This window comes from Pseudomonas sp. RtIB026, assembly GCF_016861355.2.
Lineage (GTDB): Bacteria > Pseudomonadota > Gammaproteobacteria > Pseudomonadales > Pseudomonadaceae > Aquipseudomonas > Aquipseudomonas peradeniyensis.
In genome coordinates this window covers 1,633,294-1,688,634 of the sequence record NZ_AP023348.2, presented here as the reverse complement: position 1 = coordinate 1,688,634, position 55,341 = coordinate 1,633,294, and the positions used below count along the sequence as shown (strand labels likewise).

Below are 55,341 nucleotides of genomic sequence, written 5' to 3'. Positions count from 1 at the left end.
CCGGCACCGACCACCGCCGGGATGCCCAGGGCCCGGGCGACGATGGCGCTGTGGGCCGTGGCGCCGCCCTGGGCGGTGATGATGCCGGCGACCCGCGCCGGGTCCAGGCGCGCCACATCGGATGGGCCCACCTCGGCCATCACCAGCACGTAGGGCTGCTCGGGCTCGACCACCGCCTGCACGCCACACAACTGGGCCAGCACACGGCGACCGATATCGCGCAGGTCGGCGGCGCGCTCGGCCAGCAGCGCATCGTGCAGCGCCTCCTGCTGGCGGGCGGCGTTCTCGATCACTGCCATCCACGCGGCGGCGGCGCTCTCGCCCTGGGCCAGGCGCAGCTCGACGTCATCGGTCAGGGCCGGATCGGCCAGCATTTCCTGGTGGGTGATGAAAATTTCGCCGATGGCCTTGTCGCTGCGTTGCACCAGGGCCTGCAGGTCGGCGTGCACCTTGTCGATGGCCGCTCGCAACCTGGCCCGCTCCTGGCCGGGCGACTCACCGCGCAGCGGGTAGTCGATCTCGCGCTCGACGCACACATGGGCCGGGCCACTGGCGATGCCCGGCGCGGCTGCGACACCCTGCAGGGTGCTGCCGGGCGCCGGTGCCTGGAGGGTTTCGATGGGTGGCGGCTCCATTGCTGCCGTTTGCGGCAAGGGCTCGACCTCCTCGCCCAACCCCTGCTCGATGGCGGCCAGCAGCACCGGCAAGGCATCGGCGGCAACGCCCGGTTCGGCGATCAACTCCAGCACCTGGCCACGGCGAGCGCCAAGGCTCAGCAGCTTGCTCAGGCTCTTCACCGAGACGGCGGGCTGGGCGCCGTCTTGCAGGCGGATGCGGATCTCACCCTCGAAGCCCTTGGCCAGTTGCGCCAGCACCTTGGCCGGACGCGCATGCAGGCCATGGGCGTTGGCCAGCACCACCCGGGCGCTGGGCCAGTCGGCGGGCGCCTCGCCACCGAGCACTTCGAGCACGGCGCGGCTACTGGTGGCCTGGTAGAGCATCTGCCCGCGCCCCTCGATCAGCACCTCGCACAGACGCTCGAGCAACGCCTGGTGGGCGGCGCCGAGGCTGGCCAGGCAGAACAGGCCATTGAGCGGCTGGTCGCGGTAGCGCAGTGGCTGTTGTGGAGTGACGAAGGCCAGGCCCGGTTGACGCACCTCGCGTTCACTGTGCAGCCACCACAGGCCTTCGCCCAGCGGCAGCGGCTCGGTCTGCTGCAGCACGGCGGCAAAGCCGCTGTCGGCACAGCCGGCGCGGTGCAGCAGGCGGGCGCCGCGCCAGGCCAGTTCGTCGAAGTCGTCCGCCGCCAGGTTAAGGCCGACCAGCTGGGCATCCAGCGCCAGCTCACGTGGCGCGCCCTGCAGCAGCTTGAGCAGCGCCTCGGCGCTGCCGGCCCGGCGCAGAGCCTCGGCCAGGTCGGTTTCGCCCAGGGCGCGGGTCAGCAGTTGTAGAAGACGCAGGTGTTCATCGGAGCGGGCGGCGATGCCAATGGCCAGGTAGACGATCTGGCCGTCGCCCCAGTCCACGCCATCGGGGAACTGCAGCAGGCGCACACCGGTGGCGAACACCAGCTCGCGGGTCTGCGGCGTGCCGTGGGGAATGGCGATACCCTGGCCGAGGAAGGTCGAGCCCTGCGCCTCCCGGGCCTGCAGCCCCGCCAGGTAGCCCTCGGCGACCAGGCCATCGGCAACCAGTCGATCAGCCAGCAACGCCAGTGCCTCGCCCTTTTCGGCGGCACGCTGGCCCATGGCAATCTGCTCCACGGCAAGCTCGAGCATGACCCTCTCCTTTTGCGGCAGCCCCGTCGGCTACCGAGGTATTGTTGTGGAATTCGACGGCAAAAGCCGCCAAAACGATCAGCGCAACGGGCGAATACTCATTTCCAGGCAGGAAATTTCGTTTTGCTGAAACGTTTAATCTGACCAAGTGGCCACGTTACTCGATAATCTGCCAACGAAAAAGCCCCATCCTGTCGGACAATTGCGACAATGGTCGTCTGCGCGCGGGACCGTAGATGGGTGAAACTAGCCGGTCCAGCCCCGTGGCCAGTCCCGGAAACAACAAGGAAAATTCGGTGAAACTCAGCGATATCGCCCGTCTGGCCGGTGTGTCCGTGACCACCGCCAGCTACGTCATCAATGGCAAGGCCGAACAACAGCGCATCAGCAACAGCACCGTCGAGCGCGTGCGTGCGGTGGTCGAGGCCCATGGCTTCACGCCCAACCCCCAGGCCGCCGGCCTGCGCAGCCGCCACACGCGCACCCTGGGCTTCATTCTCCCGGATCTGGAGAACCCCAGCTACGCCCGCATCGCCAAGCAACTGGAACAAGGCGCCCGTGCCCGTGGCTACCAACTGCTGATCGCCAGCAGCGACGACCAGCCCGACAGCGAACGCCAGTTGCAGCAGCTGTTCCGCGCCCGCCGCTGCGACGCACTGTTCGTCGCCAGCTGCCTGCCGCCGGAAGACGACAGCTACCGTGAGCTGCAAGCCAAGGGCCTGCCGGTGATCGCCATCGACCGACGCCTGGACCCGGCGCATTTCTGCTCGGTGATCAGCGACGACCGCGACGCCAGCCGCCAGCTGGCCCAGAGCCTTTTGAAAACCCGCCCGCGCAGCATCGCCCTGATTGGCGCGCGCCCCGAGCTGTCGGTGAGCCAGGCCCGCGCCGGTGGCTTCGACGAGGCCCTGCAAGGCTTCGACGGCGACGTGCGCCGCTACCAGGGCGAGGCCTTCAGCCGTGAATGCGGCCAGCGCCTGATGCAGCAACTGATCGACGAGCTGGGCGGCCTGCCGGATGCCCTGGTGACCACCTCCTACGTGCTGCTGCAAGGCGTGTTCGACACGCTCCAGGCGCGCCCTGAGGGATCCCGCGAGCTGCAACTGGGCACCTTCGGCGACAACCAGCTGCTCGATTTCCTGCCGCTGCCGGTCAACGCCATGGCCCAGCAGCACGGCCTGATCGCCGCCACCGCGCTGGAACTGGCCCTGGCCGCCATCGAGGACAAGCGCTACGAGCCCGGCGTGCACGCCATCGGCCGCACCTTCAAGCAACGGATCGCCAAGGCCTGAACATGCGCCTGATCGACACCCACACCCACCTCGACTTCCCCGACTTCGACGCCGACCGCCCGCGCCTGCTGGCCAACGCGGCGGCGCGCGGGGTGGAGCGCGTGGTGGTGCTGGGGGTGTACCAGGACAATTTCCAGCGGGTCTGGGACCTGGCCTGCGCCAACCAAGGCGTGTATGCGGCACTGGGACTGCACCCGATCTACCTCGAGCAACACCGCCCCGAGCACCTGGCACAGCTGCGCGACTGGCTGGAACGCCTGCGCGGCGATCCGCGGCTGTGCGCGGTGGGTGAGTTCGGCCTGGACTTCTACCTGCCCGAACTGGACCCGACGCGCCAGCAGGCATTGTTCGAAGCCCAGCTGCAACTGGCCTGCGACTTCGAACTGCCGTCACTGCTGCACGTGCGCCGCAGCCACGCCCAGGTAATCGCCACGCTCAAGCGCTACAAGCCGGCGCGGGCGGGGATCATCCATGCCTTTGCCGGCAGCTACGAAGAGGCGCGGGAATACATCAAGCTCGGCTTCAAGCTGGGACTCGGCGGTGCCGGCACCTGGCCCCAGGCGTTGCGCCTGCGCAAGACCCTGCCAAGGCTACCGCTGGACAGCGTGGTACTGGAGACCGACGCGCCGGACATGGCGCCGGCGATGTTCCCGGGGCAGCGCAACAGCCCGGAGCATCTACCCGAGATTGCCGGGGCGCTGGCCGAAGTCATGGGGATCGAGCCGGGGCTGCTGGCCGAGGCCAGCAGTCGCAATGCCTGCGAGGTGTTTGGCTGGTAGACCGACGCGGTCCCTGTAGGAGCGGCCTTGCCGAGGCGTCGGACCGGCCGGAAAGGGCTGCGTAGCAGCCCCAGGATTTCAGTGTTGACGCAAAGATCGCTGGGGCCGCGTTGCGGCCCTTTCGCGGCGCAAGGCCGCTCCTACACAGGATTCACGCTGCCCTCGATCAGACCCTGAACGCCCCGATCAACCGCTTGAGCTCCACCACCTGCGCCGACAACGCCCGGCTGGCGTCCTCGGTCTGGCAGGCGCCCTCGGTGGTGTCCTGCGCCGCGCGGTTGATCGCCACGATGTTCTGGTCGATGTCGTGGGCCACGGCGGTCTGCTGCTCGACGGCGGCGGCGATCTGCTGGTTCTGCTCGACGATCCCGCCCACCGCGCCAAGGATATTGCCCAGGGCCTGTTGCACCTGGCGCGCCTCGTCCACGGTACCGGCGGCCATCTGGTGGCTGCTGCCCATCACCCGCACCGCCGCGCCCACGCCATCCTGCAGGCGCTGGATCATCTGCGCGATCTCTTCGGTGGAGTCCTGGGTGCGCCTGGCCAGGGTCCGCACTTCGTCGGCGACCACGGCGAAGCCCCTGCCCTGCTCGCCGGCCCGGGCTGCCTCGATGGCGGCGTTGAGGGCCAGCAGGTTGGTCTGCTCGGCGATGCTGCGGATCACTTCCAGCACCCGGCCGATGGCCTGGCTGTCGCCCGCCAGCTGGTTCACCGCCGCCACGCTCTGGTCGATCTCGCCGGCCAGGCGGGCGATGCTGCCCTGCTGGCTTGCCACCAGGTCGCGGCCCGAGGCGCTCTCGTGGTTGACCCGCTGCGCGCCTTCGGCGGCCAGGGCGGCGCTGCGGGCAACCTCCTGCGCGGTGGCGCTCATCTGGTTCATGGCCGTGGCCACCTGCTCGATCTGCTCGCGCTGGCCGCTGACCGCCAGGTTGCTGCGGCTCGACACCGACAGCACCTGCCCGGCCTGCTCCTCCACCGTGGTCACGGTCTTGCCGACCTGCTCGATCAGCCCGCGAATGCGCCGTACCGTCTCGTTGAAGCCACGCCCCAACTCGCCCAGTTCGTCCTGGCTGTTGGCCTTGAAGCTGATGGTCATGTCGCCGGCGGCCACCTTGTCCATGGCGTTGCCCAGGTTGCCGAGGGTTTCCCGGGTGGAGACGTAGAAGCCGCCGTACAGATAGATGATCAGCGCGAACACCGTGGCCAGGGCCGCGACCAGCGCGACCGTGCGCAGGCGATGCTCGCCCAGGCGCTCCTCCAGCTGGCCGTGCAGGTGGGCAAGGACGGCATCGTTGAAGCGGTAGGTCTGCGCCATCAGGTCGCTGGTCTGCTGGTAGAAGCCGGCCCAGGGCGCATCCAGGGTCTCGGCCACCACCACCTGGTCCTCGAACAGGGTCGCGGCCTGCTTGACCGTGGCCTGGCTGGCCTGGGCATCGCTGGCCAGCGCGGCCCTGAGCCCGGCATCGCTGGCCAGGACATCGTCGAGACGGATGGCATAGTCGGCGGACAGCCGCTCCAGGCGCTGCAGCAGGTCTTCGAAGCGCGCGCTGCCCGAGGAATCCATGAAACCGCGGCCGAGGGCCACCGCGCCCATCGCCCGGCCTTCGCCCAGGGCCTGGGTGACCTGCGCCGTGGCGTTGCCGACCAGTTCGCTCAGCTGGCGCACCGAAGCCTGGCTGTCCTGGTTCAAGCCCGACTGGCTGGCGACCAGCTTGCCCAGCACCTGGGCCTGGGCCAGCAACTTGTCGAACAGCGCCGCCTTGTTCTGCAGCGAGCTTTCCTCACGGGCGCGGGCAAAGGCCTCGGCCAGCTCGGCACGCTTGGCCTCGAGCGCCGGGTCGCTGCCCTTGAGGCCGTCGAGCCGGGCCTGGACCTTGTCCTGCAGGGCACCGATGCGGCTTTCCACATCGCCAGCCTGGCCCGACTGGCCCAGCACAGCGTTGATCTGCAGCAGGTTGCCCAGGGTCTCCAGATCGCCGCGCAAGGCCAGGCTTTCGGACAGCGGCGCTAGCCCCTGCAGTTCGCCGCGGGTGGCCTGCAGCTGGTTATAGGCGTCGCGGACCAGGTAAAAACTGGTGACCAGCATGGGCAGGAAGAACAGGACGCTGATCAGGCTGAACTTCATGCCGAAGCTCAGCCGGTTCATCAGTGCGATGGCCGGATAGAGCAGACGCTTCACAGGTCACCTCCTTGAATTCTTGTTGTTCTGCGGGGTAGCACAAGGCCATCTAGGGCCAGTGGCTTTGTATAGCGCAGATTGGAATCAAGGTTTGTAACTTATGGTTAAGCGCGGTTCGGTAGGAGCGGCTTTAGCCGCGATGCGGGCACCGCGGAGTCTGGCACCCGCTTCGCGGGTGATCGCGGCTGAAGCCGCTCCTACAAGAAGGTGATGAAAGTTTTCAGACCAGCACGGTCCACAGGGCGAAGCAGGCATACCACAACACGGCGCAGCGCAGCAGCAGCTCCCACAGGCTGTCCAGGCGCTCCAGGCCACGCTGGCGGTCTTCCTCCTCGGGAATATCGTCGGCCACCCGGCCGACTTTAGCCACCAGGTGCCCGGCGCTGACATGCCAGTCGAGCAGCTCGTGCAACATCACCCGGGTCACCGCGACGAAGTTGCCGACCAGGGCAAAGCTCACCGTCATCACCCGCACCGGCAGCCAGTCCATGGCATGACGCAATTGCCCGGCCAGGGTTTGCAGCGCCGGCTGGCGGCTGTGGTCCATGGTCAGCGCCAGCAGGCGGTAGGCCAGCGCCGCCCCCGGGCCGAGCAGGAAGTACCAGAAGATCACCGCGAAGAAGCTCTGGTAGGCCTGCCACAGCAGGTGGCCCTGGACCCGCTTGATCAGGCTCTGGGCATCGTCGGCAGCCAGCCCCAGGTCGCGTTCGGCCACATGCAGCGCAGCCTGGTCGTCACCGCGGCGCCAGGCGTCGCGAAACGGCCCGAGCGCCGCCTTCACATCGCCTCGGCCGAGGCTGTAGACCAGCACCAGCAGGTGCACCGGCAACGCCAGCAGACCGTAGGCCACCGGCTCCAGCACATGCAACAGCAGCACGAGCAACACCACCGGCGCCAGGACCAGGATGCCCAGCGTCCACCACGGGTGGACCTTGCCGCTGCGCTCCAGGCGCACCAGCTCGCCCAGGTAGAAGCCGTCGCGCTGCAACCGCTGGCGCAGTGCCGAGAACTTCTCGACCCACAGCGCCAGCACCAACACCAGAAAACTCATGCCTTGTCCTCGTTGCGTTGCAGCGCGGCCCGGTAGCGCGGCCAGTCGAAGGCCGGGCCCGGATCGGTCTTGCGCTGCGGGGCGATGTCGCTGTGGCCACAGATGCGCTGGGCGTCGATCACAGGCCAGGCTGCGCGGATCTCGCGGGTCAGGCGCTCCAGGGTGGCGTACTGGGCATCGGTGTAGGGCAGCTCGTCGGTGCCCTCCAGTTCGATGCCGATGGAAAAATCGTTGCAGCCCTCGCGCTCGCCGAAGCGCGACACGCCGGCATGCCAGGCGCGGTCGAGCAACGAAACGAACTGGGTCACCGCGCCATCGCGCTCGACGAACAGGTGCGCCGAGACGGTCAGGTGGTTGATGCTGGCGAAATAAGGATGCTCGTTCGGGTCCAGGCGGTTCTGGAAGAACTGCTGCACCTTGCCGGTGCCGAAGCAGGCCGGTGGCAGGCTGATGTTGTGGATGACCAGCAGCGCGATGGCCTCGCCCTCGGGGCGGGCGTTGAAGTTCGGCGAGGGGCAGTGGCTGACGCCGCTGAACCAGCCGGTCGCACGGTCCAATTGCATGGTGCAGATCCTGAAATGACGCCCGAGACAGGTGCCCAGTATGCCGTGGCCGGCCGGTGCTTGCATGTAAATGATTGTGTAGGGAAATTCAGCTCTGTTGGGCCTGCTGCCCGCGCAACTGCTCCAGCACTGCTTCCAGCGCCCGCTCGAACAGCAGGCCGTCGTCCAGCAGGCGCACCTCGCCACGGCGCAGCGCCAGGGCCAGGCCCATGCGGTTCCATTCGCGCACCTTCATGCCGGTGCGGTTGGTGAAGACCAGGCGATCATTGCTGTCGATGCGCGCCACCAGCTTGCAACGCAGCGGCTCGTCGTCGTCCATCACTTCGACCCAGGTGCCGACCTGCAGGCGCTGCACCTGGCGCAATGCCGGCTCCTGGTCATCGAGCGGCAGGCCAGGGGCAAGGGCGGACTCGTCGCTGACCGCCAGCACGATAGCCTCCTCCAGCCACACTTCATCCAATGCGGCGTCCGGCTCCGGCGTGCCACCGCAGGCACGCAGGTGCAGTTTTTCCAGTTGCAGGAAGAAATCACGAGTGGCAGCAGAGTCCAGCGCCACCCCCGCCAGGCCGTCGCGCAAGGCCTTGAGCAGGCCCGGCACCTGCTCCAGCAGGCGCTGCGGCTCACGGTACGGGGCAATGCTGACCAGCAGGTCGTCCACCGTCGCCAGGGCATCGGCCCAGGCCGCCGAGGCCTCGCCCTGCTTCAGCCAGGCCAGCAGCAGCACCTGGCTCCAGGACTGCACCAGCATCTGCACCACCACCTGCGGCAGTACCCGGCCATGCAGGCGGTCGTTCAACTCCTGCTGTACCCGCTGTCGGGCCTGCAAGGCACGGGCACGCCCCTCCTCGGCGTCGCGGGTGCGCTGTTCGAGGAGTTCGTTGCGCCGGCGCTCGTCCTGGCTGAAGGCGAGAAACTCATCGAGCAGTTCGTTGAACACTGCACAGTCGTCGGAAAAGTCATTGAGCAGGCGCTGGACGATGCGCTCGACCCGCAGGTGCAAGCTGTCGCGCAGCCCCTCGGCATCGCTCTCCCAGCCGATGGCCACGGCGGCGATCTCGTTGAGCAGACGGCGCGCCGGGTGGCTGGCGCGGCTGAACATGCCCTTGTCGATCAGTGCGACCTTGAGCACCGGGATATGCAGGCGGGCGATCAGCGCCCGCAGGCTGGCCGGCAGGTTGTCGTCGCCCTGGATGTAGGTGAACAGCAGGTCGACCAGGTTGATCGTGTCCTCGTCGTCGGTGGCAATCCGCCGCCGCGTACCGCTGCGCACGCTGACCCGCAGCAACAACTGCTCCAGCTGCTGGCCGAGGTTGAAGTCATCCGGCTCGCCGGGGGCCGGCACATAGTGCTGCAGGTGGGTGAGCAGACGCAGCAGGTCGCCGGTGCTGGTCGGCTGCGCGGATCCGGCCGCCTGCAACCGCGGCGCGACACGCCCGCGCACCGGCGCCAGCAGCGTCTGCACCGAGGCGAAGAACGCCTGGCCGGCGGAGTCGGACAAGCCGCCCAGCGCCGGGCTGGCCGGGACGCGCCGGGCGATGCTGCGCCGGTCCTCGGCGCGGCGCCGCGGGGCGGGCATCAGCTGCGGCAGTACACCGGCGCTGGCGAGCAACTGGCTGGCCTCGCCGTAGAGCAGGTCGAGGTCGCGCAGCACGTAGCGCTCGAACAGCTTGAGCAGCACCATCTTGACGCGGGCGCCGACTCCCAGGTTGCGCCCGGCGTCCAGGAAATAGCCACACAGGTTGCCGGGGCCCAGGGGATTGCCTGCGCTGGCCAGCGGCAACTCCAGCAGCGTGGAGAAGCGCAGGTTCAACTGCTCCAACAGGAAGCCGTCGCGGGACAGCACCCGATCGACCATGGCCTGCACGGCCACCGAGCGCTCCAGCGACGGCTTGTCCTGTGTCTGCGCCCTGACCAGGGACTCGAGCCCGTCGCCCTGGCCAATGCGGGCGAAGGCCTCGTAGAAGGTGTCGAGGAAACCTCGTTCAATACTCTTGCGCTTGAGGCGCAGGTCGCGCATGGCTTCGAAGTAGAGGTTCTGATCGAGGCGACCACTGGCCTTGTCGGCCATTTCGAACAGGGTGTCGTCGGCATTGTCGAACAGCGCCTGCAAGCCCTGGCGCAATTGCAGGGCAGCCTTGTCGCGCACCTGCAGGAGCAGCACGGGAAGGCATGGCGAGGGCGCGCGCGCACCCCGGTCGATGGCAGCCGCCAGGGGCACCACCTTGCCTTCATCATGCATCCCGGACTCCTTGCTGGATGTTACGTTGTTCGACTGGAAGGGAATCGTCAAAGCTATGACGCCAAATACTGGGCGCTATTATCAGTGAAAACACTGATAGCTGCCAGCACGCCTTTCGCACGCCTCAACTGACAGTGCGTTCGCAAGAATGCTCAAACCGCCTGACCAAAGGTCATCGGCCCGGCAGCTGTACACGCAGCCCCCCTGCCCTATAATCGCCGGCACCTAGCTTGTGGAGCCGACCATGCCGAACCTACGCCTCGCCGACCTGACTGCCGAAATCGAAGCCAACGTGCGCCGCGCGCTGCTCGAGGACATCGGCAGCGGCGACATCACCGCCCAGCTGATCCCGGCCGAGCGCCTGGCCAAGGCGACCATCATCACCCGCGAGGACTGCGTGATCGCCGGCACCGCCTGGGTCGATACGGTATTCCGCCAGCTCGACCCACGGGTGGCGGTGCACTGGCAGGTGGCCGACGGCGAGCGGGCCACGGCCAACCAGGTGCTGTTCCACCTCGAAGGCCCGGCGCGCTCGCTGCTCAGCGGCGAACGCTCGGCGCTGAACTTCCTGCAGATGCTCTCGGGCGTGGCCACCCGCGCGCGCTTCCTGGCCGACCTGGTGGAAGGCACCCAGGTGCGTCTGCTCGACACCCGCAAGACCCTGCCCGGCCTGCGCCTGGCGCAGAAGTACGCGGTCACCTGCGGCGGCTGCCACAACCATCGCATCGGCCTGTACGACGCCTTCCTGATCAAGGAAAACCATATCGCCGCCAGCGGTGGCGTGGCCGAGGCCGTGGCGGCGGCGCACCGCATCGCTCCGGGCAAGCCGGTGGAGATCGAGGTGGAAAGCCTGGACGAACTGCGCCAGGCGCTGGCGGCCGGGGCCGATATCGTCATGCTCGACGAGCTGACCCTGGACGAGATGCGCGAAGCGGTGCGCATCACCGCCGGCAAGGCCAAGCTGGAGGCCAGCGGCGGCGTCAACGAGACCACCCTGCGGGTGATCGCCGAGACGGGGGTGGACTACATCTCCATCGGCGCGATGACCAAGGATGTGAAGGCGGTGGACCTGTCGATGCGCCTGAGCCTTTAAGAGACTTGGCGCCTTGACTGGCCTCTTCGCGGGTAAACCCGCGCCCACAGAAATGCGGTGCCCCCTGTGGGAGCGGGTTTACCCGCGAAGAGGCCAGTCAAGGCACAACAGATTCAAGGCATGAAAAAACCGGCCAGAGGGCCGGTTTTTTCATGCTGTGGTACCGACTCAGGCGTTGGCCAGGCCGTCCAGGTAGCGCTCGACGTCCAGGGCCGCCATGCAGCCGGCGCCGGCCGAGGTGATGGCCTGGCGGTAGACGTGGTCGGCCACGTCGCCGGCGGCGAACACGCCCTCGACGTTGGTGGCGGTGGCATTGCCTTCACGGCCGCCGTGGACCACCAGGTAGCCGTCCTTCAAGGTCAGCTGGCCTTCGAACAGCGAGGTGTTCGGGGTGTGACCGATGGCGATGAACACGCCGTCGACCTTGATTTCGTCGAAGCTGCCGTCGTTGTTCTTCAGGCGCGCACCGGTCACGCCCATGTTGTCACCCAGCACTTCGTCCAGGGTGGCGTTGAGCTTGAGCTCGATCTTGCCTTCGGCGACACGGGCGTGCAGCTTGTCGATCAGGATCTTCTCGGCGCGGAAGGTGTCGCGGCGGTGGACCAGGGTCACCTTGCTGGCGATGTTGGCCAGGTACAGTGCTTCTTCCACTGCGGTGTTGCCGCCACCGACCACGGCGACCGGCTTGTTGCGGTAGAAGAAACCGTCGCAGGTGGCGCAGGCCGAAACGCCCTTGCCCATGAAGGTCTCTTCCGACGGCAGGCCCAGGTAGCGGGCGCTGGCACCGGTGGCGACGATCAGCGCGTCGCAGGTGTAGGTGCCGCTGTCACCCTGCAGGGTGAACGGCTTGTTGGCCAGGTCGACGGCGTTGATATGGTCGAAGACGATCTCGGTCTCGAAGCGCTCGGCGTGCTCCTGCATACGCTGCATCAGGGCCGGGCCGGTCAGGCCGTGGGGGTCGCCCGGCCAGTTGTCGACTTCGGTGGTGGTGGTCAACTGGCCGCCGGCCTGCATGCCGGTGATCAGCAGCGGCTTGAGGTTGGCGCGGGCGGCATATACCGCGGCGCTGTAACCGGCAGGGCCGGAACCGAGAATGATGACGCGCGAATGACGTACTTCAGACATGTCGAACTCCTGTCGAGCGGGCCGCACGGGTCCAGCATCTAGGTGCCGGTTGCGCCAGCTGGAATTAAAAGGGACCCACGCAGCACTTGGGGAAGGCTACAACGCGTTGGTCCAAAACCGAAAAAGTTGAGCGCACTGTAGCGAGGCCGCAGAGATTAAGGAAATATCCTTCGACAATCCACCTTATAGACAGTCTCTATCCGAAAACCATTGTCCCAGTGCTTTGTTACACGCCGTTTCCCAGAGGTGCGGCTCCTTCCGTCGGCGCGCCAAACTCGGTAAGGTCAGCGCGTTTTCCTCAAGCGGAGCATTCCGATGCAAGCCCCCGTCCTGTCCGGCCCCCAGTACCTGCGCGAGGGCCTGAAACTGGTCCTGAGCCCGAACCTGCGCCTGTTCGTGCTGCTGCCCCTGGCGGTCAACCTGCTGCTGTTCGGCGGCCTGATCTACTTCGCCGGCCATCAGTTCAGCCTGTGGGTCGATACGCTGATGCCCACCCTGCCCGACTGGCTGAGTTTCCTCACCTACATCCTGTGGCCGCTGTTCGTCGCCCTGGTGCTGTTGATGGTGTTCTTCACCTTCACCCTGCTGGCCAACATCATCGCCGCGCCGTTCAACGGTTTCCTGGCGGAAAAGGTCGAGGTGGTGGTGCGTGGCCAGGACAACTTCCCGCCCTTCAGCTGGGCCGAGCTGGTAGCCATGGTGCCACGCACCCTCAGCCGCGAGATGCGCAAGCTGGGCTATTTCCTGCCGCGGGCCATCGGCCTGTTCATCCTCTCGTTCATCCCGGTGGTGAACGTGATCGCCGCGCCGCTGTGGTTGGTGTTCGGCATCTGGATGATGGCCATCCAGTACATCGACTACCCGGCGGACAACAACAAGATGAGCTGGCAGGACATGCTCGCCTGGCTGCGGCAGAAGCGCTGGCAGTCGATGGGCTTTGGCGGGATCACTTATCTCGCGTTGATGATTCCGGGGGTCAACGTGCTGATGATGCCGGCGGCGGTGGCCGGGGCGACGCTGTTCTGGGTGCGTGAGCGCACCTGAGCGCCCACAATCCTGTAGGAGCGGCCTTGTGCCGCGAAAGGGTGCGAAGCGCCCCAGGGTTCATGCGTCAAGCTGAGATCGCCGGGGCCGCTTTGCGGCCCTTTCGCGGCACAAGGCCGCTCCTACACAGGCGGTGTGAAGCCAATCAGTGGCTCAACTGGCTGGAAAACTGCCCCACCGCATCCACCACCTTCTTCGCCCCTTCCTGGATCTCGACGATCACCCCGCCAGTATCGGCGGCCAGGGCCAGGCCCTGCTCGGCCTGACGCTTGCTGGTGTCGATGATGTCCACCGCGGCCTGGGCCAGCTGTTCGTTCTGCTGCACCACCTTGGCGATCTCCTCGGTGGCGCTGCTGGTGCGCGAGGCCAGCTGGCGCACTTCGTCGGCCACCACGGCAAAGCCACGCCCCTGCTCGCCGGCGCGGGCGGCCTCAATGGCGGCGTTGAGCGCCAGCAGGTTGGTCTGCCCGGCGATGTCGCTGATGGTCTTGATGATCGCGCCGATCACCTTCGACTGCTTGTCCAGCGCCTGGATGCCATCGGCGGCGTCCTGCATCGAACCTTCCAGGCCGCGCATCACCTCGACGGTCTGGGTCACCACGTCGGTGGCCTTGCGCGCGCTGTCGTCGGTCTCCAGCGAGGTGGTGTAGGCGATGTCGGCGGCCTGGGCCACGGCCAGCTCCTGGTTGACCTGATCGGTGATCACGGTGGCGAACTTGACCACCTTGTACAGCACGTCATGGGCGTCGATGATCGGGTTGTACGAAGCCTCCAGCCAGACCACGCGGCCATGGGCATCGATGCGCTTGAAACGCTCGGCGACGAACTCACCGCGACGCAGCCGGTTCCAGAACTCCTGGTAGGCCGCCGAGTTGGCCTCCTCCGGCTCGCAGAAAATCCGGTGATACTTGCCACGGATCTGCTCCAGGCTGTAGCCCATGGTCTGCAGGAAACGGTCGTTGGCGGTCAGCACCTGGCCTTCGAGGTTGAACTCGATCACCGCGGTGGAGCGCATCAGCGCCTTGATCAGGCTCTCGTGCTCGCGGGAAGTCTCGATGGTGCGGGTCAGGTCGCTGGAGTGCAGGGAGAAGTACTTGATACGCCCCTGGCTGTCCTTGACCGGTTGCAGGATCGAACGCAGCCAGGCCTCGTCACCGTTGCCGCGCAGCAGACGGAAGGCGCCGTTGAGGTGCTCGCTACGGGTGATGGCGTGCTTCATGCGCTGGTAGAAATCGAGCTTCTTCACATGCGCCGGCACGATCTCTTCGATGTTGCGCCCGATCAGTTGCTCGGCGCGATAGCCCATCTCGGCCTCGAAGTTGTTGTTTACCGACTCGATGCGCCCCTGGGGGTCGAGCTGGAGCACCAGCATCTCGCTGTCGAGGCTGTTCTTGACCTGCTCGATGGACATCAGCTCTTCGCGCAGTTGCTGGATTTCTTTCTTCAGTTTGCTGTTGAACATGGCCGCTCTCCCGGAGCGAATTCCTGTAGTCGAATGCCTCTGCATCGGCTGCGTGACAAGAGTTCTTGAGTGCGTTGCAAGGAAATATTCAAACGGGTGCAAGTGCCGGAAATCAGGCGTCATACGCACGTCACAAAGACGTCACATGGGCGCAACGGGGGCGGCCCAGACTTTTCCCCATGAGCACACCGTCCCTGCGTATCACCCTGGTCAGCGAAACCTTCCCACCCGAGATCAATGGCGTGGCCAACACCCTTGGCCGCCTCAGCGAAGGGCTGCGCCTGCGCGGCCACCAGGTGGAGCTGATCCGCCCGCGCCAGGCCACCGACAACGGGACCGGCAACGACGAGACCCTGCTGCTGTGCCGGGGTTGGCCATTGCCGGGCTACCCTGGCCTGCAGTGGGGCGAGGTGTCGATGCACAAGCTGTGGCGCCGCTGGCGCCGGCAACGCCCGGATGTGCTGTACATCGCCACCGAAGGCCCGTTGGGCCTGAGCGCCCTGCGCGCCGCCCGGCGCCTGGGCGTGGCGGTGGTCAGCGGCTTTCACACCAACTTCCCGCAGTATTCGGGACAATACGGCCTGGGCCTGCTGTCACGACTGCTCACCCACTACCTGCGCTGGTTCCACCGGCGCACCGCCATCACCCTGGTGCCCAGCGCCAGCCAGCGCCTGGAGCTGGAGCGCCGCGGCTTCGAACGGCTCGGCCTGATGGCCCGCGGGGTCGACGCCAGCCTGTTCAACCCGGCACGGCGCAGTCAGGCCCTGCGCGAGCAGTGGGGGCTGGGTGTGGATGACATTGCCGTGCTGCATGTCGGGCGCCTGGCCGCAGAGAAGAACCTGGCCCTGCTGCGCCCTTGCATGGAGGCCCTGGGCAAGGCCTATCCGCAGCGGCGGCTGCGCCTGGTGATCGTCGGCGATGGCCCGATGCGTGGCCAGCTCGAACAGCAACTGCCCAATGCCATGTTCTGTGGCGCACAGCGCGGCGAGGTGCTGGCCGAGCACTACGCCAGCAGCGACCTGTTCCTGTTCCCGAGCCTGACCGAAACCTTCGGCAACGTCGTGCTCGAGGCGCTCGCCTCGGGCCTGGCCGTGGTCGCCTACGACGAGGCCGCCGCCGCCCAGCATATCCGCCACGGCCACAGCGGCGCCCTGGCCATGCCGGGGGACCAGGCGGCGTTCATCGACGCCGCCTGCTGGTTGCTGGAGGAAGGCGAAACCCTGCGCCGGGTGCGCCTCAATGCCCGCCAACACGCCAGCCGCCAGGGCTGGCTGGCGATCGTCGAGCAGTTCGAGGGCTACTTGTACGGCGCCTGCCGCGAGCCGCATGCTGCCCGCGAACAGGCCCCGCCGCTGGTGATCAAGCCAGGGTCGTCAGCGCCTCACGGCTGAACGGCAGCACATCGTCCTCACGCCCGTCCCGCACTTTGCGCGCCCACTCGGCATCCACCAGCAGGGCGCGGCCCACGGCCACCAGGTCGAACTCCTGGTCCTGCAAGCGGCGCAACAGCCCTTCGAGGCTGGCGGGCTTGGCCACCTTGTCGGTGGCCACCATGAACTGCAGGAACTCGCCGTCCAGGCCGACACTGCCCACGGTGATGGTCGGCTTGCCGGTGAGCTGGCGGGTCCAGCCGGCGAGGTTCAGCTCGCTGCCCTCGAATTCCGGCTCCCAGAAGCGCCGGGTGGAGCAGTGGAAGATATCCACGCCGGCCTCGGACAAGGGCTTGAGGAACGCTGCCAGGGCCTCGGGGGTTTGCACCAGGCGCGCGCTGTAGTCCTGCTGCTTCCATTGCGAGAAACGCAGGATGATCGGAAAGTCCGGGCCGACGGCCGCGCGCACGGCCTGGATCAGTTCGATGGCGAAACGCGAGCGCCCGGCCAGGTCACCGCCGTACTCGTCATCGCGACGATTGCTGGCGTCCCAGAAGAACTGGTCGATCAGGTAGCCGTGAGCGCCATGGATCTCCACGCCGTCCATGCCGATGGCCTGGGCATCGCGCGCCGCCTGGGCGAAGGCGGCGATCACCTCGCGGATATCCTCCCGGCTCATGCCGTGGAGCAGCACCTGGCCGTCCTTTTCCTTGCCGCTCGGGCCATAGCCCGGAACCGCGGCGTCCGGCTCGGTACCCAGGCGGCGCACACTGCCCACGTGCCACAGCTGCGGCACGATGCGCCCGCCCTCGGCATGCACGGCCTCGACCACGCGCTTCCAGCCGGCCAGGGCATCCTCACCGTGGAAACGCGGCACGTTGGGGTAGCCGTTGGCGGCCTTGTGCCCGACCGTGGTGCCCTCGGTGATGATCAGGCCGACACCGGCGGCGGCACGGCGGCGGTAGTACTCGACCACGCCGTCGTGGGGCACGCCGCCGGGGCAGAAGGTACGGGTCATCGGCGCCATGACCACGCGGGTCGGCAAGTCGAGGGAGCCGAGGGTGAAAGGCTGGAACAGAGGGTTGCTGGACATGCGGCGCTCCCGAGGGATGAGATGGATGCGCCCGAGCTTAGGGGCCACCAGGTGCGTGTCACAGCATCATTGATTGCAGTGATCGGCAGGTATCGCTGCGAGCGGGCCGATTTGCAACAGGAAATTTATTTTGCAAAAGGGCTTGAATTCGTCCGGCGGTTGCCTGACTTTAGAGTCAAGAGGCGCAGAAAACCCAACGCCCTCAGTGGCCTAGGCACGCCTCTCGCGAGCAAGCTGAATAAGGATTGAATCATGCAAATCCAGGTCAACAGCAGCAACCAGATCCAAGGCAACGTCCGCTTGAACGAGTGGGTCCGCAGCACACTGCAGAGCAGCCTCGAACGTTACGAGGACGACCTCACCCGTATCGAAGTCCACTTGCGCGACGACAACGGCGCCAAGCCCGGACCGCACGACAAACGCTGCCAGATGGAGGCTCGCCCCAAAGGCCACCAGCCGATTTCCGTGACCCACACCGCCACTTCGCTGGAACATGCCGTCGATGGCGCCGCCAGCAAGCTGAACCACGCGCTGGAACACTTCTACGGTAAGCTGCGCAGCAAGCGCGCCATCCTGGAGCAGAGCGATCCAGACGCCTGACACTCGAATGTGTCCAATGAAAACGCCCGGCCTTGCGCCGGGCGTTTTCATTGCGTGCCGATCAGCGGGCCTGAACCAACCCACCCTTGCCCCGGTCAACCCCTGCAGTCATTCAGTGCAGGACCGACCATGAACAACCCTTTCGACCAGATCAGCGCCGCCTTCGCCCCCGAATACCGGGTCAACCTGAGCATCGAGCGCCTGGACGGCAGCATCATGCTGACCCTGTCCGACGACAGCGGCGTGGTCGCCAGGCGCCTGATCAGCCAGGCCCAGCGCAACGATCCGGTGCGCCTGCAGCGGGTCATCGACAGCATCCGCCTGGGCCTGGCCATCGAGCTGGGGCAGAACCCACTTGAGGTGCTGGCGGCCCTGACCCGCACCTGGCATGGCGAACAGCGCTTTCCCGCCGCCGGCATTGCCAACTGAGGGCTACTTGCTCTCGTCCACTTCCTTGCCGCTGGCATCCAGCGCCTTGGTCGACGGGTAGCGGTAGGAGGCGTAGCGCACCACCAGGATGGCGAAGGCCAGCAGCAGGATGCCGCCACACACGTACAGCAGCCCGACATCCGGTGCCTTGTGGTGCGAGACGTCGCCGATCAGCAGGCGGGTCAATGCAGTGATCGCCACGTAGAGCAGGAAGCGGATCGGCATGTGGTTGGTCTTGAAGTAGATCCCCACCATCGCCCCCAGTTCCAGGTAGATGAACAGCAGCAGGATGTCATCGACGCTGACCCCGCCCTTGCCCAGCATGTCCAGGAAGGTCACCACCGCCGCATAGGCGGTGATCGCGCCGATGCCGAACAGCGCCAGGTAGTGGAAGGCTTCCACGCACAGGTTGCCCAGCGAGTCGGCGGAGCCGTGCAGGCCCTTGCGCAGTCTTTCTGCCCATTTGATGTTCACGATGTTCGATTCCTAGATACGGCTGAAGGTCTTGTGCCATGCAGTTAAAGGGCCACGGCCCCTGTCTTGGAAGGCGGCCGATTGCCGCAGGGCACCTGTGGGCTACGCTGATTTTCAGTTTGCCGGGCCATCATTGCGGTTGCAGGGTGATGGCCTGGCGATGTACTGTATAAAAATACAGTTATCCGCAACCCCATCAGCAAAAAGGCACAGAGGTGATGAATGGCCGTCGAAGTGGTGTACCGCAGCAGCCGCGACCCGGAGCGCTTGTTCATGGATAAGGCCGAAGCAGACCGTCACGACAAGATGCTCGAACTGGCCGAACGCCTGGCCGAGGTACTGCACAAAGCCGTACCGTCGCTGAGCGAACAGCAAGTCGAGGAAGCCGGTATCTACATGGCCAAGAACCGCGACGTGTTCGCCCGGGCGTTCAAGAGCCAGCCGGATGCGCTGGCCGAACTGCTCGAAGGCGCAGCAGCCGAGTGATGGCTGCACCGGCCATTTCGCAGCCCCTTCGCGCCTGAGGCGGCACGGCGGCCAACGCCGTGCTGCGGTTCAAGGCAGGTACAAGCGGAACAAGCCGCCCCCCAGCGTACCGCCATTGGCGATCTCGATCCGCCCGCGCACGCCGTTGCGCTCATGCAGCGCGGCAATTCGCGCGGCGAAGTACAACCCCAGTCCGGTACTGCCGCTCTGCGAATCGATGCCCTGCACGTAGTCGTGCTGGCGCTCGAGCATGCGCTGTGGATAACCGGCGCCATCGTCGTTGACACTGATCACCAACTGCTCGCCCTCTTCCTCGATGCTGATCAGCAGGGCGTGCCCAGCATAGCGGATGGCGTTGGTAAGCACGTTGGCCACCACCGAGGCGACCAGCTCACGGTCGAAGAAACCCAACGGGCTTTCGGTCTCGATACGCCAGGTGGCGAGGATGTCGCGGTGCTTGATCACGTCTTCCTGGGCCGCCAGCTGGGCCTCGATGAAGTCGTCCAGTTCGTGGTAGTCGGGGCAGATGGGCAACTGGTTGACGCCCAGCTTGTACAGCCCCAGCAACTGCACGAGCATGCCGTTCAGGTGGCTGAGTTCATGCTCCACCACGCCCTGCTCGATACCGCCGCGCAACTCTTCGGGCAGGCGCGCCAGCCACTGGCTGTGGGCGTGGGTGAGCGCCGAAAGGGAGTTTTTCAGGTCGTGCACGGTGGAGGCGATCACCGTGGAGAAGTCCAGCCCCTGGTTGTCCTGGTTCATGCGCCGAAGACCCGGATGTGCAGTTTGCGGTAACGGTCATAGCGACTGTCGCTGGCGGGAATACCGGCCACGCTGGTGAGGCAGTCGCGACACTCTTGCATCAGCGCCGGCGGTGGCGTCTCGCCACCGATGCGCAGCAGCGCCTGGGCGGTGTTCAGGGCGATGCTGATGTTCTTCGGCTGCAGCGACAACGCCTTGCGGAACATGCCCAGCGCTTCGTTGAGCTGGCCGCCCTGGTAGCTGCGCACGCCCTGGCGGTTGAGGTCCACGGCTTCGGTCACCGCCCCCAGCACCAGCGGGTCGTCGGTGAGCTTGGCGACGCTCTGCATGACCTTGGGGTCGTCGCCGTAGGTTTCCACGCAACCCTTGAGAATCGAGGTACCCGCCGTATCCTGGCCAAGTTGCTGCAACTGCTTGGCCACCGTCAGCGCCGCCTCCACGGAGAAGAACTGGTCCATCTTCTCCAGGCGCTGCATGGCCTGCTCGGTGAGCTTGGCGGCGGTTTCCGGGTCGCCGGCCTGCTGCAGGCTGGCGGCCTTCATCAGGCGCGCGCGCACCTGCAGGCCCTGGTCCTCGACGTTTTCCTTGGCCACCTCGCTGAGCACGGTGTTGATCTCAACCCGGGTACGGGCATCGAGACCGTTGCCGCTGTTCTTGTTCATCAACGCCTGGACCAGCCCCAGATTACTCTCGGCGTCCTTGTAGCGCGAACTCTGCCCCTGGTTCACCGCATGGCGAAAGGCCTTGGAGGCACTCTCGAAGTCGGCGTTGTCCAGCGCCAGCTTGCCCAGCGCGGCCTGGCGGCGCACGGCGAGCGGCGACAGACGCACCGCCTCCTCGAGCATGTGCTGGGCACGCCGGGTCTCGCCCTGGGCCACCAGCACCTCGGCCATGCCATCGTAAAGGTTGGGCATGATCGGGAAGGCCTTGAGGGCCTGCTCGTAGACACCCTGGGCCTGGGCATTCTGCCCGCGCTTGTGCAATAGGCTGCCGAGCGCGGCGTAGACCCAGGGCTGTGGGCGGCTGGCGAGGATGTTCTTGAGGAACTTCTCCAGCTCCTCGAAGCGATTGAGGTCGCGCAGGGCGTCGGCGCGATAGCGCAGGCACAGCGGGGCGAAGCGCGGGTCCTTCTTGCACAGCTCGGCGCAAGCGGCGAGCACTTCGGCCGGGCGCCCGCGATCAAGGGCTTGGAGAATGGGCTTGAGCAGCGTCTTGCGCTGGGTCAGCTTCTCCAGGCGCTGGGCCAGGCCGACCCGGTTGAAGGGTTTGGTCAGGTAAGCGTCGGGTTCGTGCTCAATGGCACTGAGCACGATCGACTGGCTGCTTTCGGCGGTAACCATGATGAACACGCATTCATGGCTGATCAGCTTGTCGAGGATCAGGTCCTCGAGCACCTGCTGGCCGTTCTTCTTGCCGTCCCCCAGGTGAAAGTCCTGGAGAATGAAGTCATAGCGCTTCTGCCCGCACATGCGCAGCGCCTGTTCGCCACTGTCGGCGGTGTCGACGTCGCGCACGCCCAGCTCGCGAAGCATCGAGCGGGTCGAGGTGCGGAAGTCGGTGAAGTCGTCGACGATCAGAAAGCTTTTTTGCCCATACTGCAGCATCAACACGACCTGTATTGAAAAAAGTGGGGAAGTGGCGCGTGGCGATGCATACCGCCGAGGTCTGTATCGGCAGCGGTTCGGGAAAGATGAGCCCGGAAAGGTAACGCCGAATGATGGCCTAAAGCCATTATCTTAACGGCCGACCTCGCCCCAAGCCACTAGACCAGCAAGCCAAGGGACTTGGCCCTGGCCACCGCCTGGGTGCGGCGCTCGACACCGAGCTTGCTGTTGATATGGCTGGCGTGGGTCTTGACCGTGTGCAGGGAGATGAACAGGCGCTCGCTGATCTGCTGGTTGGAGCAGCCCTGGGCGATCAGTTCCAGGACCGCAAACTCGCGGCCGCTCAGGGCCTCGGTGGCACCGCCGCCGGTAGCCAGGGCCTGCGGCAGATGGGCCAGCAGATCGCTCTGCGCCGGGCAGGCCACACGCCCCGTCAACTGCTCGCGCAGCCAGTGTGGCTGCTCTTCGATCAAGCGTTGGAAGGCCTGCAGGGCACCGCCCTGGGCCGCTTCCAGGGCAGGTGCGAGCAACCTGGCCGCTTCGGCGTCACGCCCCTCGGCCAGCAGCAGAGCGATCAATTGGCACTGCGCGCTGACCACCAGCGTCATGCCACCGCTGGCCTGGCCCCGCTCGACCAGCGTGCGCAACCGCGCTTCGGCATCACCGGGGCGGGCCAGCACCCGTTCCAGCAAGGCCTGCTGCAATTCGATGTGCAGCGGCAACAGCGGGTGGAACTCCGGCGCGGCCGCAGGCTGCTCGCCACCGTAGGTCTGCCCCAGGCGCAGCAGCCAGGACTCGGCCAGGTCCGTTCGGCCCTGGGCCAACCAGAGCTCGCACTTCACCAGGGTAATCATGGCCAGGTAGAAGATCGGCGGCACATCCCAGATATGCATCAGCCGCTCCGCCTCGGCCAGTTCCGAGAACGCCTCGGCAAAACGCCCTTCGCGACCGTCCAGCGAGGCGATCACGCAATGCCCGATCAGGACGCTGATGTCGCGGCAGCTGCGCGCCTCGCTGAGCCCGGCGCGCAAGCGCGCACGGCCCTGGGCACAGTGCAGGCGGGCCGCCAGCAAGTAGCCCTCGTACAGGGTCAGGCGCGCGCGCACGGCATACAGGCGTTGCCCCGAAAGGCCCTGCAACCGCTGCAATCCCTGGCGCACTTCGTCCAGGGCGCGCAGCACCTCGCCGCGGGCGTGCAGTACCCGCGCCCGATCGTAATGGGCCAGGGCTTCGAACAGCGGGTTGCCGACCCGTTGCGCCAATTCGAGTGCTTCGCGGTTCCAGCCCCGCGCCCGCCAGAAATCGCCATCGGCGATGGCCAGGTTCGACAAGGTCGACAGGCACACCAGGCGCTGGCCGTAGCGTTTGTTCGGCAGGCTCTGCAGCGCTTCGCCACAGTAAGCGAGTGTCCGCTCCCGATCGCCGCGGCCACGGGCAATGACCCCGCTCAGGGCCAACCATTGGGCCAGCATCGACTTCTGCGCGGTGGCCGACGGCGCGGGCAGGAAGCGGCTCAGGTAGGCCGCCAGCTCCTCGGCGGCGTCCAGTTGGCAGGCCAACCCCAGGGCCCAGCTGTACAGGACGATCAGCCTGGGCGTGCTGATCAACAGGCTGTCGGGCAGGTCCATCTTCCAGCGCAGCAGCATGCCGACATTCTGCTCCGCCAGCAGTTGCTCCTCGGACAGGCTCTGTACCAGGTCCGCCGCCACGTCCAGATGGCCCGCGCGCAGGGCCTGCTCCACCGCCTCGTCCAGCAGACCCTGCCCTTCGAACCAGCGGCAGGCGCGCAGGTGCAGCCCCGCCAGCGGCTCGCTGGCCTGCCGGCTGCGCAGCAGGTCGGAGAACAGGTGGTGATAGCGGAACCACAGCCCATGCTCGTCGAGCGGCACCAGGAACACCTGGTGGGCCTGCAGGTAGCTCAGGATCTCGCCGCTGTCATGGCGCTCGCGCAGGGCGTCGCACAATTCGGCGCAGAAACGCTCCTGGCAGGCAGTCTCGTAGAGAAACGCCTGCACGGGGGCCGGCAGGATGTCGATGACTTCCTCCAGCAGGTAGTCGCGGATCAGTCCTTCGCCGCCATGCAGCGCCTGGGGCAAGGCGTGGTCCTCGCCGGACTCGCTGGCCGCCAGTTGCCAGAAACGCAGCCCCGCCACCCAACCGTCGCTGCGCTGGATCAGGTTATCCAGGGCCTGGCCGCGCAAACCGGTGGGCTGGCGGCCGATCACGGCCAACGCTTCATCGGGGGTCAGGCGCAGGTCCTGCTCGTTGAGTTCGACCAGTTGCCGTGACAGGCGCAGGCGCGCCAAGTGCCAATCGGGCCGCTGGCGGCTGGTGACCAGCAGGACCAACCCGGCCGGCAGATGGTTGAGGAAGAACTGCAGGCAACGATCGAGCACCGGCCCCTGGGCCAGGTGGTAGTCGTCCAGCACCAGCAGCAAGGGCGTGTCCGGCTGCAGGTAGAGCGCGAGTTCATCAAGCAGGCCGTCGAGCCACTCTTCGAAGGCGAAGGGTTGATGCCGCTGGCGCATCTTCAAAAGCCCCAGAGCCTGGCCGCCGAGTGCCGGGCAGAATTGCTGCAAGCCTTCGAGCAAGCGTTCGAGGAAGCGCCCCGGATCGGCATCGCGCTGGCTCAACCCGAGCCAGAGGCTGCGCCAGTGGCTGGGCAACGCCTGGCAGAACTCGACGGCCAGCGAACTCTTGCCGAAACCCGCCGGCGCGTTCACCAGCAACAGGCGCCCCGCCAGGCCACTTTGCAGGCGCTGGCACAGGCGTGCTCTGGGGACGTGTGTTTCCGGCAGCGGCGGCCGGAAGAAACGCCCATCCAGCAGGCCCAGGGCCTGGCTGGCGACTCCGTGGGTACGGGACAGGTCTGTCATGGCCGGCTCGTTCTGATTGGAATTAGGGCGGCGTTAGATTCAGCCCTTTCAAGGTGTTGGTAATAGGCGCGCGGCTTGGAGTTGCCGGGGCTGCTTTGCAGTCCTTCGCGGCACAAGGCCGCTCCTACAGGGGAGCGCGGTCGTCTGTAGGAGCGGCCTTGTGCCGCGAAAGGGTCGCAAAGCGGCCCCGGCACTCTTGAACCTGAGCGGCCATATCCCAAAAATCGCAAAAACCTTGAAAGGGATGGGCGTTACGGCTTGTTGCGAGACTAGCGGCAAACGCGGCGCATTTGAAGATGATGCAGCCGCTTTGCCGCAAAAAGACTACGACAAAAAGAAACAGGTAGCCCGATCTCACACCCACATGAACAGAAACGCCCCGGCAAGCCGGGGCGTTCTGGGAGATCAAACGGAGTTGCGATGCCTGTCAGCTCAACGCACACCGTCCTGACGCAGGGCTGCCGGCTGGAACTCGGCCTTGCTGGCGCTGAAGCCGAAGTTGTAGGCGCTCTTCTCTTCGTTCTTCATGCCCAGGGCCAGGTAGCGACCCGACTGCAGGTCGTAGATGGCCTCCAGGGTGTACCACGGCACCTGCACGTTGTAGTACGGCTGGGCGTGGGCCTCGGAAATGCGCCACAGCTGGTTGCGACCGTCGTACTGGTCGATCACCGCGGCCTGCCAGGTGTCCTCGTCGATGTAGAAGTCACGCTTGGCATAGATGTGACGCTGGCCTGGCTTGAGGGTCGCAACCACGTGCCAGACGCGGCGCAGCTCGTAGCGCGACAGGTCCTGGTTGATGTGCCCGGCCTTGATGATGTCGCTGTACTTGAGCTTCGGATCATCCAGCTTGTAGGCGTTGGAGGCGATGTACATCTCCTTCTTGCCTTCGAGTTTCCAGTCGTAACGGTCCGGCGCGCCGTTGTACATGTCCAGGTTGTCGGAGGTGCGCAGGCCGTCGGCGGCGGTACCCGGGCCGTCGTACGACACTTGCGGCGCCTGGCGCACGCGGCGCTGGCCGGCGTTGTAGATCCACGCCTTGCGCGGTTCCTTGACCTGGTCGAGGGTCTCGTGGACCAGCAGCACGGTCCCGGCCAGACGCGACGGCGCGGTTACTTTCTGCTTGAAGTAGAACAGGATGTTGCCCGGGTTGGCCGGATCGTAGTCATTCATCTTGTCGCGGAACACGAACTGGTCCTGGAAGTACACCAGGCTGTACGAGCCGTTCTGCTGCGGGGTGGCCTGGGTGACCAGGCGGGTCACGCTGCCGCCACGGTAGCGGGTGATGTGGTTCCAGATCACCTCCAGGCCGTCCTTGGGAATAGGGAACGGCACGGCGGTGCGGAAGTTCTCCAGGCCGTTGCCGCCCGTGACCAAGGTGGTCTTGGTGGCGTTTTCCTTGATCGCGGCGAACACATCGTCCGGTACCGTGGAACCACGGTGGGTCTTGTACACTGGGATCTTGTAAGTGTCCGGATAGCGCTTGAACATGGCAACCTGACCAGGCGAGAGCTTGTCCTTGTACTGGTCGACGTTCTGCGCGGTGATGGTAAACAGCGGTTTTTCGCTGGCGTAAGGGTCGGACAGGAAGCCCTTGGCGTCGGCGCTGCCAGCGCTCTTGGACAGCGGTTCCCACGGGCCGATCGAGCCATCGGCGTTACCGGCCTTCTCCGCGCCCATCGGGGTCAGCGTGGAACCCAGCTTGGCCGCTTCGGTGGCGGAAACCGCAGCCATGACGCTGGTTGCCAGCAGGGACATGCCCAGTACACCGGCTTGCAGCAGACGTGTGGTCATTTTCATTGTGTGTCGTCCTGGATCAGGTTTCTTAGAAGTTCACGCCGAAGCTGAGGGCGACGAAGTCGCGATCATCCACGGTGGTGTACTTGCCATCGAAGAAGTTGGTGTACGACAGGCTCGCCGTGTAGGTGTTCTGGTACTCGGCGTCCAGGCCAAGGCTGACCGCCTTGCGGCCTTCCTCGAAGTTGCCGCCTGGGCCCGGGGAGTAACCGTCGACGTCATGCGACCAGGCCACGCTCGGGCGCAGGTTCACACCGGCGAAGACGTTGTTGTAGTCCCAGATGGCGCGCACGCGATAACCCCAGGAGTCGGAGGTGGTGAAGCCGTCGTTTTCGCAGTAGCGCGACAGGTTGTTCTGCTCGACGCCTGCCAGCGTGGTGGCGTTGAGGCTCTGGCAGCGGCCACTGGGTAGCGGGCCTGGCCCGTAGACCGGGTCGCGGCCGTAGCGCATCTTCGAGGTGCTTTCCAGGCCACCGACGTGCGTCCAGCCTACCTCGCCGACCATGGTCAGACGCTCGGCGCCCATGACCTGGTCGAAGAAGTGGGTGAACGTGGTCTGCAGCTGGGTGATTTCCTTGCGACGATAGCCAGGCTGGTCGGTGTTCGGCGTGCCTTTCAGGACCGATGCGTTCGGATCGAGTGGCGTCAGGCCCGAATACAGGATGTCGGTGGTGTTCAGTTGCACCGGCGCATTCGGGCGATAGCTGATCTCGCCGCTCCAGGCCGTGCCGGTAGGCAAGGTGGTGGAGAAGCTCAGGCCGTACAGGCGAATATCCTCGGGGTATTCGACGTAGTAGCTGGAGTTACCGGCGACATACAACGGCATCAGTTGTTGGAGCAACGCCGGGTTGGTCGCCGCGCCCGCTGGAACCCCAGCGCCGATCAGTGCGCCAGCCAGGTTGGCCGGGTTGTAGAAGCGCGCAGCGGCGCCTCGACCACTGAAGATCGGCGCACGGCTGTGATAGTTCATGAAGTAGCCACCGAACTCGGTATTCAGCGGCTCGTACATGTAGCGCAGCGCAACACCGAACTGGCCACTGTCCCGCGCATCACGGTCAGGACCACGACGCACGATCACACCTTCGTCAGGCGAGCCCCAGGAAACGCCCTGTGCCGCCAGCGCACGCATGGTCGGCCCCGAGAGCGCCCCCAGGCGTCCCGCCACGGCCGATTGCTTGGCCAGCACCGCCAGGTTGTTGTTGCAACCATCGGCGATTACGTCGGGCTGGGAGAAGAAGGTGCCGCAGTTGTCGACGACGGTCTGGTCCCACTCGATCTGGTAGAAGCCTTCGGCGGTCAGGTTGTCGGTCACGCTCTGCGACAGGTAGAACATGTTGACCGGGATCAGGCCTTCCTTGATCTCCGCACCCGGGCGGCGGAACGCCGAGACGTCGATGGGGTTGATGGCGTTGATGCCCCCCCCGATGAAGGTACTTTCACCCCAGCTCACCACCTGCTTGCCCAGGCGCACGGTGCCCGGCAGGTCGGCGATGCTGTAGTTGTGGTAGACGAAAGCGTCGAGCAGCTCCGCGCCCGAGGACTTGGCGCCCTCCTTGCGGTTGGAGTCGCTGATGTCCTTGAACTCGCGGTTTTCATCCTTGAGCTCGAAGTCATACCAGTACTTGCCGCGGACGAACACGCCGGTGTCGCCGTACTTGAGCTCCAGGTCGTGGATACCCTTGAAGATCTTCGAGAAGGTCTCGCCCTTCTTGAAGTTCAGGTGGCCATCGTCGGAGGTCTGCGACAGCCCCCTGCCGCCGTTGTTGGCCCCGATGAGGTTCTTGTTGGGGTTGGCAGTCGACCAGCTGGCGCCAACGGAGAGCGAGGAGTCGAACTGGCCTTCGATTTCACCGATGTTGAAGCTGACAGCGAAAGCAGGACTTGCGAGCGTGGAAGCGAGGCTGACGGCCAGGGGCAGTTTCGCCCGGCGCCAGAACAGGTTTGCAGATGTCATCGACGCTACTCCATGTACTTTTTTGTTATGGCAGTGAGTCCTTTCAGAAACGGCTCGAGCGCCCGGTGAAGCAGGCTCCTGCCCGTGGCGCCGCGCGTTGCCGCGTGGCGCCCTCCCCCATTCCTGAAAATCCCCTGACCCGACTATAGCCAGCGGTCACAGGTGCTTGATCCCTCTAAAGTGTGATTTGCGCGTCCCGCTTGCGGCCCACCCCGATCGGCCGGCCTGCGCGCTGGCAGTGCTCAAGCATGGCTCAATTCTACCGTTTGACAAGGCGCCATCCTGTCTAGCCTGCGGGGTCGCGCTGGAAAAAGCGCGACCCGCGCCCGGGTTACAGGGTGGAGAGGAAAGCGCTGTTACTAGCCTGCCACTGGCTGATATCCACGCGGATACGCTTCTTGTCGAGCTTGCCGACGCTGGTCTTGGGAATTTCAGTAACAAGGGCGATCTGGCTGGGAATCGCCCACTTGTTGATGTGCCCCTGCTCGACGAAAGGCTTGAGGTGTTCCTTGAGCGCGCGCGCATCGATGCTCTGCCCCTCGCGCACCACCAGCAATGCGAACGGGCGCTCGCCCCACTGCGGATCGGGCACCCCGACCACCGCGACCTCGCGCACCGCCGGGTGACGGCTGACCAGGTCTTCGAGGTCGAGCGACGAGATCCATTCACCACCGGTCTTGATCACATCCTTGATGCGGTCGCGGATGTCGATGAAGCCCATGCCGTCCAGCGTCGCGACATCGCCGGTGTGCAGCCAGCCGCCCTGCCAGAGCTCCTCGCCCTTTTCCGGTTCGCGGAAGTAGCCCATGGTCAGCCAGGGCGCGCGCAGCACCAGTTCGCCCTGGGTCTCGCCATCGGCGGGCAGGAAGTTGCCATTGCCATCGACGATGGCGGCCTCGACCAGGGGCACCGGCACGCCGGCCTTGATCCGGTAGCTGGTGCGCTCATCCTCGCTGCCGGCCTGCAACTCGTCGTTCAGGTGCGCGGCACTGATCAGCGGGCAGGTCTCGGACATGCCGTAGGCGGCGGTGAGCTGGATGCCCCGGGCCAGCGCCGCCTGGTACAAGGCGCGGTTGAGCGCGCTGCCGCCGATGATGATCTTCCAGCCGCCGAAATCCTGGCCGGCCGCCGACGGGCAGTTGAGCAGCATCTGCAGGATGGTCGGCACGCAGTGGGAAAAGGTGACCTTCTCCTCGCGCCACAGCCTGATCAGCATGTCCGGCTCGTAGCGCCCCGGGTAGACCTGCTTGACACCCATCATGGTCGCCGCGTAGGGGATGCCCCAGGCGTGCACATGGAACATCGGCGTGATCGGCATGTAGACGTCGTTGCTGCTCAGCAGCCTCACGCTGTCCAGGCTGCCCAGCACCGAAGTTTCGGCCAGGGTGTGCAGCACCAGCTGGCGATGGGTGAAATACACCCCCTTGGGATTGCCGGTGGTGCCGGTGGTGTAGAAGGTGGTGGCCACCGAGTTCTCGTCGAAGTCGGGGAAGTCGTACTGCGGGCTGGCGGCAGCCAGCAGTTGCTCGTACTCGCCCACCAGGTTCGGCAGGTCGGCGGTCTTGTCCGGGCCGTCGGTCAGCAGCAGGGTCTTGTCGACCGTGGTCAGCTGCCCGGCGATGCCCTGGTAGAGGCCGATGAAATCACTGTTAACCAGCACGAAGCGGTCTTCGGCGTGATTCATGGTGTAGAGGATCTGCTCGGGCGACAGGCGCACGTTGATGGTGTGTACCACGGCGCCGATCATCGGGATGGCGAACATGCACTCCAGGTAACGGTGGCTGTCCCAGTCCATCACCGCCACGGTGTCACCGGCCTTCACACCGGCCGCGGTCAACACATTGGCCAGGCGGGCGATGCGCTCGTTCAACTGCGGGTAAGTGAGGCGGATCTGGTCGCGGTAGACGATCTCGCGGGTCTTCTCGTAGCGGCTGCCGGACATCAGCAGGCGCTTGATCAGCAACGGGTATTGGTAGGCGCCCTCGGCGGGCTTGATGATGCGTGTCTGCAACATGGGTATCCCTTTTCTTCAATACGGGCAGAACGGTTCAGGAATCCACTGTAGTTCGGTGACGCACCGGTCAAATCAGCCGAAGGAATGATTTGCCGCGCCAAGGTATGAGTGGCGATGTCGGCGTTGACGAACAGCAACGCCGGGCCAGACACTGCCCCGAACGGATCGCGTGCCCTGTGGGAGCGGCTTTACCCGCGAATGCGCTAGTGGACTCGCCTGCGCATTCGCGGGTAAACCCGCTCCCACAGCTTCGAACCGCCACCAAGAATGTATCCAGCCCTGCACCGGAGCCTCCATGCCCAGCCCACGTCGCGCCGTGTTTCTCGATCACCAGTCACTGGACCTGGGTGACCTCGACCTTTCGCCACTGCAGTCGCAGTTCGATGAACTGCAACTGCACGCCGCCACCGCGCCAGGGCAGGTCGCCGAACGCCTGCAAGGCGCCACGGCGGTGATCAGCAACAAGGTGATGCTCGATGCCGCCACACTGGCCGCCGCCCCTGACCTCAAGCTGATCCTGGTAGCCGCCACCGGCACCAACAATGTCGACCTGGCCGCCGCCCGTGCCCAGGGCATCACCGTGTGCAACTGCCAGGGCTACGGCACGCCGTCGGTGGCCCAGCACACCCTGGCCCTGCTACTGGCCCTAGCCACGCGCCTGTGCGACTACAACCAGGCGGTGAAGGCCGGACAATGGGCCAAGGCCAGCCAGTTCTGCCTGCTGGACTTCCCCATCGTCGAGCTGGAAGGCAAGACCCTCGGCCTGCTCGGCCATGGCGAGTTGGGTGGCGCGGTGGCGCACCTGGCCGAGGCGTTCGGCATGCGCGTGCTGAGCGGGCAGATTCCCGGCCGCCCACCCCGGGCCGATCGCCTGCCGCTGGACGAACTGCTGCCGCAGGTCGATGCCCTGACCCTGCACTGCCCGCTCAACGAGCAGACCCGGCACATGATTGGTGCCAACGAACTGGCCCTGCTCAAGCCGGGCGCGCTGGTGGTCAACACCGCCCGCGGTGGGCTGATCGACGAACAGGCCCTGGCCGACGCCCTGCGCCGCGGTCACCTGGGCGGCGCCGCCACCGATGTGCTGAGCGTTGAACCGCCGGTCGAGGGCAATCCGCTGCTGGCGGCGGACATCCCGCGCCTGATCATCACCCCGCACAGCGCCTGGGGCGCAGTGGAGTCACGCCAGCGCATCGTCGGGCAGCTGGCCGAGAACGCCCAGGCCTACTTCGCCGGCCAGCCGCGGCGAGTGGTCGGCTGATCCGCCGACGCCTCTGCTACACTGCGCCACTTTTTCAGGAGGCGTCGTCCATGGACCCGCGCAGTGAAGTGTTGCTCCGCCAGGCAGAGCTGTTCCAAGGCCCGCTGCTGATCGCCGGCGCCCAGGCCGATGGCCTGCTCGGCCAGCTGCCCGGCGCCCATGGCTGGACCTGGCATGCCGGCGACCAGGCGCTGCTCGAGAGCCGTTTCGCCGGGCGCAGCCACTACGGCGTCGAGGTGCCCGAGGTGGCCTTCGACGCCGCCGTGCTGTTCCTGCCCAAGTCCCGCGAGCTGGCCGCCTACCTGCTCAACGCCCTGGCCTCGCGCCTGGGCGGTCGCGAGCTGTACCTGGTGGGGGAAAAGCGCGGCGGCATCGAAGGCGCGGCCAAGCTTCTGCAGGCATTCGGCAAACCGCGCAAGCTCGACAGCGCCAGGCACTGCCAGTTGTGGCAAGTAACCGTGGACAGCGCCCCTGAGGCCAAGCCGCTGGAAAGCCTGGCCGAACGCTTCGAACTGCCGCTGGAAGATGGTCCGCTGCAAGTCATCAGCCTGCCCGGGGTGTTCAGCCATGGGCGCCTGGACAAGGGCACCGCGCTACTGCTGGAGCACCTTGACGGCCTGCCCGGCGGCCATGTCCTGGACTTCGGCTGCGGCGCCGGCGTGCTCGGCGCCACGATCAAGCGCCGTTATCCGCAGAGCCGGGTCACCTTGCTCGATGTCGATGCCTTCGCGGTCGCGGCCAGCCGCCTGACCCTGGCGGCCAACGGTCTGGAAGGCCAGGTGATCAGCGGCGACGGCATCGATGCCGCGCCGGCCGATCTTGACCTGATCCTGAGCAATCCGCCATTCCACACCGGCGTGCACACCGACTACCAGGCATCGGAAAACCTGCTGAAAAAATCAGGCGAACATCTGCGAAAAGGCGGCGAAATGCGGCTGGTCGCCAACAGCTTCCTGCGCTACCAGCCGTTGATCGAAGGCGCCCTGGGCAACTGTGAAATCCGTGCCGAGGCACAAGGCTTTCGCATCTACCGAGCGACCCGCGGCTAAAAACAGGGCTTGCCGAAAGCGTTTCGCCTAGGCAGAATCCGCTCCGTCCTAGGGGAGTAGTCTCCCGCGAGCGCCCTGCTCGCCCGGCACGCGTCAACACACTTGGCCCACAGGCCATGGCGCGTGCGACCCACGATCTGCGCAGACAGGTCCAGGGTTTGACAAGACCTATGACACGCACACCTTACCCGGGGCGGGAAGGCTGTACGTGTCATAGCCGTGTCGACCCGCCCCCGTAGGAATCCTGATGCTGGAATCGTTGCTCGTCCCCACCGCCATCGTTGCCCTCGCCGAAATCGGCGACAAGACGCAATTGCTTGCGCTCATCCTCGCCGCACGCTTTCGCAAGCCTTGGCCGATCATTGCCGGGATCATCGCCGCGACCCTGGCCAACCATGCCGCCGCAGGTGCCGTGGGCGCCTGGGTCAGCGGTTTCTTCAGCGAGTCGGTGCTGCACTGGATTCTTGCCGCGAGCTTCACCGCCACCGCGCTGTGGACCCTGGTACCGGACAAGATGGACGATGACGAAACCAGCAACGCGCGTCGCTTCGGGCCGTTCGTCACCACGCTGATCGCGTTCTTCCTCGCCGAGATCGGCGACAAGACCCAGGTGGCCACGGTGATGCTGGCCGCCCAGTATCCGCACCTGATCATGGTCATCATCGGCACCACCTTGGGCATGCTGATCGCCAACGTGCCGGTGGTCCTGGCGGGCAACTTCGCGGCGGAGAAACTGCCGCTGACGCTGATCCGTCGCCTGGCGGCGACCGCGTTCATCGTGCTGGCCATCGTCGCGGTGTATTCGGCGATGAAGACCAGCGGCTGGATAGGGTGAAGCAGCGACAAGTGGCAAGCTACAAGCGGCAAGAAAGAGCAGATGCGTCCTTACTTGCCGCTTGAAGCTGCTTTTACTTCTTGGCCGCTTGATACAACGGCATCACCTTCGGAATCGCTGCCTGCAGCGAGGCGATCCGGCTGCTCGACGCCGGGTGGGTGCTCATGAACTCAGGCGGCGCGCCTTCGGACGCCTTGCTCATCTTGTTCCACAAGGTGATCGCGGCGTTCGGGTCGTAGCCGGCGCGGGCCGACAGCTCGAGGCCGATCAGGTCGGCTTCGTTCTCGTTGGCCCGGCTGTTGGGCAGGGTCATGGCGTAGTTCACCACGGTGTCGGCCATGGCCATGCTGTCCTGGCCCAGGCCGAAGATCGCGCCGGCACCCTGGCGGGCCATTTCCACGCCATAGGCCTTGGACATCGCTTCACGGCTGTGCTCGCGCAGGGCGTGGGCGATCTCGTGGCCCACCACCGCGGCGATCTCGGCGTCGGTCAGCTTGAGCTGATCGATCAGGCCGGTGTAGACGATGATCTTGCCGCCCGGACCGCAGTTGGCGTTGAGCTCGTCGCTCTTGATCACGTTGACTTCCCAATTCCACTGCGCGGCATCCGGCCGGAACTGTGGTGCCTGGGCAATCAGGCGCTTGGCGATGGCCTGTACGCGCTTGGCATCATTGCTGCTCTTGTCCAGCACGCCCTTGCTCGACGCCTCGCCGAGGGTCTGCTGGTAGGACTGGGCGTACATCTGGTTGACCTCATCGGTCGAGAGCATGCTGAACATGTACTGCTGGCGCTGGACGCCCACGGCACCGCCACTGGTGGTATTGACCGCCTGGCAGCCGCCGAGCAGGACGCTGGCCGTCAGCATGCTGACAACGAATGACTTACGCATGAAAACACTCCCTATTTACGTGCCGCGTATCCTAGGCCCTGACGCCCGTGCCTGCCAGAGCCACAGGTAAGATTTCTGACAAGCCCCTCATGCTTTGGTATTAGCCCGCCGATAACCCTCGGTAACGACCTCCTTGCGCGCGGAGCTTTGCCATGAAGTTCAAGTCGATCCAGTTTTCCGTGGCCGCCCTGGCCGGTGCCATCGTGCTGAGCATTGTCGCGGCCCTGGTGCTGTACGCCGTGTATTCCGGGCAGCGGACCCAAACACTGGTGCAACAGCGCACGCAACAGCAGTTCGAGACCGTCATCGAACAGCGTCTCTCGGCCCTGGCCCGCACCCAGGTCAGCGAGATCCAGCGCGGCCTGGAAGCGCCCCTGGCGATCGCCCGCGGCCTGGCCACCGGCAACGCCATGCTCGGCATGCAGGGCGCCGATGGCCAGCCGCTGATGCGCATTGATCGTGAACACCTGATCAACCAGCTCAAGCGCACCGTGGAGGTCAACCCGAGCGTGCTGGGCGCTTACCTGGGCTGGGAGCCGAACGCCCTCGACCATGCCGATGGCCGTTACGTCGGCAGCCACCTGGTGGGCATCGACAGCGCCAGCGGGCGCTTCCTGCCCTGGTGGTTCCGCAATGGCGACGGCAGCCTCGGCCAGGACAAGCTGGCCGATGTCGACGACCGCACGGTGCTCGCCACCGGCGTGCGCGCCAGCGAGTACTACCTGTGCCCCAAGGAGTCGAAGAAGGCCTGCGTGATCGATCCCGCGCCTTATAAGGTGGGCGACAAGATGGTCATGCTCGCCTCGTTCGTCGAACCGATCATGATCGACGGCCAGTTCCAGGGCATGGCCGGCGCCGACCTGTCGGTGAACTTCATCCAGGACTTGCTCAATGCCGCCGACCGCCAGCTCTACGACGGCGCCGGCGAACTGGCGCTGGTCTCCAGCAACGGCCGCCTGGTGGCCTACACCCGCGATCCGGCCAAGTTCGGCGAAAAGGCCGGCGACGTGCTGGACAGCGACGAAGCCAACACCCTCAAGAACCTGAGCGGCGAGGCGCTGCACTATGAAGTGGACGCCGCCAAGGACCGCATCGAGTTGTACCTGCCGTTCAAGATCGCCGGCACCGACGCACGCTGGACCCTGCTGCTGGAGCTGCCGCTGAGCACGGTCATGGCCGACGTCAACCGCCTGCAGCAGGACCTGGCCGAACAGCGCCGCACCGATATCGCCGGCATGACCGTGGTCGGCCTGGGCATCGCCGCTCTCGGCCTGCTGGTGATCTGGTTGCTGGCCCTGGGCATCGCCCGCCCGCTCAAGCAGATGGTGAGCATGCTCGACGACATCGCCCAGGGCGAAGGCGACCTGACCCGGCGCCTGCAGAGCGACCGGGCCGACGAACTGGGCGCCATCGCCAAGGGCTTCAACACCTTCCTGGCCAAGTTGCAGGCGATGATCAGCCAGGTGGTCAGCTCGGTGCAGAAAGTCAGCGACTCCTCGGAACACACCGCCGACATCGCCATCCGCACCAACCAGGGCGTGCACAAGCAGATGGCCGAGATCGACCAGGTGGCCACCGCCGTGCACGAAATGACCGCCACCGCCCAGGATGTGGCGCGCAACGCCACGCAAGCGGCCCAGGCCGCCAGTGAAGCCGACCGCGCCGCCAACCAGGGCCTGGACATCGTCCGCGATACGTCGCACTCGATCAGCGAGCTGGCCGCCGAGATCGGTCGCGCCGTGACCGTGGTCCAGGACCTGGCCCGCGACAGCGAGAACATCAACGCCATCCTGGTGACCATCCGCGCCATTGCCGAACAGACCAACCTGCTGGCGCTCAACGCCGCCATCGAGGCGGCCCGGGCCGGCGAACAGGGCCGCGGTTTCGCGGTGGTCGCCGACGAGGTGCGCAACCTGGCGCAGAAGACCCAGCAGGCCACCCAGGAAATCCAGCAGATGATCCAGCAACTGCAGCTGGGCACCCGCGAGGTGGTCAAGGTGATGGAAGACAGCCAGGGCAAGACCGACATCAGCGTGCAGCAGGCCAGCCGCGCGGCCGAGTCGCTGGCGAGCATCACCCAGGCGGTGTCGGTGATCAACGACATGAACACGCAGATCGCCAGCGCCGCCGAGGAGCAGAGCGCCGTGGCCGAGGACATCAACCGCAACGTGATCAACATCGGCCAGGTAGCCGGCGAGGTGGCCGGCGGCGCCGACGAGTCGAGCCAGGCCAGCGCCGAGCTGACCAAGCTGGCCGAGCAGCAGCGGCGGTTGATCAATCAGTTCAGGGTGTAGGCCTGCACGCGCGCCCTTGTAGGAGCGGCCTTGTGCCGCGAAAGGGCCGCGAAGCGGCCCCAGGGCTTCAGCGTTGACGCAAAGATCGCCGGGGCTGCTTTGCAGCCCTTTCGCGGCACAAGGCCGCTCCTACAGGGAGTTAGCGCACGCCACCTAGGCGGGAGTCAGGCACTCCGGCCCATTGAGCTTCGGATCGTTGACGAAATTCGCCAACGCCCGCTCACGCAGTGCCGTCGGCGGTTTGGCCAACAACTCGTGCAATCTGGCCATCGGTGTTTCAGGATCCAGCCACAGCGCCTGCTCGGCCTCGTCGAGGATCAGCGGCCGACGCTGGTTCATCGCCGCTTGCGTCACTACCGCGCAACTCAGCCATGCCTGCTCCTGCACCGGGTAGACCTCCCACAGCGCGGCGAAGAACAGCGACGCGCCCTCCCCCGGCGTCACCCAGTACGGGCGCTTGCGCGCCGTGCCTCGCCATTCGTAGAAACCGTTGGCCGGCATCAGGCAGCGCCGCTGGCGCAAGGGTTCGCGAAACATCGGCTGCTCGGCGAGGGTCTCGGCACGGGCCTGGGCCGGGGTGCGGGACAGGTCGGTGAGCCAGGCCGGGGTCAGCCCCCAGCGCGCACCGGCCAGCTGCAGCTGGCCGTCGAGCTGGCGCTGGATCAGCACCGTGGCACCGGGCGAGATGTTCCATAGGGCCTGCTGGCCCGCGGGGAAGCCCGGCAGGCCGGCGAAGCTCTGGGACCAGCGAAACAGGGCGTAGCGTCCACACATGGGCGAAATCAAAACCTAGCAGATCAGGGTTCCGGGATAACTCTCCGGTTCGTCGCCGGCAAGCGGCTGGGCGGCATTGTACGCATCGATCAACTGCCGTGCGTAGCCTGCCTGCTCATCCGGCACCGCCAGCCCCAGCAGTCCGTGCATCGGTAACTCGCCTGCGGCGCCCATCAGGTCGCGCCCGACCAGGTGCACCTCGATGCCCTCGCTGGCCAGCATGCCCACCAGCACCTGCGCCTCCAGCAGGCTTTCCGGCTCATAGATCCGTTGCATCAGTCGTTCTCGCCGTAGACATCGAGCATCCACTCCTCGCCATGCACCTGCAGCACGAAGCGGATCGGCTTGCAGCACACCTGGCAATCCTCGATGTACTCCTGGTCGCCGCCGGACAGGTCCACCGTGGTTTCGACTTCTTCGCCACAATAAGGGCAATCATAGATCGCAGTTTCCAGCATCGCGGCCTCCGAAGTGACTTGTGCGTATAATTGCCGGTCTGTTTACAGGGCCTGTGTGCGTCCGAGCCGTTTTTCGGAGCCCGCCCCTACCTAATTACCCTAGCCGTTTCCAACAAGAGAGCATGATGGGCGAATTCGATGCCATCCGACCGTACGACGACGCTGAGGTCCCTGCCGTTCTGGCACGCCTGCTCAGCGACCCGGCATTCCTCGATATCCTCACCCACTTCCGCTTCCCGCGCGCGGCCGGCGCCTTCGGCTGGCTGCTCAAACCGCTGATCGCCCGGCGCCTGCGCAAGGAATTCGCCGGCGTGAGCTGCGTCTCCACGCTGCAGGACAAGGTCGAGTACTACGTCGACCGCACCATCGACCGCGCCACCGACGGCGTCACCTATACCGGCGTCGAACAGCTCAAGTCGGGGACCGCCTACCTGTTCCTGGCCAACCACCGCGATATCGTGATGGACCCGGCCTTCGTCAACTACGCGGTGTACCACGCCGGCCTGCCGACGCCGCGCATCGCCATCGGCGACAACCTGCTGCAAAAACCGTTCGTCAGCGACATGATGCGCCTGAACAAGAGCTTCATCGTGCACCGCTCGATCAGCGGCCGCCGCGAGAAGCTGGCCGCCTACCAGTTGCTCTCGGCCTACATCAACCACTCGATCCGCAACGATTGCGTGTCGATCTGGATCGCCCAGGCCGAAGGCCGCGCCAAGGACGGTGACGACCGCACCGATTCGGCGATCCTCAAGATGTTCCACATGAGCCGCAAGGACGAGCCGTTCGGCGCGGTGGTCCAGAGCCTGAACCTGACCCCGGTGTCGATCAGCTACGAGTACGACCCCTGCGACCAGGCCAAGGCCCGCGAGCTGTATATCCGCGCCACCACCGGCAGCTACACCAAGGCGCCGGGTGAGGACGACAACAGCATCGCCCAGGGCATCACCGGCTACAAAGGGCGGGTACACATCAACTTCGCCCCACCGGTGACCGAGTACCACGAGGACACCAAGCAACTGGCGCTGGCCATCGACCGGCAGATCCTCGGCGGCTACCGGCTGTTCCCGGTGCACTACCTGGCCTATGCGATGTGGGCGGAGAAGGACGCGACGCTCGAGGTGCCGAGCGCGGAGAAACTGTTCCCGGCCGACGAGTTGGCCAAGGCGAAGGAAGAATGGCAGCGCCGGCTGGACGCCTGCCCGGTCGAGCATCAGCCGTACCTGGTGCAGCAGTATGCGACGCCGGTGCGTAATCAGTATCAGGTGAAGCGTCAGCCCGCGTCGGCCTGACAACGCAACTGTAGGAGCGGGCTTGTCCCGCGAAGGCGTCAGATCAAGCAATGATGTGATCTGATATGACGCCTTCGCGGGGCAAGCCCGCTCCTACACAGAGCAGGTATCGCCTTCAGATCCAGGTACTGAACCAGGACAAAAGCAAGGCCATCGCCAGGCAGCAGAAGCCCAGGATGTAGTAATAGCGCGGTATCCGCTGCTCCAGCGCATCCACCACGCCTTCATCCACCGCCAGGCTTTCCCGGCTCAGCGCCTCGCGACGCCGGGCGCTGTGCAGCAGCAGCCCGCCAGGGCAGGTAATGAGCAGGGCCAGCAGGTTGATCAGCTTGGCCGGATGGGCGGCCAGGAAGCCCCAGAACACTTGCAACGACATTGCGCGACCTCGGTATCACGTGCGGCAAAGCCCGGCATTCTACCCAAGCCCAGGTTCACTGCCGCCACTTTGCGACCAGCTGTCATTTAATTTCATCTGTCACACGCTCGTCATCAAGGCAGGCCACCCTGTCGGCCTTCAACCGAACCGGAGCTTGTCATGCTGCACGCCGAAAACCAGGACCGCCTCTACCTTGTCGCCCAGAGCGACGAGCAGCAGGCGCTGATCGATGGCTTCGCGATCAATGTCCAGGACCGCCAGTGGCTGGTTTACTGCGCGCTGGGTGGGCATGCCCACCAGGACCTGCCTGAGGTCGACCCGTACACCGGGATCAGCCTGCTGGACTTCAATGTGCTGGCTGCCTGAACCGCGCTGCCTGCTCTCCCACTGAAGCCCCACAGCACGCGTGGGAGCGGGCTTGCCCCGCGACAGGCCAGTACAGACAACAAAAAACCCGCAGCCTGATCACAGGCTGCGGGTTTTCTTCACTGCAAAAACCTTACTCGCCCAGAACCTGACCGACGGTCGGGTCCTTGAACAGACGGGTCAGGGCATCGCTGAGCACATCACTCACCAGCTTGGTGTTGGTTTCCTGGTTCGGCGCCATGCCGAAGCGCTGGTCCAGCGAAGCACCGTAACGGCCGCTGTAGCGGCGGTTGGCGTTGGACACGTCGGCACGGAAGGTGGCGCCGATGGTCGCCTCGGTCACGTACATCTTGTCCTTGGGCGACTGGTACTTGAGCTCGGCCAGGGTCACGGTCAGCTGCGGCGCGTTGTAGGCGTTTGGCGTCGGGGTAAAACCAAGCAGGCGCACCGCCGCCTCGGCCTGGGCCTGCAGCTTGGGCACGACATCGTTGCCATTGACGGTGATGGTGCTGGTCTCGGGGTACATGCCACCACGGGTGCCGAGCGATTGCGAGGCGCGCCCGTCGACGACCTTGACCACCACCGGCTGGCCATGGCCGACCGGGGCCAGTTGCTGGGTAAGCTTGGGTTGCGGGCTGAGTTGCTGCGGGCTGTGGGCACAACCGGCCAGGCTCAGGCTGGCCACCGCGAACAAACCGACCAACAGACGTTGCAACATGCGCGTTTCTCCAGAAAAAGCGGCAAAGGCCCACAGTATACCTAGCGGCAAGCTTCCAGCGGCAAGCTGCAAGCAAAAGCACCTACGCTTTTCCTTGCAGCTTGCCGCTGGAAGCTTGCAACTGCCCTTCTGTCACAATCGTTTCATGCCCCCCGGTTACTCTGGCGCCAGCCCTCACACACAGGACTGACCACCATGGCCTCGCTCTGGACCCTGCTCTTGCACCGCCCGCGCCACGCCACCTACGCCCGTCTCGACAGCGACGGCATCTGCCTCGGTTTCAAGCACTGCGCCACGCCACCGGGCAACGGCGCCTGGGTGCAGGTGAACGAGGCGCAACTGGCCTGGCTCGGCCGCCCGCTGCCGGCCAGCGCCCGGATTTGCGCCCGTGCAACGCAGCGTTGGCAGCAACGCACCCTGTCGGCCTGACAAACGCTGCAATAAAAACCCAACAAGTACGCCCTTTCCGCCCGCGACATCGTTATAATCTCCCCCCGATTATAAGGACGTCTCCTGATCGGGCCCCGCATTCGCCGCTTGACCCCGGCACCCTCGACGCTTCGCCCACAGAGAGCCTTCCACTCAGGTCTTGCATTGGCTGTCGTGCCTGCTGTTTCCGGCCTTCTGCTTCGCATGAACCTGCGGGTTGCCATCGCGCAGTCCACTTTTGAGGTTCACGACTCCAAAAGAGCGTGAAAAAACGGTTTTTCACAACTTCACGAGAGTGTGGCGAGCAAATGAACAGTCTGGCATGTGCAAGAGCGGCAGATGTGTCCCGAACAGCCCTGAACAGACGGCAAAAGCGCTCATCCCCGATGAGCCTCTGAGGCCGGTCCATAACGCACGACGGAGCACTTGACCATAAGTCGAATTGCCGCACCCGTGGCAATGGGCGTTCAATAGCCGAACACCCAAGACTGATTGGCGGTATCCGCGGAAGTTGCAAGAACTGCGAAGAGTCGGACATGGCGATCCTGGCCACCCCACGGATCCTATGCTGTCAATTAGGTGCTGTAGATTGTGGAGACGCGTTAATGGCGCAGAACGAATCGGTTGATGTGGTACTGGTAGGCGCGGGCATCATGAGTGCCACCCTGGCCGTACTGCTCAAGGAGCTCGACCCGACCCTGAAGCTTGAGGTCGTCGAGGCGATGGACTCCGGGGCCGCGGAGAGCTCCAACCCCTGGAACAACGCCGGTACCGGCCATGCCGGCCTGTGCGAGCTCAATTACACCCCGCAGGCCGCCGATGGCAGCATCGACATCAAGAAGGCCGTGCACATCAACACCCAGTTCGAGGTCTCGCGCCAGTTCTGGGCCTACCTGAGCCGCAAGAGCGGCTTCGGCTCGCCGCGCGCCTTCATCAACCCGGTACCGCACCTGAGCTACGTCGAGGGTGACAAGGGTATTGCCTTCCTCAAGAAGCGTTTCGAGCTGCTCAAGCAGCACCACGCCTTCGCCGAGATGGAATACACCGAAGACCAGGCGGTGATGAAGGAGTGGATGCCACTGATGATGCCAGGCCGTCCGGCCGACCAGCGCATCGCCGCCACCCGCGTGATGAAGGGCACCGATGTCAACTTCGGCGCCCTGACCAACAAGCTGCTCAAGCAACTGGGCAACAGCCCGGACGCCCAGGTCAAGTACAGCAAGAAGGTCGTCGGCCTGCGTCGCAAAGGCAGCGGCTGGACCGTGAGCATCAAGGACGTCAACAGCGGCGGCAGCCGTGAGGTCGACGCCCGCTTCGTCTTCCTCGGCGCCGGCGGCGCGGCCCTGCCGTTGCTGCAGATGTCCGGCATCCCGGAGAGCAAGGGCTTCGGCGGCTTCCCGGTCAGCGGCCAGTGGCTGCGCTGCGACAACCCGGAAATCGTCAAGCAGCACCAGGCCAAGGTCTACAGCCAGGCCGCGGTCGGCGCCCCACCGATGTCGGTACCGCACCTGGACACCCGCGTGGTCGATGGCAAGACGTCGCTGCTGTTCGGCCCTTACGCCGGCTTCACCACCAAGTTCCTCAAGCACGGCTCGCTCCTGGACCTGCCGCTGTCGGTGCGCGCGGGCAACCTCGGCCCGATGTTTGCCGTGGCCCGCGACAACATGGACCTGACCAAGTACCTGGTCAGCGAAGTGATGCAGTCGATGGAACAGCGTCTGGAATCGCTGCGCCGCTTCTACCCCGAGGCGAAAGCCGAGGACTGGCGCCTGGAAGTGGCCGGTCAGCGCGTGCAGATCATCAAGAAGGATCCGAAGAAAGGCGGCATCCTGCAGTTCGGCACCGAGCTGGTCTCGGCCCAGGACGGCAGCCTGGCCGCGCTGCTCGGCGCCTCGCCGGGCGCCTCGGTGACCGTGTCGATCATGCTCGAGCTGATCGAGCGCTGCTTCCCCGAGCAGGCCAAGGGCGCCTGGGCCGCCAAGCTCAAGGAGATCTTCCCGGCCCGCGAAAAGGTCCTGGCCACCGATGCCGCGCTGTACCACAAGATCAGCGCCGACAACGACGAGGCACTGGAACTGGCGGAAAGCAGCCCGGCCAAGCACTACGCCTGATCCGGCTGAAACGAAAAAACGCCCCTCGGGGCGTTTTTTTGTGCCTGCCTCACTGCCCCCACCTCTCCTCTGTAGGAGCGGCCTTGGGCCGCGAAAGGGCCGCAAAGCGGCCCCGGCGATATTGAGGTATGGCATAAATCTGGGGCTGCTTCGCAGCCCTTTCCGGCCGGTCCGACGCCTCGGCAAGGCCGCTCCTACAGGGGAAGCCGAACGCGCGAAATCAGCCCCGGGCGTTATCGATGATCTCGATGTACTCCGGCGCATTGCGCTGGTCGGCGATCGCCTCGACGAAGGTCTTGCCGTGCTCATCCTTGCCATCGAGGTCGTAACCGGCGGCGACGAAGAAGCCCACATAACGCTCGAAATCATCGACGCGCAGGCCGCGGTAGCCCTTGATCAGCTTGTGATGAGACGGCGAGGTCAGGCCATCGGCCGGCTCGAACTGCAGGAACGTATTGATGTACTCGTCGCTGATCTCGTCACCAATCACTTGTTTCTTGTCTTTACGCATCGCCGACTCCAACTGGGCCATCACGGACATTTTCGAAGGCCGGCAGTTTACCCCCCGAAACCTGCGGCCCTCAACGCGTACGTACGGTACCGGTGTGCAGGTCGGCCCAGATGTGGCCATTGGCGTAGGTAAGGAACTGCACGTACAGGGTTTCGTTGCGCAGCAAGTCCATGATCACCCGGTAGTCGGCCATCGGGTAGTTGAGGGTCAGGGTCCGGCTCTTGTCGTCATAGGCCGGCTTTTTCAGGCTCTTGCCACCCTCACCGTCGAAGTTGAGCAGCACCTGCGTGATGGTCGAGCCCTTGCTCAACGGCTTGCCCTTCAGGCGCATCTGCAAGGACGAGGTGATCGGAATCGGTTGCTGGTCGGACTGACGCTGGGTGCCCACCACCACGCTGTAGTCGGTGACCTGCAGCAGTTGCTGGCTGGCCGGAGCCTCCTGGCGCAGGGAGAGGTCGTCGGGCGGGAGGAACTGGCTGTGCAGCGGCGCAGCGGAAAGCGGCAGGCTCACCGCCAGCAGGAGGGGGACGATCGCACGCATGTGGGGCTCCTTGGCATGAGCTGGCACTCTACGCACATGCCCTGTCGCGGGGCAAGTCGCAGCGGCGAACCGCCCCCCCACGACAAGGGGGCGCAGGCTCAATCGAACTGCGCGCGCATCCAGGCGTGATACTCGGCAACGCCCGCTTCACCCTCGCGTGGCGCCCACTCGGCAAGCTCACCCTCGCCCACCGCACGGTACGGCCCGGCCTTGCACTCGAACATGATGCTGTCGTCCTCCAGCACCACCAGGCCATGGAAGACCCCCGGCACCAGGTCGACCCCCAGGCAGTCGCCACCGGCCTCGAGCACACGCTTGTCAGTCAGCGTGCCCTGGTCGTCGAAAATCAGCAGGCCAAGGCGCCCCTTGAGCACGATCAGCGTTTCGGCCTTGTCGTCGCTCAGATGACGGTGCGGCTGGATGTAGGTCCGCGGCTGCAGCCCCACGGCCATGCGGTGGCACGGCTCCTCCATCTCGTGGAAGTTGTGGTTCTGCCGACCGCGCGGGCTGGCGGTGGCCCGCTCTGCCAGCCCGGCGAACAACGACTGATCGAGGAATCCGGGCTGGCGCATGATTACAGCCCCTTGACCGCGAAGATGCCGTTGGCGTTGCGCCAGTAGCCCTTGTAGTCCATGCCATAGCCGAAGATGTAGCGGTCGATGCATGGCAGGCCGGTGTAGGTGGCCTTCAGGTCCGGGCTGGCCTTGCGGTCGTGGTCCTTGTCGATCAGCACGGCGGTGTGCACCGCGCGGGCACCGGCGTGCTTGCAGAACTCGATGATGGCGCTGAGGGTATGGCCCTCGTCGAGGATGTCGTCGACGATCAGCACGTCGCGGTCGATGAACGACACTTCCGGCTTGGCCTTCCAGAACAGCTCGCCGCCACTGGTGGTGTTGCGGTAGCGGGTGGCGTGCAGGTACGAGGCTTCCAGCGGGAACTGCAGGTGGGTGAGCAGCTTGCCGGAGAAGATCAGGCCACCGTTCATCACGCAGAAGACCACCGGGTTCTTGTCGTGCAGGTCCTGGCAGATCTGTTTGCCGACCTCGGCGATGGCGGCCTCGACCTCGGCTTCGTTGTACAGGCAATCAGCCTCGTGCATCACTTGACGGATATGCTCGAGATCGGCGGACATGGCGCTCTCCAGGGGGTGCGTTTTGGAAAAGCGGGCAAAGGTACGCATCCGCTCGTCCCAGATCAAGCCTTTATGGACTAACGTGCACAATGACTGCACGACATCAAGGACTGAATAGATTAATCTAGCGCGGTTTTTTTGCCCGCCTCCCGGAGCCCTCCCCCTATGCCTACTCGTGAGATCCGCCATCCGCTGATCCGCCACAAGCTCGGCCTGATGCGCCGTGCCGATATCAGCACCAAGAATTTTCGCGAACTCGCCCAGGAAGTCGGTGCACTGCTGACCTATGAAGCCACCCAGGACCTGCCGCTCGAAACCTACGAGATCGACGGCTGGTGCGGCAAGGTGCAAGTCGAGAAGATCGCCGGCAAGAAGATCACCGTCGTGCCGATCCTGCGCGCCGGCATCGGCATGCTCGACGGCGTGCTCAGCCTGGTCCCCGGGGCCAAGGTGAGTGCCGTGGGCGTGGCCCGCAACGAGGAAACCCTCGAGGCCCACACCTACCTCGAGAAACTCGCGCCGGACATCAACCAGCGCCTGGCCCTGATCATCGACCCGATGCTGGCCACCGGCGGCTCGATGGTCGCCACCATCGACCTGCTGAAAAAGGCCGGCTGCAAGGAAATCCGCGCCATGGTCCTGGTCGCGGCGCCCGAAGGCATTGCCGTGGTGGAGAAAGCCCACCCCGACGTGCAGATCTACACCGCCTCGATCGACCAGCGCCTGAACGAGCACGGTTACATCGTCCCAGGCCTGGGTGATGCCGGCGACAAGATCTTCGGCACCAAGCAGAAGGACGCCTGACCATGCAGGACGGCTTCAACGACCCGCTCTGGCGCCAGGTCGTCTCGGGCGCGCAGATGCTCTTCGTGGCATTCGGCGCGCTGGTGCTGATGCCGCTGATAACCGGCCTCGATCCGAACGTGGCGCTGTTCACCGCCGGCATAGGCACCCTGCTGTTCCAGCTGGTCACGGGCCGTCAGGTCCCGGTATTCCTGGCCTCGAGCTTCGCCTTCATCACCCCGATCATCCTCGCCAAGGGCCAGTTCGGCCTGGCCGAGACCATGGGCGGCGTGATGGCCGCAGGCTTCGTGTACACCTTCATGGGCCTGATGGTGAAGATCAAGGGCACCGGTTTCATCGACCGCATGCTGCCGCCGGTGGTGATCGGCCCGGTGATCATTTCCATCGGCCTGGCCATGGCACCGATCGCCGCCAACATGGCGATGGGCAAGGGTGGTGATGGCGCTGCGCTGATGCCGTACAAGACCGCCATGCTGATCTCCATGCCGGCACTGCTGACCACGCTGGTCGTCGCCGTGTTCGGCAAGGGCATCTTCCGCCTGGTGCCGATCATTTCCGGCGTGCTGGTGGGCTTCGCCTTGTCGTTTGCCTTCGGCGTGGTCGACACCGCCAAGATCGCTGCGGCCCCTTGGCTGGAACTGCCGAACTTCACCGCACCGGCCTTCAACTGGCAGGCCATCCTGTTCATCGTGCCCGTGGCCCTGGCCCCGGCGATCGAACACATCGGCGGGGTGATTGCGGTGGGCAGCGTGACCGGCCGCGACTACCTGAAAAAGCCCGGCCTGCACCGCACGCTGCTGGGTGACGGCCTGGCGACCACGGCAGCCGGCCTGTTCGGCGGCCCGCCCAACACCACCTACGCCGAAGTAACCGGCGCGGTGATGCTGACCAAGAACTACAACCCGAAGATCATGACCTGGGCGGCGGTATTCGCCATCACCCTGGCCTTCATCGGCAAGTTCGGCGCGCTGCTGCAGAGCATTCCGGTTCCGGTGATGGGCGGCATTCTCTGCCTGCTGTTCGGTTCGATCGCGGCGGTGGGCATGAACACCATGATCCGCCACAAGATCGACCTGGCCGAGGCGCGCAACCTGGTGATCGTTTCGGTGACCCTGGTATTCGGTATCGGCGGCGTGCTGATCGGCAGCGGCGACGGCCCGGACGACTGGGGCCTGAAGGGCATCGCCCTGTGCGCCGTGGTGGCGATTGCCCTGAACCTGATCCTGCCGGGCAACGATGGCTGGAAGAACAAGAAGCTGGATGATCAGTTGCCTTGATCCGGCGCTAGACTGACCTGGCCTCTTCGCGGGTAAACCCGCTCCCACAGGACTCTCACCGAACCTGTGGGAGCGGGTTTACCCGCGAAGAGGCCGGCCTGGTCAACCCAGGCCTCAAGCCTTCTCGCACATCCCCGCCAACACCCTCACCCACTCCGGGTGATCATTAAGGCACGGCACCAGCACCAGCTCCTTCCCGCCCGCCTCGATGAACTGCTCCTTGCCCCGATCGCCGATCTCCTCCAGCGTCTCGATGCAATCGGCGACGAACGCCGGGCACATCACCAGCAGCTTCTTCACCCCCGCCTTGCCCAGCTCGTCCAGGCGCGTCTCGGTGTAGGGTTCGATCCATTTGGCCCGGCCCAGGCGCGACTGGAACGACACCGACCACTTGCCGTCCGGGATGCCCATCTTCTCGGCGAATGCCCTGGCCGTGGCCAGGCACTGGCCGCGATAGCACACCGCACGCATCTCGGCGCTGGCGTCCTTGCAACAGTCGGCGGCCTGGAAGTCGTGGTTGCCGGTGGGGTCGAGCTTTTTCAGGTGCCGCTCGGGCAAACCATGGAAGCTCAGCAGCAGGTGATCGTAATCCTGTTCCAGGTACGGGCGGGCGCTGGCCACCAGGGCATCGATGTACTCAGGGTGGTCGTAGAACGGCTGCAGAATGCGGGTCTGCAAGGGCAGCTTGCGCTCGGCAATGGTCTGCTTCGCCAACTCCACGACCGTGGTCACGGTGCTGTCGGCGAATTGTGGATAAAGCGGCGCCAGCGTTACCTTGCGCACACCTTGCGCGGCCAGGCGCTCCAGGACCTCCGGCAGCGCCGGTTGTCCGTAACGCATGGCGATCTCCACCGGCCCATGGGGCCAATGGGCGGTCATCGCCTGCTGCAGACGGCGGGTCAGCACCACCAGCGGCGAGCCCTCGTCCCACCAGATCGAGGCGTAGGCATGGGCCGACTGCTCGGGGCGCTTGATCAGGATCAGCGACACCAGCAACCGCCGCACCGGCCAGGGCAGATCGATCACGTACGGGTCCATGAGGAACTGGTTGAGGTAACGGCGCACGTCGGCCACCGAGGTGGAGGCCGGCGAACCCAGGTTGACCAGCAGCAGGGCGTGATCGGTCATGCAGCGTCCTATGTCAGAGGCGGCTGGACAGGTTGTCCAGGGCCGATTGCAGATCGTTGAAACGGAACGTGTAGCCCGCCGCCAGCAGGCGCACCGGGCGCGCGCGCTGGCCACCGAGCAGCAGCGTCGATAACTCGCCGAGCCCGGCCTTGAGCAACAGCGCCGGCATCGGCATGAACGCCGGACGATGCAGGATGCGGCCCAGGCGCTTGGCGAACTCGCGGTTGCGCACCGGCTCCGGCGCGCAGGCATTATAGGGACCGCTGGCTTCGTTGTGCTGCAAGAGAAAATCAATCAGGCCGATTTGGTCGTCGATATGCACCCAGGGCATCCACTGCCGACCATCGCCCAACGGCCCGCCCAGGCCCAGCTTGTACGGCAGGCGCAGGCGCGACAAAAAGCCGCCATCGGCAGCCAGCACCAGGCCAGTGCGCACCAGCACCACGCGGATCCCCAGGACCTGGGCGCGCTGGGCGGTTTCCTCCCAGGCGATGCACAACTGGCTGGCGAAGTCCTCCTTCACCGGCGGCGAAGCCTCGGTGAGTTCTCGCTCGCCGCCATCGCCGTACCAACCCACCGCCGAGCCGGAAATCAACACCTGCGGGCGGCGCTCGCGGCGCTCCAGCCAGGCCAGCAACTGCTCGGTGAGGGTCACCCGGCTGGCCCAGAGCAGGTTGCGTCGCGCCGCGGTCCAGGGCCGGTCGGCGATCGGTGCGCCGGCCAGGTTGACCACCGCATCCACGTCGTCGTCATCGGCAATGTCTTCCAGCCGGGCCACACCGCGAACGCCGCTGCCGCAGATTTTCGCCACCTGTTCGGGGCGCCGGCTCCAGACCGTCAGGCGATGCCCTTGCTGGCGCCACAACTGGCACAGGTGTTGGCCAATCAAACCGGTACCGCCGGTCAGCAATATATGCATGGTTGTGTCCTCGCACTTGGCGGCCGTGGTCTATTTTTAAGATCAAGGCACTTTTTTGACCGAACGCTCTCGGATAAACATAGGCCAACCTGCCTATCGAGCGGAATAACCTTATACAAACATTGTGCATTGTACAGGTTTGCCTGGCAGCGTAGGCTGCGTATAGCTAGGTTCGAAGAGGCCATCATGACAGTACCTATTGCCATCATCGGTGCCGGAATCGCCGGCCTGTCCGCCGCCCAGGCCCTGCAGAAAGCCGGGCAGACCGTCCACCTGTTCGACAAGGGCCACGGCAGCGGTGGCCGCATGGCCAGCAAGCGCAGCGACGCCGGCGCCCTGGACCTCGGTGCCCAGTACTTCACCGCCCGCGACCGGCGCTTCGTCGAGCAGGTCCAGCACTGGGTGGCGAACGGCTGGGCGCAGCAGTGGAAGCCGCAGCTGTACAACTACCGCGATGGTGAACTGACCCCCTCCCCTGATGAACAGATCCGCTGGGTCGGCGTACCACGCATGAGCGCCATCACCCGCGGCCTGCTCAAGGATGTCACGGTGAACTTCGGCTGCCGCATCGCCGAGGTGTTTCGCGGCAAACAGTACTGGCACCTGCAGGACACCGAGGGCTGCAGCCACGGACCGTTCAGCCAGGTGGTGATCGCCGTGCCGGCGCCTCAGGCCACCGCGCTGTTGACGGCCGCCCCCAAACTCGCGGCGGTCGCCGCCGGGGTGCAGATGGAACCGACCTGGGCCATCGCCCTGGGCTTCCAGACACCGCTCGACACCCCCATGCAGGGCTGCTTCGTGCAGGACAATCCGCTCGACTGGCTGGCCCGCAATCGGAGCAAACCAGGCCGCGACGAGCATCTCGACACCTGGGTGCTGCATGCCACCTCCAGCTGGAGCAAGCAGCATATCGACCTGCCCAAGGAGCAAGTGATTGAGCAGCTGTGGGGTGAGTTTGCCGAGCTGGTCGGCTGCATAGTCCCCGCGCCGACCTTCGCCCTGGCCCACCGCTGGCTGTACGCCCGTCCTGCAGTCAATCATGAATGGGGCACGCTGGCCGATGCTGACCTGGGCCTGTACGCCTGTGGCGACTGGTGCCTGTCCGGCCGGGTCGAAGGGGCCTGGCTCAGTGGCCAGGAAGCCGCCCGACGGCTGCTGGAGCATCTGGAATAATCGACGGAAAACTTATACAAAAAATTCTACTTGTATAAGTTTTTATCTGTGCTGGAATAGACTTGTACAAACCGTGCAGCCTGTACAAGTCATTCCGGAGACCGCGATGAACGCTTCACCGCCCAGCGGCAAGCCACGCCTGGCCATCAGCGCCTGCCTGACCGGCCTCAACGTGCGCTACAACGCCGGCCACAAAGCTTCCAGCCTGTGTCTCGAGCTGCTCGGCAAGCATTTCGACTGGGTCCCCCTGTGCCCCGAGGTCGCCATCGGCTTGGGCACGCCCCGTGAACCCATCCGCCTGGTGGGGGACCCGGACCACCCCGCCGTCACCGGCACGCGCAACAGCGCCACTGATTTTGCCGGCCCGCTGCGTGCCTACGGCGAACAAATGGCCGACGAACTCGACGATATCTGCGGCTACATCTTCATGCAGAAGTCACCGTCCTGCGGCCTTGAACGGGTCAAGGTCTACCAGGAAGACGGCCGCCCGGCCCACCAGGGTGGCCGGGGCGCCTACGCCGCGGCCTTCTGCGAGCGGCGCCCGGACCTGCCGGTCGAGGAGGAAGGCCGCCTGCACGACCCGGTGCTGCGGGAAAACTTCATTACCCGCGTCTACGCCTACGCCGACTGGCGGCAACTGCTGCGCCAGGGCCTGAGCCGCGGTGCGCTGATCCGCTTCCATGCCCGCTACAAGTACCTGCTGATGGCGCACAATCCCCAGGCGTACCGCAGCCTTGGCCGCCTGCTCGGCAACATGAGCCGCGACGACGACCCGGCGCAGCTCGGCCCGCGCTACTTCAGCCAGTTGATGCAGGCACTGCGCCGCTGCGCCAGTCGCGGCACCCATGGCAACGTACTGCAGCACCTGAGCGGCTATCTGCGCAACGACCTGGGCCAGGCGGACAAGGCCGAGCTGCAGCAGGTTATCGGCCAATACCAGCAAGGCGTGGTGCCCCTGGTCGTACCCTTGACCCTGCTCAAGCACCACCTGCGCCACCATCCCGATCCTTATCTGCTGCAACAGGCCTACCTGCAACCCCATCCGGAAGACCTCGGACTGCGCAATGCCATCTGACCCATTGCTGCCCATCGGCGAAGTGGCCCGCCTGACCGGCGTCAATCCGGTCACCCTGCGCGCCTGGGAGCGCCGGTACGGCCTGATCAAGCCACAGCGCACGCCCAAGGGCCATCGCCTTTATCCACAGGACCAGGTGCAGCGGGTCCAGGCCGTGCTGCGCTGGCTGGAGCGTGGCGCCGCGGTGAGCCAGGTGCGCGAGCTGCTGGACAATGCCGCGCACGCCACGGCGCCGATCCAGGGCGAATGGGGCGCACGGATCGAGCAGTTGATCGCGGCCATCGCCCGCCTTGCCCAGCGTCCGTTGGACCAGTTGATCAACCAGGTCATGGCCCTCTACCCCGCCGTAACCGTGTGCGAACGCCTGCTGCTGCCGCTGCTCGAAGCCCTCGAACAACGCTGGCAAACGCATTTCGACGCGCGACTGGAACAGGTGTTCCTTCAGGGCTGGCTGCGCAGCAAGCTGGGGGCGCGGGTTTATCACGACAGCCACTCGCTTGGCGGCCCCTGCGTGCTGCTCGCCCGCTCCGATGATTCCCCCTTCGATGCCGAGTTCTGGCTTTGCGCCTGGCTGCTGAGCAGCAACGGCTACCCACTGGAGATCCTCGAGTGGTCGGTCGAGCCCCGTCAACTGCGCCTGGCCGTGGAGCACCTGCAACCACGAGCGCTGCTGCTGCACCTCGGCCGTCGCCCCGACCTCGCCGCGCTGGGCCGCGCATTGAAGGACGTCAACACACTGAAACTCCTGGGTGGTAGCACCGTCAGCCTGCATGAGACGGAACTGCATGCACTGTCGTTGCCTGACCTACACCTGTTCGACAGCCCGCTAACCGCCTTGCGCTGCCTTCAACAACCTCGACCTTGAGCCTGCAACCCATGCAATTGATCTGGCTGCGCAGCGACCTGCGCATCGATGACAACACCGCCCTCGCGGCCGCCTGCCAGCGTGGCCCGACCGTGGCCCTCTGGATCGCCAGCCCCGGCCAGTGGCAGGCCCACGACGATGCGCCGTGCAAGGTCGATTTCTGGCTGCGCAACCTGCGATTGCTGCAACAGTCGCTGGCGGCGCTGAACATTCCGTTGCTGGTTCGCACGACAGACAGCTGGGCGGGTGTCCCGGAGTGCGTGCTCGAGGTCTGTCGCCAGCACGGCATCGAGGCCGTGCACTGGAACGACGAATACGGCATCAACGAGGCCCGGCGGGACCAGGCAACCCATGACGCATTGCAGCAAGCCGGAATCACCGCCACCGGCCACCTCGACCAGCTGCTGTTCAGGCCCGGCAGCGTGCTGACCCGCACCGGCCAGTACTTCCAGGTGTTCGGCCAGTTCAAGCGGGTCTGCCTGGAGCACCTGCACCGCAGCCTGCCCCCCCTTGCCCATTCGGTGAAACGCCAGCAAGCCCTCAGGATCCGCAGCGACGCCATCCCCCTGCAGATCGAAGGCTTCGAGCCCCCTGGCGAAGCCCTACGCCAGCATTGGCCGGCAGGCGAGGATGAAGGCAGGCGGCGGTTACAGCGCTTCGTCGACGAAACCATCGATGACTACGCACAACTGCGCGACCTGCCTGCCAGGGCCGGCACCAGCCAGTTGTCCCCCTACCTCGCCGCTGGCGTGGTCTCGCCGCGCCAGTGCCTGCATGCGGCACTGGCCAGCAACCGGGGCGAGTTCGACAGTGGCAGCGTCGGCGTGCAGACCTGGGTCAACGAACTGCTGTGGCGCGAGTTCTACAAGCACACACTGGTGGGCTACCCCCGGGTCTCCCGGCACCGCGCCTTCCGCCTGCATACAGAAGCACTGCCCTGGCGCGACGCGCCCGCCGACCTGCAGGCCTGGAAGGACGGCCGCACCGGCTTCCCCATCATCGATGCCGCCATGCGCCAGTTGCTGCACACCGGCTGGATGCACAACCGCCTGCGCATGATCGTCGCCATGTTCCTCAGCAAGAACCTGCTGATCGACTGGCGGCACGGCGAACGGCATTTCATGCGTCACCTGATAGACGGTGATCTGGCCGCCAACAACGGTGGCTGGCAATGGAGCGCCTCGACCGGCACCGACGCCGTGCCCTATTTTCGGATCTTCAACCCCATCACACAGTCGCAGCGCTTCGATCCGAACGGATTGTTCATCCGCCGGTGGTTGCCTGAACTGGAAGGAAAGGACGATAAATCAATTCACTACCCCGTGAAATCCGCCGACCTATTTGCTACTAATAATTACTCGGGCCCGATAGTCGATCTCGATAGTAGTCGCCAACGCGCATTGGAAGCCTTCAAAAGCTTGACCAGCTGGCAGGATCAGGGGGCATAGAGCATGACACGTCGTTTCTGGATTACAGGAGCCAGCCACGGACTCGGCCTGGCCTTGGTGGAACAGTTGCTCGCACAAGGGCACACGGTGGCCGCCAGTGGCAGGGATAGCCAGGAACTCGACACCTTGGGGGAGCGTCACGGCACACGCTTGCTGCGGCTTTTCGGCCCCTTGCAGGATGCCGGTCAGCGGCTTAAGGCCACTTGGGGCGCGCTGGATTGTCTGCTGGTAAATGCCGGGAGCTGCGACTATCTGCCGGACAATATGGCGCATGCAGACCTGTTCGAGCAGATCGTCAGCAGCAACCTGCAGGCCACGCACCAGTGCCTGAACGCCGCGCTGCCGTTGTTGGCCAAGGGCCAGAGGCCGCAGGTCATGGCCATTCTCAGTCGCTACTCGGCATTGCAGCTGTTCGAACCGAACCAGCCGCTCAATGGCGGCAACAGCCTGCCGACATGGCTGAGCGAACAACGCAACACCCTGAGCACACTAGGCATCGACCTGACCGTGGTGGCGCCTCAGTCGCTGAAGACCCCGGTGACCTCGGTACAGGCCATTCCGGAGCCCTGGACGGCGCAAAGCGCAGCGCAGGAGTTGCTGGCGCGCCTGGATGAGCGCCAACCCGAGCTGGTACTGGAGGTGCTCAACCCAGGCGAACTGTGGCCGCTGCCGAAAAGCAGTTGACCCTGCGTTTCATGGCAGGAAGCGCTGCACGCTGCCGGACTGGTTCCACAATAGCGGCAGGACATTCTGCAAGTTGTCCGGCTCGCCGCTGCTCCAGAACGCCGTCGCCCGCGCCGGTCCGTCACTGAGCAGCCCGCGAGCGTCCAGCAGGCGTTGCAGTTGGCGCGCCACGGCAGCGCCGGTGTCGATGATCGCCACATCCGCCGGCACCATCTCGGCCAGCATGGGCCGCAGGAACGGGTAGTGGGTGCAGCCCAGGATCAGGGTGTCGCAACCGGCCGCCAGCAAAGGTTTTACATAGCCCGACAGCAACTGGCGCAGTTGCTCGCTGACCAGATCCCCTGCCTCGATACGCTCCACCAGCCCAGGGCACGGCTGAGTAATCACCCGCACATCGTTGGCGAAGCGGTCAAGCAAGGCAGCGAACTTGGCGCTCTGCAGGGTACCGGTGGTGGCCAGCACACCGACCACGCCGGAGCGGGTTGCCGCGGCCGCCGGCTTGACCGCAGGCTCCATGCCCACCAGCGGCCAGTCCGGATAGAGCTCGCGCAGGTCGGCCACCGCTGCCACCGTGGCCGTGTTACAGGCCAGGACCAAGGCCTTGGCGCCCTGCTCATGGTAGAACCTGGCGATCAGCCGCAGACGCTGGCGAATGTAGTCCGGGGACTTCTCGCCATAGGGCACGTGGCCACTGTCGGCCAGGTAGAGCAGCGACTCGTTGGGCAGCAGGCGCTGGATCTCGGCCAGCACCGACAACCCGCCGACCCCGGAATCCATCACGCCCACCGGCGCCGAGCGCTCAGCCATGGCGAGTCGCGCACACCGCGCAGGCGGGGTCGCGCTTGACCCGCAGCTCGCGCATGCGGGTACT

The 55,341-nt window shown here is 65.5% G+C and carries 51 protein-coding genes, 2 pseudogenes and 1 riboswitch (2 of these 54 cut by a window edge); of the genes and pseudogenes, 23 read left to right on the top strand and 30 right to left on the bottom strand.

The features are described from left to right. Nucleotides 1–1,778, bottom strand: the 5' portion of a protein-coding gene (ptsP, locus tag PRtIB026_RS07690; protein ID WP_203647958.1) for a phosphoenolpyruvate--protein phosphotransferase. It extends 1,072 nt beyond the left edge of the window; only the first 1,778 of its 2,850 coding nucleotides appear in the window; it begins with the start codon at nt 1,776–1,778; its stop codon lies off the left edge, out of view. Between the two features lie 296 nt (nt 1,779–2,074). On the opposite strand from ptsP, the gene cra reads away from it, so the two are divergent. Both cra and PRtIB026_RS07680 read left to right on the top strand, forming a co-directional pair. Next, the gene (gene cra / locus PRtIB026_RS07685) at nt 2,075–3,070 is read left to right on the top strand and encodes a catabolite repressor/activator (protein ID WP_186713203.1); all 996 of its coding nucleotides are present in this window, start codon (nt 2,075–2,077) and stop codon (nt 3,068–3,070) included. A gap of 2 nt (nt 3,071–3,072) precedes the next feature. Beyond that, nucleotides 3,073–3,849: a TatD family hydrolase gene (locus PRtIB026_RS07680; RefSeq protein ID WP_203647959.1), complete on the top strand. Its 777-nt coding sequence runs from the start codon at nt 3,073–3,075 to the stop codon at nt 3,847–3,849. Nucleotides 3,850–4,015: 166 nt separating this feature from the next. Here the strand turns inward: PRtIB026_RS07680 and PRtIB026_RS26600 are convergent, their stop codons facing one another. The 4 genes from PRtIB026_RS26600 to PRtIB026_RS07660 all read right to left on the bottom strand — a co-directional run bounded on the left by PRtIB026_RS26600 (nt 4,016) and on the right by PRtIB026_RS07660 (nt 9,881). Continuing rightward, nucleotides 4,016–4,720 carry a methyl-accepting chemotaxis protein gene (locus PRtIB026_RS26600; protein WP_371877791.1) on the bottom strand — a complete coding sequence of 235 codons (705 nt, stop codon included), beginning with the start codon at nt 4,718–4,720 and terminating at the stop codon, nt 4,016–4,018. A gap of 1,528 nt (nt 4,721–6,248) precedes the next feature. Further along, nucleotides 6,249–7,079, bottom strand: a complete 831-nt coding sequence (gene ampE, locus PRtIB026_RS07670) for a regulatory signaling modulator protein AmpE (protein WP_203647961.1) — start codon at nt 7,077–7,079, stop codon at nt 6,249–6,251. Then, nucleotides 7,076–7,642, bottom strand: a complete 567-nt coding sequence (ampD, locus tag PRtIB026_RS07665) for a 1,6-anhydro-N-acetylmuramyl-L-alanine amidase AmpD (protein ID WP_203647962.1) — start codon at nt 7,640–7,642, stop codon at nt 7,076–7,078. Before ampD ends, ampE begins: the two co-directional genes overlap by 4 nt. 88 nt (nt 7,643–7,730) lie before the next feature. Further along, nucleotides 7,731–9,881, bottom strand: coding sequence for a DUF1631 domain-containing protein (locus PRtIB026_RS07660; RefSeq protein WP_203647963.1), 2,151 nt, complete (start codon nt 9,879–9,881; stop codon nt 7,731–7,733). A gap of 244 nt (nt 9,882–10,125) precedes the next feature. On the opposite strand from PRtIB026_RS07660, the gene nadC reads away from it, so the two are divergent. After that, nucleotides 10,126–10,974 carry a carboxylating nicotinate-nucleotide diphosphorylase gene (nadC, locus tag PRtIB026_RS07655; RefSeq protein ID WP_203647964.1) on the top strand — a complete coding sequence of 283 codons (849 nt, stop codon included), beginning with the start codon at nt 10,126–10,128 and terminating at the stop codon, nt 10,972–10,974. 168 nt (nt 10,975–11,142) lie between these two features. Here nadC and trxB read toward each other — a convergent pair whose 3' ends face one another. Beyond that, the gene (trxB, locus tag PRtIB026_RS07650) at nt 11,143–12,099 is read right to left on the bottom strand and encodes a thioredoxin-disulfide reductase (RefSeq protein ID WP_050703773.1); all 957 of its coding nucleotides are present in this window, start codon (nt 12,097–12,099) and stop codon (nt 11,143–11,145) included. Between the two features lie 315 nt (nt 12,100–12,414). On the opposite strand from trxB, the gene cysZ reads away from it, so the two are divergent. Beyond that, a complete protein-coding gene (gene cysZ / locus PRtIB026_RS07645; protein WP_203647965.1) occupies nt 12,415–13,143 on the top strand; it encodes a sulfate transporter CysZ in 729 nt (242 codons plus the stop codon). Between the two features lie 145 nt (nt 13,144–13,288). Here the strand turns inward: cysZ and PRtIB026_RS26595 are convergent. Beyond that, nucleotides 13,289–13,711: pseudogene (locus PRtIB026_RS26595) on the bottom strand (methyl-accepting chemotaxis protein); the annotation flags it as partial. A gap of 171 nt (nt 13,712–13,882) precedes the next feature. After that, nucleotides 13,883–14,515: pseudogene (locus PRtIB026_RS26590) on the bottom strand (PAS domain-containing protein); the annotation flags it as partial. Nucleotides 14,516–14,784: 269 nt separating this feature from the next. Between PRtIB026_RS26590 and PRtIB026_RS07635 the strand changes: the two are divergent. Continuing rightward, entirely contained in the window at nt 14,785–15,996 is a 1,212-nt protein-coding gene (locus tag PRtIB026_RS07635) for a glycosyltransferase family 4 protein (RefSeq protein WP_203647967.1), read from the top strand. Here PRtIB026_RS07635 and PRtIB026_RS07630 read toward each other — a convergent pair. Further along, complete coding sequence (locus tag PRtIB026_RS07630) at nt 15,965–17,068, bottom strand: NADH:flavin oxidoreductase (protein WP_203647968.1); 1,104 nt, start codon at nt 17,066–17,068, stop codon at nt 15,965–15,967. The genes PRtIB026_RS07635 and PRtIB026_RS07630 overlap by 32 nt on opposite strands. Nucleotides 17,069–17,320: 252 nt before the next feature. On the opposite strand from PRtIB026_RS07630, the gene PRtIB026_RS07625 reads away from it, so the two are divergent. Together PRtIB026_RS07625 and PRtIB026_RS07620 are read left to right on the top strand one after the other, a co-directional pair. Further along, entirely contained in the window at nt 17,321–17,668 is a 348-nt protein-coding gene (locus PRtIB026_RS07625; RefSeq protein WP_203647969.1) for an HPF/RaiA family ribosome-associated protein, read from the top strand. 129 nt (nt 17,669–17,797) lie between these two features. Further along, nucleotides 17,798–18,097, top strand: coding sequence for a DUF3509 domain-containing protein (locus PRtIB026_RS07620; protein WP_198743699.1), 300 nt, complete (start codon nt 17,798–17,800; stop codon nt 18,095–18,097). Between the two features lie 3 nt (nt 18,098–18,100). On the opposite strand, the gene PRtIB026_RS07615 is transcribed toward PRtIB026_RS07620, so the two are convergent. Then, nucleotides 18,101–18,571 (bottom strand): phosphate-starvation-inducible protein PsiE, encoded by a 471-nt coding sequence (locus tag PRtIB026_RS07615; protein WP_050703765.1) that lies wholly within the window; start codon nt 18,569–18,571, stop codon nt 18,101–18,103. Between the two features lie 222 nt (nt 18,572–18,793). On the opposite strand from PRtIB026_RS07615, the gene PRtIB026_RS07610 reads away from it, so the two are divergent. Next, entirely contained in the window at nt 18,794–19,057 is a 264-nt protein-coding gene (locus PRtIB026_RS07610; protein ID WP_186713189.1) for a YebG family protein, read from the top strand. Between the two features lie 69 nt (nt 19,058–19,126). On the opposite strand, the gene PRtIB026_RS07605 is transcribed toward PRtIB026_RS07610, so the two are convergent. From PRtIB026_RS07605 to PRtIB026_RS07580, 6 genes are all read right to left on the bottom strand, one after another. Then, nucleotides 19,127–19,819, bottom strand: a complete 693-nt coding sequence (locus tag PRtIB026_RS07605) for a sensor histidine kinase (RefSeq protein WP_186713188.1) — start codon at nt 19,817–19,819, stop codon at nt 19,127–19,129. After that, nucleotides 19,816–21,423 (bottom strand): tetratricopeptide repeat protein, encoded by a 1,608-nt coding sequence (locus PRtIB026_RS07600; protein ID WP_203647970.1) that lies wholly within the window; start codon nt 21,421–21,423, stop codon nt 19,816–19,818. Before PRtIB026_RS07600 ends, PRtIB026_RS07605 begins: the two co-directional genes overlap by 4 nt. Before the next feature lie 158 nt (nt 21,424–21,581). Next, nucleotides 21,582–24,299 carry a LuxR C-terminal-related transcriptional regulator gene (locus tag PRtIB026_RS07595; RefSeq protein ID WP_203647971.1) on the bottom strand — a complete coding sequence of 906 codons (2,718 nt, stop codon included), beginning with the start codon at nt 24,297–24,299 and terminating at the stop codon, nt 21,582–21,584. Nucleotides 24,300–24,731: 432 nt separating this feature from the next. Next, nucleotides 24,732–26,096: a DUF1329 domain-containing protein gene (locus PRtIB026_RS07590; protein ID WP_203647972.1), complete on the bottom strand. Its 1,365-nt coding sequence runs from the start codon at nt 26,094–26,096 to the stop codon at nt 24,732–24,734. A 25-nt stretch (nt 26,097–26,121) separates the two neighbouring features. Then, entirely contained in the window at nt 26,122–28,047 is a 1,926-nt protein-coding gene (locus PRtIB026_RS07585; RefSeq protein ID WP_232854716.1) for a DUF1302 domain-containing protein, read from the bottom strand. Nucleotides 28,048–28,378: 331 nt separating this feature from the next. After that, nucleotides 28,379–30,061, bottom strand: a complete 1,683-nt coding sequence (locus PRtIB026_RS07580; protein WP_267813737.1) for a fatty acid--CoA ligase — start codon at nt 30,059–30,061, stop codon at nt 28,379–28,381. A 295-nt stretch (nt 30,062–30,356) separates the two neighbouring features. On the opposite strand from PRtIB026_RS07580, the gene PRtIB026_RS07575 reads away from it, so the two are divergent. The 3 genes from PRtIB026_RS07575 to PRtIB026_RS07565 all read left to right on the top strand — a co-directional run bounded on the left by PRtIB026_RS07575 (nt 30,357) and on the right by PRtIB026_RS07565 (nt 33,206). After that, entirely contained in the window at nt 30,357–31,322 is a 966-nt protein-coding gene (locus PRtIB026_RS07575; protein ID WP_203647975.1) for a 2-hydroxyacid dehydrogenase, read from the top strand. 50 nt (nt 31,323–31,372) lie between these two features. Then, nucleotides 31,373–32,371 (top strand): class I SAM-dependent methyltransferase, encoded by a 999-nt coding sequence (locus PRtIB026_RS07570; RefSeq protein WP_203647976.1) that lies wholly within the window; start codon nt 31,373–31,375, stop codon nt 32,369–32,371. 39 nt (nt 32,372–32,410) lie between these two features. Beyond that, nucleotides 32,411–32,530, top strand: a riboswitch (yybP-ykoY riboswitch). Between the two features lie 91 nt (nt 32,531–32,621). Further along, a complete protein-coding gene (locus tag PRtIB026_RS07565; protein ID WP_203652706.1) occupies nt 32,622–33,206 on the top strand; it encodes a TMEM165/GDT1 family protein in 585 nt (194 codons plus the stop codon). Between the two features lie 73 nt (nt 33,207–33,279). On the opposite strand, the gene PRtIB026_RS07560 is transcribed toward PRtIB026_RS07565, so the two are convergent. Then, the gene (locus PRtIB026_RS07560; RefSeq protein ID WP_110735860.1) at nt 33,280–34,095 is read right to left on the bottom strand and encodes a M48 family metallopeptidase; all 816 of its coding nucleotides are present in this window, start codon (nt 34,093–34,095) and stop codon (nt 33,280–33,282) included. 152 nt (nt 34,096–34,247) lie between these two features. Between PRtIB026_RS07560 and PRtIB026_RS07555 the strand changes: the two genes are divergently transcribed. Next, nucleotides 34,248–36,389 (top strand): methyl-accepting chemotaxis protein, encoded by a 2,142-nt coding sequence (locus tag PRtIB026_RS07555; RefSeq protein WP_203647977.1) that lies wholly within the window; start codon nt 34,248–34,250, stop codon nt 36,387–36,389. Nucleotides 36,390–36,542: 153 nt separating this feature from the next. Here PRtIB026_RS07555 and PRtIB026_RS07550 read toward each other — a convergent pair whose 3' ends face one another. Genes PRtIB026_RS07550 through PRtIB026_RS07540 form a run of 3 tightly spaced genes read right to left on the bottom strand, consistent with a single transcriptional unit; the run spans nt 36,543 to nt 37,621 of the window. Then, nucleotides 36,543–37,163: an SOS response-associated peptidase gene (locus PRtIB026_RS07550; protein WP_203647978.1), complete on the bottom strand. Its 621-nt coding sequence runs from the start codon at nt 37,161–37,163 to the stop codon at nt 36,543–36,545. Between the two features lie 15 nt (nt 37,164–37,178). Then, on the bottom strand, nt 37,179–37,439 hold the full coding sequence (locus tag PRtIB026_RS07545) for a putative signal transducing protein (RefSeq protein ID WP_203647979.1): 261 nt from the start codon (nt 37,437–37,439) through the stop codon (nt 37,179–37,181). Further along, nucleotides 37,439–37,621, bottom strand: coding sequence for a CPXCG motif-containing cysteine-rich protein (locus PRtIB026_RS07540; protein ID WP_010225771.1), 183 nt, complete (start codon nt 37,619–37,621; stop codon nt 37,439–37,441). Before PRtIB026_RS07540 ends, PRtIB026_RS07545 begins: the two co-directional genes overlap by 1 nt. A 125-nt stretch (nt 37,622–37,746) precedes the next feature. Between PRtIB026_RS07540 and PRtIB026_RS07535 the strand changes: the two genes are divergently transcribed. After that, on the top strand, nt 37,747–38,913 hold the full coding sequence (locus tag PRtIB026_RS07535; protein ID WP_203647980.1) for a 1-acyl-sn-glycerol-3-phosphate acyltransferase: 1,167 nt from the start codon (nt 37,747–37,749) through the stop codon (nt 38,911–38,913). Nucleotides 38,914–39,028: 115 nt separating this feature from the next. On the opposite strand, the gene PRtIB026_RS07530 is transcribed toward PRtIB026_RS07535, so the two are convergent. Then, entirely contained in the window at nt 39,029–39,289 is a 261-nt protein-coding gene (locus tag PRtIB026_RS07530) for a hypothetical protein (RefSeq protein WP_186733875.1), read from the bottom strand. A gap of 159 nt (nt 39,290–39,448) precedes the next feature. Here PRtIB026_RS07530 and PRtIB026_RS07525 point away from each other — a divergent pair, with 159 nt between their 5' ends. Continuing rightward, nucleotides 39,449–39,655 (top strand): hypothetical protein, encoded by a 207-nt coding sequence (locus PRtIB026_RS07525; protein ID WP_203647981.1) that lies wholly within the window; start codon nt 39,449–39,451, stop codon nt 39,653–39,655. A 133-nt stretch (nt 39,656–39,788) separates the two neighbouring features. On the opposite strand, the gene PRtIB026_RS07520 is transcribed toward PRtIB026_RS07525, so the two are convergent. Further along, the gene (locus PRtIB026_RS07520) at nt 39,789–40,373 is read right to left on the bottom strand and encodes a YajG family lipoprotein (RefSeq protein ID WP_011532230.1); all 585 of its coding nucleotides are present in this window, start codon (nt 40,371–40,373) and stop codon (nt 39,789–39,791) included. 195 nt (nt 40,374–40,568) lie between these two features. Between PRtIB026_RS07520 and PRtIB026_RS07515 the strand changes: the two genes are divergently transcribed. Together PRtIB026_RS07515 and mqo are read left to right on the top strand one after the other, a co-directional pair. Then, nucleotides 40,569–40,802: a hypothetical protein gene (locus PRtIB026_RS07515; protein WP_203647982.1), complete on the top strand. Its 234-nt coding sequence runs from the start codon at nt 40,569–40,571 to the stop codon at nt 40,800–40,802. A gap of 605 nt (nt 40,803–41,407) precedes the next feature. Beyond that, nucleotides 41,408–42,913, top strand: a complete 1,506-nt coding sequence (gene mqo / locus PRtIB026_RS07510) for a malate dehydrogenase (quinone) (protein WP_203647983.1) — start codon at nt 41,408–41,410, stop codon at nt 42,911–42,913. A gap of 220 nt (nt 42,914–43,133) precedes the next feature. On the opposite strand, the gene PRtIB026_RS07505 is transcribed toward mqo, so the two are convergent. From PRtIB026_RS07505 to PRtIB026_RS07490, 4 genes are all read right to left on the bottom strand, one after another. After that, nucleotides 43,134–43,424 carry a PA4642 family protein gene (locus PRtIB026_RS07505; RefSeq protein ID WP_203652707.1) on the bottom strand — a complete coding sequence of 97 codons (291 nt, stop codon included), beginning with the start codon at nt 43,422–43,424 and terminating at the stop codon, nt 43,134–43,136. Between the two features lie 70 nt (nt 43,425–43,494). Then, entirely contained in the window at nt 43,495–43,965 is a 471-nt protein-coding gene (locus PRtIB026_RS07500) for a hypothetical protein (protein ID WP_203647984.1), read from the bottom strand. Between the two features lie 98 nt (nt 43,966–44,063). Continuing rightward, entirely contained in the window at nt 44,064–44,537 is a 474-nt protein-coding gene (locus PRtIB026_RS07495; RefSeq protein WP_203647985.1) for a WbuC family cupin fold metalloprotein, read from the bottom strand. A gap of 2 nt (nt 44,538–44,539) precedes the next feature. Further along, nucleotides 44,540–45,097 carry a hypoxanthine-guanine phosphoribosyltransferase gene (locus PRtIB026_RS07490; RefSeq protein WP_050703742.1) on the bottom strand — a complete coding sequence of 186 codons (558 nt, stop codon included), beginning with the start codon at nt 45,095–45,097 and terminating at the stop codon, nt 44,540–44,542. A gap of 165 nt (nt 45,098–45,262) precedes the next feature. Here PRtIB026_RS07490 and upp point away from each other — a divergent pair, with 165 nt between their 5' ends. Together upp and PRtIB026_RS07480 are read left to right on the top strand one after the other, a co-directional pair. Next, a complete protein-coding gene (upp, locus tag PRtIB026_RS07485; RefSeq protein WP_028691132.1) occupies nt 45,263–45,901 on the top strand; it encodes a uracil phosphoribosyltransferase in 639 nt (212 codons plus the stop codon). 2 nt (nt 45,902–45,903) lie between these two features. Continuing rightward, complete coding sequence (locus tag PRtIB026_RS07480; protein WP_203647986.1) at nt 45,904–47,178, top strand: uracil-xanthine permease family protein; 1,275 nt, start codon at nt 45,904–45,906, stop codon at nt 47,176–47,178. A 114-nt stretch (nt 47,179–47,292) separates the two neighbouring features. Here PRtIB026_RS07480 and hemH read toward each other — a convergent pair whose 3' ends face one another. Together hemH and PRtIB026_RS07470 are read right to left on the bottom strand one after the other, a co-directional pair. Beyond that, nucleotides 47,293–48,306, bottom strand: a complete 1,014-nt coding sequence (hemH, locus tag PRtIB026_RS07475) for a ferrochelatase (protein WP_203647987.1) — start codon at nt 48,304–48,306, stop codon at nt 47,293–47,295. A gap of 13 nt (nt 48,307–48,319) precedes the next feature. Continuing rightward, a complete protein-coding gene (locus PRtIB026_RS07470) occupies nt 48,320–49,225 on the bottom strand; it encodes a TIGR01777 family oxidoreductase (RefSeq protein ID WP_203647988.1) in 906 nt (301 codons plus the stop codon). A 186-nt stretch (nt 49,226–49,411) separates the two neighbouring features. Between PRtIB026_RS07470 and PRtIB026_RS07465 the strand changes: the two genes are divergently transcribed. From PRtIB026_RS07465 to PRtIB026_RS07445, 5 genes are all read left to right on the top strand, one after another. After that, entirely contained in the window at nt 49,412–50,398 is a 987-nt protein-coding gene (locus PRtIB026_RS07465; RefSeq protein WP_232854723.1) for an NAD(P)/FAD-dependent oxidoreductase, read from the top strand. 106 nt (nt 50,399–50,504) lie between these two features. Further along, on the top strand, nt 50,505–51,473 hold the full coding sequence (locus PRtIB026_RS07460; protein ID WP_203647989.1) for a DUF523 and DUF1722 domain-containing protein: 969 nt from the start codon (nt 50,505–50,507) through the stop codon (nt 51,471–51,473). Further along, entirely contained in the window at nt 51,463–52,338 is an 876-nt protein-coding gene (locus PRtIB026_RS07455) for a MerR family transcriptional regulator (RefSeq protein ID WP_232854725.1), read from the top strand. The genes PRtIB026_RS07460 and PRtIB026_RS07455 overlap by 11 nt, the downstream gene beginning before the upstream one ends. A gap of 11 nt (nt 52,339–52,349) precedes the next feature. After that, entirely contained in the window at nt 52,350–53,786 is a 1,437-nt protein-coding gene (phrB, locus tag PRtIB026_RS07450; protein WP_267813736.1) for a deoxyribodipyrimidine photo-lyase, read from the top strand. Nucleotides 53,787–53,789: 3 nt separating this feature from the next. Beyond that, nucleotides 53,790–54,470: an SDR family oxidoreductase gene (locus tag PRtIB026_RS07445; RefSeq protein WP_203647990.1), complete on the top strand. Its 681-nt coding sequence runs from the start codon at nt 53,790–53,792 to the stop codon at nt 54,468–54,470. Nucleotides 54,471–54,479: 9 nt separating this feature from the next. On the opposite strand, the gene murI is transcribed toward PRtIB026_RS07445, so the two are convergent. Continuing rightward, complete coding sequence (murI, locus tag PRtIB026_RS07440) at nt 54,480–55,277, bottom strand: glutamate racemase (RefSeq protein ID WP_203647991.1); 798 nt, start codon at nt 55,275–55,277, stop codon at nt 54,480–54,482. Continuing rightward, nucleotides 55,270–55,341, bottom strand: the end of a protein-coding gene (locus tag PRtIB026_RS07435) for a molybdopterin-synthase adenylyltransferase MoeB (protein ID WP_203647992.1). Its footprint extends 684 nt past the window's final position; the window shows 72 of its 756 coding nt (coding positions 685–756); the start codon falls outside the window, past its right edge — the gene reads right to left on this strand; the stop codon is at nt 55,270–55,272. Before PRtIB026_RS07435 ends, murI begins: the two co-directional genes overlap by 8 nt.

Excerpts from the sequence above, each read along its gene's own strand:
- PRtIB026_RS07575 (WP_203647975.1), top strand. The coding sequence starts at position 30,357 with ATGCCCAGCCCACGTCGCGCCGTGTTTCTCGATCACCAGTCACTGGAC.
- PRtIB026_RS07470 (WP_203647988.1), bottom strand. The coding sequence starts at position 49,225 with ATGCATATATTGCTGACCGGCGGTACCGGTTTGATTGGCCAACACCTG.
- PRtIB026_RS07530 (WP_186733875.1), bottom strand. The coding sequence starts at position 39,289 with ATGTCGTTGCAAGTGTTCTGGGGCTTCCTGGCCGCCCATCCGGCCAAG.
- PRtIB026_RS07460 (WP_203647989.1), top strand. The coding sequence starts at position 50,505 with ATGAACGCTTCACCGCCCAGCGGCAAGCCACGCCTGGCCATCAGCGCC.
- PRtIB026_RS07535 (WP_203647980.1), top strand. The coding sequence starts at position 37,747 with ATGGGCGAATTCGATGCCATCCGACCGTACGACGACGCTGAGGTCCCT.
- mqo (WP_203647983.1), top strand. The coding sequence starts at position 41,408 with ATGGCGCAGAACGAATCGGTTGATGTGGTACTGGTAGGCGCGGGCATC.
- murI (WP_203647991.1), bottom strand. The coding sequence starts at position 55,277 with ATGGCTGAGCGCTCGGCGCCGGTGGGCGTGATGGATTCCGGGGTCGGC.
- PRtIB026_RS07620 (WP_198743699.1), top strand. The coding sequence starts at position 17,798 with ATGAACAACCCTTTCGACCAGATCAGCGCCGCCTTCGCCCCCGAATAC.
- PRtIB026_RS07465 (WP_232854723.1), top strand. The coding sequence starts at position 49,412 with ATGACAGTACCTATTGCCATCATCGGTGCCGGAATCGCCGGCCTGTCC.
- PRtIB026_RS07605 (WP_186713188.1), bottom strand. The coding sequence starts at position 19,819 with ATGAACCAGGACAACCAGGGGCTGGACTTCTCCACGGTGATCGCCTCC.
- PRtIB026_RS07560 (WP_110735860.1), bottom strand. The coding sequence starts at position 34,095 with ATGCGTAAGTCATTCGTTGTCAGCATGCTGACGGCCAGCGTCCTGCTC.
- PRtIB026_RS07660 (WP_203647963.1), bottom strand. The coding sequence starts at position 9,881 with ATGCATGATGAAGGCAAGGTGGTGCCCCTGGCGGCTGCCATCGACCGG.
- ampE (WP_203647961.1), bottom strand. The coding sequence starts at position 7,079 with ATGAGTTTTCTGGTGTTGGTGCTGGCGCTGTGGGTCGAGAAGTTCTCG.
- PRtIB026_RS07570 (WP_203647976.1), top strand. The coding sequence starts at position 31,373 with ATGGACCCGCGCAGTGAAGTGTTGCTCCGCCAGGCAGAGCTGTTCCAA.
- PRtIB026_RS07590 (WP_203647972.1), bottom strand. The coding sequence starts at position 26,096 with ATGAAAATGACCACACGTCTGCTGCAAGCCGGTGTACTGGGCATGTCC.
- cysZ (WP_203647965.1), top strand. The coding sequence starts at position 12,415 with ATGCAAGCCCCCGTCCTGTCCGGCCCCCAGTACCTGCGCGAGGGCCTG.
- PRtIB026_RS07630 (WP_203647968.1), bottom strand. The coding sequence starts at position 17,068 with ATGTCCAGCAACCCTCTGTTCCAGCCTTTCACCCTCGGCTCCCTCGAC.
- PRtIB026_RS07635 (WP_203647967.1), top strand. The coding sequence starts at position 14,785 with ATGAGCACACCGTCCCTGCGTATCACCCTGGTCAGCGAAACCTTCCCA.
- trxB (WP_050703773.1), bottom strand. The coding sequence starts at position 12,099 with ATGTCTGAAGTACGTCATTCGCGCGTCATCATTCTCGGTTCCGGCCCT.
- PRtIB026_RS07550 (WP_203647978.1), bottom strand. The coding sequence starts at position 37,163 with ATGTGTGGACGCTACGCCCTGTTTCGCTGGTCCCAGAGCTTCGCCGGC.
- PRtIB026_RS07525 (WP_203647981.1), top strand. The coding sequence starts at position 39,449 with ATGCTGCACGCCGAAAACCAGGACCGCCTCTACCTTGTCGCCCAGAGC.
- PRtIB026_RS07540 (WP_010225771.1), bottom strand. The coding sequence starts at position 37,621 with ATGCTGGAAACTGCGATCTATGATTGCCCTTATTGTGGCGAAGAAGTC.
- nadC (WP_203647964.1), top strand. The coding sequence starts at position 10,126 with ATGCCGAACCTACGCCTCGCCGACCTGACTGCCGAAATCGAAGCCAAC.
- PRtIB026_RS07555 (WP_203647977.1), top strand. The coding sequence starts at position 34,248 with ATGAAGTTCAAGTCGATCCAGTTTTCCGTGGCCGCCCTGGCCGGTGCC.
- PRtIB026_RS07455 (WP_232854725.1), top strand. The coding sequence starts at position 51,463 with ATGCCATCTGACCCATTGCTGCCCATCGGCGAAGTGGCCCGCCTGACC.
- PRtIB026_RS07545 (WP_203647979.1), bottom strand. The coding sequence starts at position 37,439 with ATGCAACGGATCTATGAGCCGGAAAGCCTGCTGGAGGCGCAGGTGCTG.
- PRtIB026_RS07600 (WP_203647970.1), bottom strand. The coding sequence starts at position 21,423 with ATGCTGCAGTATGGGCAAAAAAGCTTTCTGATCGTCGACGACTTCACC.
- PRtIB026_RS07595 (WP_203647971.1), bottom strand. The coding sequence starts at position 24,299 with ATGACAGACCTGTCCCGTACCCACGGAGTCGCCAGCCAGGCCCTGGGC.
- PRtIB026_RS07445 (WP_203647990.1), top strand. The coding sequence starts at position 53,790 with ATGACACGTCGTTTCTGGATTACAGGAGCCAGCCACGGACTCGGCCTG.
- PRtIB026_RS07680 (WP_203647959.1), top strand. The coding sequence starts at position 3,073 with ATGCGCCTGATCGACACCCACACCCACCTCGACTTCCCCGACTTCGAC.
- PRtIB026_RS26600 (WP_371877791.1), bottom strand. The coding sequence starts at position 4,720 with ATGAGCGCCACCGCGCAGGAGGTTGCCCGCAGCGCCGCCCTGGCCGCC.
- PRtIB026_RS07610 (WP_186713189.1), top strand. The coding sequence starts at position 18,794 with ATGGCCGTCGAAGTGGTGTACCGCAGCAGCCGCGACCCGGAGCGCTTG.
- PRtIB026_RS07625 (WP_203647969.1), top strand. The coding sequence starts at position 17,321 with ATGCAAATCCAGGTCAACAGCAGCAACCAGATCCAAGGCAACGTCCGC.
- hemH (WP_203647987.1), bottom strand. The coding sequence starts at position 48,306 with ATGACCGATCACGCCCTGCTGCTGGTCAACCTGGGTTCGCCGGCCTCC.
- PRtIB026_RS07490 (WP_050703742.1), bottom strand. The coding sequence starts at position 45,097 with ATGTCCGCCGATCTCGAGCATATCCGTCAAGTGATGCACGAGGCTGAT.
- PRtIB026_RS07580 (WP_267813737.1), bottom strand. The coding sequence starts at position 30,061 with ATGTTGCAGACACGCATCATCAAGCCCGCCGAGGGCGCCTACCAATAC.
- ampD (WP_203647962.1), bottom strand. The coding sequence starts at position 7,642 with ATGCAATTGGACCGTGCGACCGGCTGGTTCAGCGGCGTCAGCCACTGC.
- upp (WP_028691132.1), top strand. The coding sequence starts at position 45,263 with ATGCCTACTCGTGAGATCCGCCATCCGCTGATCCGCCACAAGCTCGGC.
- PRtIB026_RS07495 (WP_203647985.1), bottom strand. The coding sequence starts at position 44,537 with ATGCGCCAGCCCGGATTCCTCGATCAGTCGTTGTTCGCCGGGCTGGCA.
- PRtIB026_RS07480 (WP_203647986.1), top strand. The coding sequence starts at position 45,904 with ATGCAGGACGGCTTCAACGACCCGCTCTGGCGCCAGGTCGTCTCGGGC.
- PRtIB026_RS07500 (WP_203647984.1), bottom strand. The coding sequence starts at position 43,965 with ATGCGTGCGATCGTCCCCCTCCTGCTGGCGGTGAGCCTGCCGCTTTCC.
- PRtIB026_RS07505 (WP_203652707.1), bottom strand. The coding sequence starts at position 43,424 with ATGCGTAAAGACAAGAAACAAGTGATTGGTGACGAGATCAGCGACGAG.
- PRtIB026_RS07520 (WP_011532230.1), bottom strand. The coding sequence starts at position 40,373 with ATGTTGCAACGTCTGTTGGTCGGTTTGTTCGCGGTGGCCAGCCTGAGC.
- phrB (WP_267813736.1), top strand. The coding sequence starts at position 52,350 with ATGCAATTGATCTGGCTGCGCAGCGACCTGCGCATCGATGACAACACC.
- PRtIB026_RS07585 (WP_232854716.1), bottom strand. The coding sequence starts at position 28,047 with ATGACATCTGCAAACCTGTTCTGGCGCCGGGCGAAACTGCCCCTGGCC.
- PRtIB026_RS07515 (WP_203647982.1), top strand. The coding sequence starts at position 40,569 with ATGGCCTCGCTCTGGACCCTGCTCTTGCACCGCCCGCGCCACGCCACC.